This window comes from Streptomyces sp. NPDC015032 (genome assembly GCF_043080425.1).
Classification (GTDB): Bacteria; Actinomycetota; Actinomycetes; order Streptomycetales; family Streptomycetaceae; genus Streptomyces.
Map to the genome: position 1 here is coordinate 340,866 of NZ_JBIBVN010000004.1, position 54,524 is coordinate 395,389.

The following is a 54,524-nucleotide window of genomic DNA, read 5'->3' on the forward strand; positions in this document are numbered from 1 at the left end:
GCCCGGCTCGGCCCCCGGAACGTGCTGCACGTCGGCTCGGCGGGACTGCGCAGCCGGCCGATGCGGGTCGTGCTCTCCGCACTGGGCATCGCCATCGGCATCGCGACGATGATCTCGGTGGTGGGCATCTCCGTCTCCAGCCAGGCCCAGCTGCTCCGGGAGCTCGACAAGCTGGGCACCAACCTGCTCGTGGCCTCCCCCGGCGATTCGATGTTCGCCGGGCAGGACGTCAAGCTGCCCGAGGACGCGGTCGGGATGGTGGGCCGCATCAAGGGCGTCCAGGAGGTGGGCGCGACCGCCGACCTCGACACGACCGCACGCCGCAACGAGAAGATCGACAAGGACGACACGGGCGGGATCGTCGTCAAGGCCACCACCGGCGACCTGCTGCGGGTGCTGCGCGGCGAGGTCCACAGCGGCCGCTGGCTCAACAACGCGACCGGACGCTACCCCTCCGTCGTGCTCGGCCATGTCTCCGCAGAGCGTCTCGGCATCACCGCTCCGGGCCAGCAGGTGTGGATCGGCAACCGGTACTTCACCGTGGTAGGCATCCTCGCCCCGCTGCCGCTCGCCCCGGAGATCGAACGCTCCGCACTGGTCGGCTGGGAGGGTGCAAAGCGCCTGCTGGGCTTCGAGGGCCACCCGACGTCGGTGTACGAGCGCTCGGCCGACGCGGCGGTGCAGGACGTGCGCAAGGTCATGGCGGCGACGGTCGACCCGCAGAACCCGCAGAACGTGAAGGTCACCGACCCGTCGTCGGCGCTCCAGGCCAAGGCGGCGACCGAGGGGGCGTTCAGCAGCCTGCTGCTGGGCCTGGGCGGCATCGCGCTGCTCGTCGGCGGCGTCGGGGTCGCCAACACCATGATCATCTCAGTGCTGGAGCGGCGGTACGAGATCGGGCTGCGCCGCTCGCTCGGCGCGACCCGGGGCCAGATCCGCATCCAGTTCGTCACGGAGTCGCTGATGCTCTCCGGCCTGGGCGGCCTGGCGGGCGTGGCGCTCGGCGCGGCAGCGACCGGGGTGTACGTGTACTCCGGCGGGCTGCCCTGGGTGGTGCCGCCATGGGCGGTCGGTGGCGGCTTCGGCGCGACGCTGGTGATCGGCACGATCGCGGGCCTCTACCCGGCCGTGCGGGCGTCCCGTCTCTCACCGACGCTGGCGCTGCACGCGGCGTGAGGACGGACCCCGGCGGGGGGCGGTGCCGGGCTCCGCGACGGGGCCCGGCACTGCCCCCGGCCGGACCGCGTCGCCTACGGCCGCTTCGTCACCTGCGCCAGGTCCACCGCCGCCGCCACCCGCGCCGCAAGTGGGCAGGGACCTGGACGGGGCGCGTCTCCGTACGCGCCTCCGGAAAGCACAGCCTGAGCACGCCCACGGGGCGCTTCACCGTGTCCCACGTGCACCTGCGGCTGCTGCAACGGGCCGACGGTTACGCGTACAGCTGCCGACAGGAAGCTGCCGAATAAATGGCTTGTGGCATCCCTCGCCCCCTTTCTAAGCTGCTGCCACACGGAAAGGAGGTGTTCTAGAAGTGATTTCTTCTCGGACTCGTGAGGTGGCTGCGGGCTGACGCCCGTTGTCCGCGCGCTTTGCAGTGCAGGCCGGTCGTCGGCCAATCCCAAGCAGTCACCGACCCGCAGGCTCGCCGGTAAGTCCGGCCGGCTCCTCCGCAAGGAGGCACCAGAGCCTGCGGGTCTCTGCATGTCCGAAGGAGTTCGTACCGAAAGGCCCTACGGTGCTACGGGCACAGGCGCTCGACGCGCCACTGCTCGCCCTCGCGCACGTACCGCAGCCGGTCGTGCAGCCGGTTCTCGTGGCCCTGCCAGAACTCGATCGTGTCGGGGACGACCCGGAAGCCGCCCCAGTGCGGGGGCGCGGGGATGTGTTCGCCCTCGGGGTAGCGGGCGGCCAGCTCCTCGTAGCGCCGGATCAGCTCGTAGCGGGAGCCGATCACCGTCGACTGGGCGCTCGCCCAGGCGCCGAGCTGGGAGCCGTGCGGGCGGGTGCGGAAGTAGGCGGTGGTCTCGTCGCGGCCGACGCGGGAGGCCCTGCCGGTGACGATGACCTGGCGGGCCATCGGGTGCCAGGGGAAGAGCAGCGAGACATAGGGGTTGGCGGTCAGTTCGCGGCCCTTGCGGGATTCGTAGTTGGTGAAGAAGACGAAGCCGCGTTCGTCGTACTTCTTCAGCAGCACCGTGCGCGAGGACGGCCGGCCCTCGGGGGTGGCGGTGGAGACCACCATGGCGTTGGGCTCATGGAGCAGCCCGCCCGCGGCGACCTGCCGGAACCAGTGGGCGAACTGCTGGATCGGGTCGGCGGCCAGCGTGTCCTCGGTGAAGCCCTCGGAACGGTACTGCTCGCGCATCGCGGCCGGATCGGTGGTGGAATCGGAGGGGGAGTCTGCGGTGGGCACGGGCTCATCCTGCCGCAGCGGCCGAATCCGCCCCGCAGGGAGGGGTGCCAACCAGTCACCGGTGAATCGGGAAGCTGTGCCGGATGTCACGCTTCCCCGCGTCGTGGGAACCCGCCAAAATCTTGGGGCAGGCCACTGTGGCCTCCGTACATCCGCCGACCGAGGGAGCCGCCATGTCCGACTTCGTACCGGGACTAGAGGGAGTCGTCGCGTTCGAGACGGAGATCGCCGAACCGGACAAGGAAGGCGGTTCGCTCCGGTACCGCGGCGTCGACATCGAGGATCTCGTCGGCCATGTGTCGTTCGGAAATGTCTGGGGACTGCTGGTCGACGGGGCGTTCAACCCCGGTCTGCCGCCCGCCGAGCCGTTCCCGATCCCGGTGCACTCGGGTGACATCCGGGTCGATGTGCAGTCCGCGCTGGCGATGCTCGCTCCCGTGTGGGGCCTGAGGCCGCTGCTCGACATCGACGAGAAGACGGCGCGCAACGATCTGGCGCGGGCCGCCGTGATGGCTCTGTCCTACGTCGCCCAGTCGGCGCGCGGGCAGGGGCTGCCGATGGTTCCGCAGAGCGAGATCGACAAGGCGCAGTCGGTGGTCGAGCGGTTCATGATCCGCTGGCGCGGTGAGCCGGACCCCCGGCACGTCAAGGCCGTCGACGCGTACTGGACGTCGGCCGCCGAGCACGGCATGAACGCGTCCACGTTCACGGCCCGCGTCATCGCCTCGACCGGCGCCGATGTGGCGGCGGCGCTGTCGGGCGCGGTGGGCGCGATGTCGGGGCCGCTGCACGGGGGCGCGCCGTCCCGGGTCCTCGGCATGATCGAGGAGATCGAGCGGACCGGCGATGCCGCCGCGTACGTGAAGAAGGCCCTGGACAAGGGTGAGCGGCTGATGGGCTTCGGACACCGGGTCTACCGGGCGGAGGACCCGCGGGCGCGCGTTCTGCGGCGTACCGCCGAGGAGCTGGGCGCGCCGCGCTTCGAGGTGGCGCTGGCGCTGGAGAAGGCCGCGCTGGAGGAGCTGCACGCACGGCGTCCGGACCGGGTGCTGGCGACGAACGTGGAGTTCTGGGCGGCGATCATGCTGGACTTCGCGGAGGTTCCGGCGCACATGTTCACCTCGATGTTCACGTGCGCGCGCACGGCGGGCTGGTCGGCGCACATCCTGGAGCAGAAGCGCACGGGGCGGCTGGTGCGTCCTTCGGCGCGGTACGTGGGGCCCGGGTCGCGGGATCCCCGGGAGATCGAGGGGTACGAGCAGATCGCGGACCTGGGGAACTGACGGTCCCGGTACTGCGCGGACCCGGTACTGCGCGGAACCGGCGTGGTCCGGGCAGTCCCGGTACTGCGCGGACCCGGTACTGCGCGGAACCGGCGTGGTCCGGACGAAGGTACCTAGAGCTTGCCGCGGAGAGTGACGGTGCGGTGTCCGCCGAGGCGGCGCCGCACCTCCTGTTCGAAGCCGGAGGTCAGCTCCGCCCAGTTCCAGAAGGTGAGGCCGAGCTGCCCGCAGGCGTAGTAGTCGTCCTCCCAGCTCCAGCGGTCGATGCCGGAGGGCCGGTGGCAGGAGGGGCACTCCACGATGCCTTCGCCGCCGTTCGTCCAGGCTCCGAGCCGGCCCGCGAACGGGGCCCAGGCGCTGTCGACGGGGCACCAGGTGTCGTCGACGAGGCGGATCTCGGTGGAGCAGAGCGGGCAGGTGGCGGCGCCCGCGTCGCCCTGGCCGCTGTCGAAGACGGTGCGTCCGGTCTCGACGTGGAGGCCATTGCTCCACAGCTCGACCGGCTCCGGGTCGTCGACGGCCTCGGCGTAGTTCGGACCGGGTGCGTTGCCGTAGCCGTCTCCGCCGAGGACGCAGTCGGTGCGCTGGGCGCTGACGATTCCGTCGGCGATCAGCCAGTCGAGGAGCCCGGCGCCGAGTCGTGCGGCGTCCTGCTCGGTGGCGTCGAGGTCGACGATCGTCTGGAAGTGGTCGCCCACAGGTCCCCCGGGGTCAGTTGAGTGCGTCGTCCAGCAGCGCCGCCCACTGTGCCACGACCCTCTGACGCCGGGCGGTGTCATCGGTGAGCACGTTGGCCAGGCCGAGGCCGCGGGCCATGTCGAGCAGGCCCTGGACTGTTTCGCGTACGCCGGGCTTCGTCTCGTCGGCGGTGAGGAGTTCGACGGCGATGCGGTGGGTCTCGCGGCCGACGCGGGCTTCGAGTTCGGAGACACGGGGGCGGAGTTGCGCCTCGTTGGAGGCGGCCACCCAGAGCTGGAGCGCGGCGCGGAAGAGGGGGCCGGTGTAGAGGTCGACGAGGGCGGCGACGACGTCCGTGCGGCCCTGGACGGGCAGGGCACGCAGAGCGGCGGAGCGTTCCTCGGCGACGTATTCGACGGCCGCGGTGAACAGGTCCTCGCGGGTCGGGAAGTGGTGCTGGGCGGCTCCGCGCGAGACGCCCGCGCGTTCGGCGACGACGGAGACCGTGGAGCCGGCCCAGCCGTGTTCGGCGAGGCAGGCGACGGCGGCTTCGAGGAGCCGCCGGCGGGTGGCCCGGCTGCGGTCCTGCTTGGGGGTCCGGTCGGTGGAGGGCGTCACAACACCCATGGGGGGTCCCGTCGTTCGAGGAAGGCCGTCATTCCTTCCCGGGCATCGGCGGAGGCGAAGAGTGCCGCCGAGCGGGCGATGAGGTCTTCGGCATGCTGGTCGAAGCTTTCCAGCACAGTAGCCGTGACCAGCTCCTTCGATGCTCTCAGCCCCTGGGGGGACGCCTTGCGCAGTCCGTCCAGGACGGGGGCGAGGTCCTGGTCCACCTCTTCGGCGGCGAGTGTGACCAGGCCGATGCGGGCGGCCTCGGTGGCGTCGAAGCGTTCGCCGGTGAGGTAGTAGCGGGCGGCGGCGCGCGGGTCGGTGCGGGGCAGCAGCGGCAGCGAGATGACGGCGGGGGCGAGGCCGAGCCGGGATTCGGTGAGGGCGAACGATGCCCCGGGGCCGGCCACCGAGATGTCGCAGGCGCCGAGCAGTCCGAGGCCGCCCGCCCGGACGTGTCCGGTGACCCGGGCGACGACGGGCTTGGGCAGGGCGACGATCCGCCGCATCAGGGCGACGAGGGCGTGCGGGTCGGGCGGTGCGGTGAGGTCGGCGCCCGCGCAGAAGGTGTTGCCGGTGTGGGTGAGGACAACGGCCCGTACGGTGTCGTCGGCCGCGCACGCGTCCAGGGCGGTGGCGAGTTCACCGACGAGTGCCGCGGAGAGCGCGTTGCGGTTGGCGGGCGAGTCGAGGGTGAGGGTGGTGATGCCCCGGTCGTGGACGGGTGGGGCGAGCCGGCTCATCGGTCACTCTCCTTGCTGCGGGGACGTCGTGTCGAGCGTGGCAGCGGGAACAAGAACAATCAAGCACGCTTGCATGATTTCTGTCATCCCACTTTCCACTGCCGCGCTTTCCGTCGCCGCACTTTCCGGCTCCGGGCGGCGTCCCCCGGAATCCGATGGTGCGAAACGGCTTCGGCATCGAGGATCGTCGGATGCATGAAGTGAGACTGTCCGACGGGACCATCACTCTGTCGCCACTGCGCCCGGACGATGTGGAGGCGCATCTCGCGGGGGAGGATGAACTGCTGGTCCGTTGGCTCAACGGCGGCCCCGGCACGCGCGAGGGCGTCGAAGCGTACTTCCGGCACTGCCGGGAACAGTGGGACACCGGCGGGCCGCTCCGCGCCTTCGGCATCCGGGTGGGCTCCGGCGAGGTGCTCGCGGGGAAGTCGACCTGCGGTTCGCGGAGGACGGCCTGGCCCCCGGCCAGGTGAATGTCGCCTACGGCCTCTGCCGGTGGTGTTCAGCGAGTTCCACCGGGCCCTCGTGCCCGGGGGCCATGTGATGCTGGCCGGGCACGTGGGGGTCGGCCAGCATCTGCGCCCCACGCAGGCGTACGGCGGCCTCCCGGTGTCCTACGAGTCCTACCTGCTGCCGCCCGACCGGCTCGCCGAGCTCCTGAAGCAGTCGGGGCTCGTCCTCACCGCACGGCTGGTGGAGGAACCCGACGAGGGGGCCGAGAGGACCTTCGCCACCTTCCTCGCCCGCAAACCCGAGCGGCCTTGAGGCCCGAACGGCGGCGATTCCCACGAAAATTCGGGTACCGGCGGGCGCTGCTCCCTCATGCGCCGGCCGGCACCACGGCCCATGCGTCGATCTCGACCCGGAAAGCGGGGTTCACCAGCCCAACCACCTGAACGAGCGAGCAGGCAGGGGGACGGGCCGGGTCCTGGTGCTCGTCCCGTACCCGGCGGAACGCTGCCAGGTCCTGCAGGTCGGTCAGGTAGACGGTCAGCTTGACCACGTGTTCGAGGGCCGAGCCCGCCGCCTCCAGGGCGGTGGCCAGGTTCGCGTACACCTGGCGCACCTGCGCCTCGGCGTCGCCCTCGCCCACCGGTCGGCCTTCGCCGTCCACCGGAACCTGGCCCGAGACCGCCACGACGGCTCCTGTGAACGCCACTGCGTGGCTGTAGCCGTTCACGGGTGAAGCTCCCTCAGGTCGCACGAAGTGCTGCATCATCACGTCTCCATTCCAGCGAGCGACAGGCCATCACGATCAAGGATCGTCCCGGCCGCGGTCAATCCTCGACAGGACGCCTGCCGGTGGGCAGGCAACCGCATGCGGATGGCTGCGGGTCTGTTGCGGGCCTGCGAGCGGCATTGTCACCGGTGATTGGGATGATCGCCGTGGCCGGCGTGCGCACGCCGGCATCAGGACTCCGAGGTGGCTCAAATGGATACGTGGCAGGAGCTGTCGGCACAGGTGGAGGAGCGGCTGAAGTCGGTGTCGGCCGGTGAGCGCCGCGTCTTCGCCGCTGGAGTCGCGGAACGGCTCATGAGCCGGCACGAGGCATTGCCCGAGGAGGAGCAGGCGCCATTCACCCTGAGCCTGCGCCCCCTGCTGAATTCCGTATGGGAGGGCGTTCTCGGTGACTTGACCGCCTTCTCGGCGGTCAACCGCGGTGTCGCCACGTACATGCTCGGCGAGTACTGCCACAACGACGGTCAGGACGGCCCGGATGATGCAGACGAGTCCGCCGCGGCGGCGACGTTGTATGCCGCGCACGCCTACCTGTTCGGCTGCCACGATTTCGCTTTCTGGACCAGCGGCCGAGCGGTGGAGGCTGTTGACCAGCATCTCCAGCACCTGGCCGAGACGGAAGAGGATGACATCCCGGTCGACCCGGACGAGGCACTGGCCTCTGAACTGCAACGTCAGCTTCGGGATCTCGATCTCATCGCGACCTTCTCGAAGGATCTCCGCTACTCCAGTCTGGGGTTGTCCCTCGATACGTCGATCCGACTCCGCGTGGAGCTACGGACCCCTCTCTCCAGCCAGGATTGAGTGTCCGAGAGAAGGACAGCACCGCCAAGATCTTCAGGGACTACCAGTCCTGGCTGACCGCCCGGTCCTGGTTCCAGTTCGAAACGGCGTCATCGGGCCAGATCAACTGAGACAGCACCCAGCATCCGACCGCTCGGGAACACATCACCTGGGATTCTCAGCCGCCTGGCGTCTCAACCGATCTGGTCGCCGCAGGTCTCAGCCCTACCCGCAGACCAGCTCAATTGGGACAGGACACCTGCTCACAGCAACGCCCCCGCACGGCCGTCCTCGGCTGTACGGAGGCGCATTCACGCGTCGCGAAGCCGTTGCCCCGCCCGCATCGCCACGGGCAGGTCCTACAACGCACCCTCGGCCATGCTTCCGATAAAGGTCTGCCACCCCTCGGAAGCACAGGTCAGAACCGGCCCCGCCTGCTGCTTGCTGTCTCGCACGGCGACCACATCGTCAAGGTGTGCCACCTCGACGCAGTTACCGTTCCCATTGCTGTGGCTCGACTTGAACCACTCGGCGTTCTCAACCGTTTTCATAGCTCCCTGCTACCTCGGAAATCAGACGTAGCGACGCCTGATCGTCCAGCGATGCTTTCCAGATGTCGTCGAAGGCCGCGTCGTACTGTTGCACCTCCCGTTCCTTGTCCAGGTACAAGCCACCTGTGTATCCGTCCGCGTAGACGGTCGGCGGCTCCGTGGCTACGCCGTCACCGGTCAGCGGGAATCGCAGAATCAGGAACGGCCCGGTGACGACCCCCGAGTGAGCGCCGGACTCGAAGGGGACCACCCGAATCGAGATGTTCGGCAGCTTCGCGACGTAGATCAGGTGGGCGAGCTGCTGCGCCATCACCTCGCGGCCGCCCAGAGGGCGACGTAACACCGCTTCGCTCAGCACCGCGCGAAGCACCAGCGGGTCGGTGGCACGGGTCAGGAGTGACTGACGCTCCATGCGGAGCCGCACACGTCCATCGAGTTCTGCGTCACCAATCCCACGGATGTGCGTACGAATGATTTCGCGTGCGTAGCCTTCGGTCTGAAGCTGCCCAGGAATGAGATCACTCTCGTACATCGACAGCGATTCCGCAGCCTCCTCAAGTCCTACGTAGACATCGAACCCCTCCGGGATCGAATCGCCGTAGGCGTGCCACCACCCACGCGCCTTGGTCTCCTTCGCCAGCCCCATGAGTGCCTCGGTGAGATCCGGTGGAGCGCCATACACCAGGCACATGGCCTGAACGTCGAGACTTCGCAGCGCGGTTTGCCCCGTCTCGATGCGCCACATCTTCGCCTCGGACCATTCGAGCTTCTTCGCCGCCGCACGCACTGTCAGGCGAGCCCGGTTGCGAAGCTCCCGGAGATTTCGCCCCAGTTGACGACGCGGAACGGTCGACCCGGTCTGACCCTCAGCCATTTTCTCCCCTCCTGCAGAACCCAGTATGAGGGACTTTCGCCCCTCGCGATGAAAGCAGTCTGACGCTCAATGCGCAGCACAAGACGTCAGTTCGATGCTTTAAGAGCGGTGCAACGCTATGAAGTCTTGCATGTTGCGCATTGCGCCGTGCAGCCTTGAAACCACTCTCCGTGAGCGATCAACCCGTCATGTAGTCGTGCCTACCGGGACAAAACACCTTCCACGAACGGCACTTGTCCATAAGGAACATGCATGATCGACCTTCCGCAGGCCCCGCCGTCTGTCCTGCTGCTGGCGAGCGAGCCTCAATCGGTGCGCTATGCCCGTGACTTCGTCCGCGAGTTCATCGACCACCACGCTCCAGGCACCCCGGATCCGCACATCGACGCCGTCGTCCTGGTGACCAGCGAACTCGTCACCAATGCCTACCGATACGGCACCGAGCCGGGCGACAAGATCCGCGTCGTTCTTGACACCGCGGGCGAACGAACCCGCGTCGAGGTGCACGATCCCGTACGCCGCATGCCCCGCCACCAGTTCGCGTCCGCCGAGCGCGACCACGAACGCAATCGCGGGCGCGGCCTGGTCATCCTCGACGCGCTGTGCCCGGGACTGTGGGGGTTCGAGGACCGGCCCCTCGGCAAGTTCGTCTGGGCGGAGATCCCCCGGTCAGGCTGACCATCCGACCGGCTCCGCCGGAGAAGGCAACCCAGAGTCGTTGAACGTGCAGGTCCAACTACCGCCAGTCGAAGGAAGCAAGGAGTCACCCCTGTGACAAACATCGAGTACGAAGTGAAGGCCCTCGGTATCGACCCCGCAGACATCGCCCGCCGGATCTTCGCTGCCGGAGGGGCCGAGGCCGCCCCCACGCGCATCATGCGGCGGTACGTGTACGACACCGTGCCACCCGTCTCCGGCCGATGGGTGCGCCTGCGCGACACGGGTGACGCGGTCACCCTGTGCGTCAAGGAGATCAGTACCGACGCCGTCGACGGAACCCGTGAGACCGAGGTGACGGTCGACGAATTCACCGAGGCCGCCACTCTGCTCCGCCTCGCCGGGCTGACCCCGCGTGGTTACCAGGAGAACCGCCGCACCTCCTACACGCTCGGCCCGGCCCGCCTGGAGGTCGACGAGTGGCCGCGCATCCCGCCCTATCTGGAGATCGAGGCCGACGACGAAGCGCAGGTGTGGGAAACGGCCGCTGCCCTCGGCCTCGCCCGGGACGACCTCACCTCGATCAACACCACGAAGGTCTACGGCTTGTACGGCATCGACCTCGAAAGCATCGCCGACCTGCGGTTCGAGTAGGCCGACACCCACACCCGCCGGCCAGGGCACTCGCCCCGGCCGGACCGAGAAAGAGGGCACCATGCACAACCTGTCCAGCCTGCCGGTCGAAGTACGGCCGGACCGGACCTTACGCGTGAAGATCATCGATGCGTGCGGCCTCGCCTGTTCCTTCTGCCACAACGAAGGGACGCCCGTGGCGACCGACAACATGCACCGTTCCGCCGATCAGTTCACCGACGCTCCGGGCCGCTCCGGACGCGTATCCATCTACCTGCGCACCAACGGCGCCGACTTCCTGCCGGCTCGGATCGCCGCCGACGCCGACTTCGCCCTTGCGCTCGCCGCCGTGCGCGGCGCACTGCCGACCTCAGAAGTCCACCTCACCGGCGGAGAACCCACCCTTCACCCGGACCTGCCCGGCCTCATCGCCATTGCCCGCCGTCTGGGCCTCACCGTGGGACTCACCTCAAACGGCGAAGCCGGGGCCGCAGTGCTTCCCGCCGCCGCAGCCGCCGGCCTCGACCGCATCAACCTGTCCGTCTTCGGAACCACACCCGAAGAACTCGCCGCCGTACAGGGGCCGCGCCTCGCCTCCCCGAAACTGGCCGAACGCAAGCTCGCCGCCCTTGACGCCACGATCGAGGCCGCAACCGCGCACGGGGTCAAGGTGTCCGCGAACATCGTGATCCCCGGCCTCGGCCACGTGGACCGCGTGCTTCGGATCATCGAGCGGCACGGCCGCGCCGTCGTCGTGCGCATGCTCGTATCGCTGGAGGACGGCGGCGAGTCCCTCGACGCGATGCAAGCTGTCGTCGATCACTTCGGCGCCGTACCGGTCCGCCGCATCATCACGGCCGGGGCATCCGATCAGCGTGTGCGATACCGCCTTCCGGACGGACGCACGCTGTACGCCAAGAGCATCCGCCCCGTGCGCCTTCCCGACACATGCGCCGACTGTCGGTTCAACAACGACCGGGACTGCCAGGAGGGTTACTACGGCGTCCGGTTGTACCGGGCCACGGACGGGCCCTTCATGGTCGGGGTGTGCATTCAGCGCATGGACCTGTGCATGAGCCTCGGTGAGTTCGTCATGAGCCAGCGGTGCCGCGAGGTAGCCGCGTTCCGCGACGACGAGACCACGCGCCTTGCAAGACTGCACGCCACGACGTCACAAGCCGTGCAAGACTGCCCTTGAGTCCTACGCATGCTCATCAACCGGATCTTCTTGTACGGGGCGGCGGTGGCGGGGAGCCGCACCACCGCCGCGTCCACGGTGTGGAGGGGCAGGATGGGCCCGCTCAGTACGACTTGGGCAGGCCCAGGGACTGGTGGGACACGTAGTTCAGGATCATTTCCCGGCTGACGGGGGCGATCCGGGCGACGCGGGCCGCGGTGATCAGGGACGCGAGGCCGTATTCGCGGGTGAGGCCGTTGCCGCCGAGGGTGTGCACGGCCTGGTCGACGGCCTTCACGCAGGCTTCGCCCGCCGCGTACTTCGCCATGTTGGCGGCCTCACCGGCGCCGATGTCGTCGCCCTCGTCGTAGAGCCGGGCGGCCTTCTGCATCATCAGCCGGGCCAGTTCCAGTTCGATGTGGGCCTGGGCGAGGGGGTGGGCGATGGCCTGGTGGGAACCGATGGGTTCCTTCCACACCTGCCGGGTCTTCGCGTACTCGACGGCGCGGGCGAGTGCGTAGCGGCCCATGCCGATGCCGAACGCCGCGGTCATGATGCGTTCGGGGTTGAGGCCGGCGAAGAGCTGGAGGAGTCCGGCGTCCTCGTCGCCGACGAGGGCGTCGGCGGGGAGGCGTACGTCGTCGAGGACCAGCTCGAACTGCTTCTCCGGGGCCTGGAGTTCCATGTCGATCTGCGAGCGTCCGAAGCCGGGGGCGTCGCGGGGGACAATGAAGAGGCAGGGCTTGAGCCTGCCGGACCTGGCGTCCTCGGTGCGGCCGACAATGAGGGTGGCGTCGGCGATGTCGACGCCGGAGACGAAGACCTTGCGGCCGGTGAGCATCCAGTCGGCGTCCGCCCCGGAGCCGTCTCTGCGGGCGGTGGTGGTGATGCGATGGGAGTTGGATCCGGCGTCGGGTTCGGTGATGCCGAAGGCCATGGTGAGGCTGCCGTCGGCGAGGCCGGGGAGCCACTGCTGCTTCTGGGTTTCGGTGCCGAAGCGGGCGATGACGGTGCCGCAGATCGCCGGGGAGACCACCATCATGAGCAGCGGGCTGCCTGCCGCGCCCAGCTCCTCCAGGACGATGGAGAGTTCGGCCATGCCGCCGCCTCCGCCGCCGTACTCCTCGGGAAGGTTGACGCCGAGGTAACCGAGCTTGGCGGCTTCGGTCCACAGCTCGCGCGGGTGGGAACCGTCGCGTACGACGGACGTCAGGTAGTCCCGCCCGTAGCGCTTTCCGAGGGCGGCGACGGCTGCGCGCAGGGCCTGGTGCTCTTCGGTTTCGAGGACGGTGCTCATGCGTTCTCCTCAGGGTCTGCGGGTTCGGTGGCGGCGGCCGGGGATCCGGCCACGGTGTCCGGGGATTCGGTGACGACCGCGAGCAGGGCCCCGACCTCCACCTGGAGGCCGGGGGCGGCGTGCAGTGCGGTGAGGGTGCCGGAGCCGGGGGCGAGGATGCGGTGCTCCATCTTCATCGCCTCCAGCCAGATCAGTGGCTGCCCGGCCTCGACCGGTGCCCCGGCCCCGAGCCCGTCCGCGACACGGACGACGGTGCCGGGCATGGGGGCGAGCAGGGAGCCGGGCTCGGCCCGGTCGGTGGGGTCGGTGAAGCGGGGCAGGGCGGTGAAGGTGTACGAGCCGGTGGCGGTGTCCACGTACACCCTGTCCCGGTGGACGGTGATGTGGAAGTGGCGGGTGAGGGAGTCGGCTTCGAGGGTGACGTGGCCGGGACTGACGGCGACGACCCGTTCTCCGGTCTCGGGGACGGGGCCGGTGCGCCCGGTGCGGTAGGCGGCCTCGTGTTCGGTGCCGTCGGGTTCGGCGCGGTAGCGCTTGACGTGGGGTCGCGAGGAGATGTTGCGCCAGGCACCGAAGCGGGCGGGGCCGGGGCGGTCCTGCCGGGCGGCGGCGTCGGCGAGGGCGGCGGCCAGGGCGGCGAGGCGCAGGTCCGCCTCGTCCGGGGGTGCGGTGAGGGCGGCCAGATGGCGGTCGTAGAAGCCGGTGTCGAGGCGGGCGGCGCGGAAGTCGGGGTGGCGCAGGGACCGTACGAGCAGGTCGCGGTTGGTGACCGGACCGTGGATGCGGGCGCGTTCCAGGGCGCGGGCGAGGAGGCGTACGGCTTCGTTGCGGGTGGGGGCGTGGGCGATGACCTTGGCGAGCATCGGGTCGTAGTGCACGCCGATGGTGTCGCCGCCGGTGTACCCGGTGTCGAGGCGCACTCCGGGCTCGTCCGGCACCTCCAGGGTGAGCAGTGCTCCGGTCTGCGGCTGCCAGTCACGGGCGGGGTCCTCGGCGTAGAGCCGGGCCTCGACGGCGTGGCCGCGCGGCTCGGGGGGTGCGAGGGCGGGCAGCGGCTCGCCCTCCGCGACGCGCAGTTGCAGGGCGACGAGGTCGAGTCCGAAGACCGCTTCGGTGACGGGGTGTTCGACCTGGAGGCGGGTGTTCATCTCCAGGAAGTACGGCCGCCCGTCGGCCCCGAGGAGGAACTCGACGGTGCCCGCGCCCCGGTAGCCGACCGCGCGGGCGGCGGCCACCGCGGCATCGTGCAGCCGGGTCCGCAGCGCGTCGCCGAGACCGGGTGCGGGGGCCTCCTCGACGACCTTCTGGTGGCGTCGCTGGAGCGAGCAGTCCCGGGTGCCGAGCGCCCAGACCCCGCCGTGCTCGTCGGCCATGACCTGGACCTCGACGTGCCGGCCGCGCTCCACGTACGGCTCCGCGAACACCTCGCTGTCCCCGAAGGCGGCGGCGGCCTCGGCGGCGGCGGCCGTCAGCTCGCCCGGCAGGTCGGCGAGTTCACGTACGATCCGCATCCCGCGACCGCCCCCGCCCGCCGCCGCCTTCAGCAGCAGCGGCAGGTCGCCGGCTCCGGCCTTCTCCGTGTCGACGGGGGCGAGCAGCGGAACCCCGGCGGCGGCCATCAGCTCCTTGGCGCGGGTCTTGGACGCCATCAGCTCGATGGCCTCGGCCGGCGGCCCCACCCACACCGGTCCGGCGTCCCGCACGGCCCGGGCGAACGCGGCGTTCTCGGAGAGGAAGCCGTACCCGGGGTGGACGGCGTCGGCGCCTGCCGCGAGCGCGGCGCGTACGACGAGGTCGCCGCGCAGATAGGTGTCGGACGGAGCGGCGCCCGGCAGCCGTACGGCGGTGTCCGCCTCCCGTACGTGGAGCGCGTCGGCGTCCGCGTCGGAGTACACGGCGACGGTGGCGATGCCCAGCGCGCGGCAGGTGCGGAAGATCCGGCAGGCGATCTCGCCCCGGTTGGCCACCAGGAGCGATCGAATCATGGCTGGCATGAGGGAAAACTCTTTCCACTAGGGACTTTCGTCTGGATCAGGCCGGATCCCGCGAGCCCGGCGTGAACCGAACGAGAGGCCCTGGGGCACCGCGACCGTCAAGGGAGGAACCCCCGCGGCGAGCAGCCGCCTCCGCGAGAGCGGCGGCGGTCCGGCCGCAGCAGGCCTGCCTCACATCCGGAAGACTCCGAAGCCGCCACGGGTGCCTTCGACCGGGGCGGTGTGGATGGCGGACAGGCACATCCCGAGGACGGTCCTGGTGTCGCGCGGGTCGATGACCCCGTCGTCGTACAGCCGCCCGGACAGGAACATGGGCAGCGACTCGGACTCGATCTGCTGCTCCACCATCGCGCGCAGCCCGGCGTCCGCCTCGTCGTCGTAGGGCCGGCTCTTCGCGGCGGCGGAGGCGCGGGCGACGATGGACAGCACCCCGGCGAGCTGCTGCGGCCCCATCACGGCGGACTTGCTGCTGGGCCAGGCGAAGAGAAAGCGCGGGTCGTACGCCCGCCCGCACATGCCGTAGTGCCCGGCCCCGTACGAGGCGCCCATCAGCACGGACAGGTGCGGGACCCGGGAGTTCGACACCGCGTTGATCATCATCGCGCCGTGCTTGATGATGCCGCCCTGTTCGTACTCCTTGCCGACCATGTAGCCGGTGGTGTTGTGCAGGAAGAGCAGCGGAATGTCGCGCTGGTTGGCGAGCTGGATGAACTGCGCGGCCTTCTGCGACTCCTCGCTGAACAGCACGCCCTGTGCGTTGGCGACGATCCCGACGGGGTAGCCGTGCAGGGCGGCCCACCCGGTCACCAGGCTGGTCCCGTAGAGCGGTTTGAACGCGTCGAAGTCGGAGCCGTCGACGAGCCGGGCGATCACCTCGCGCGGGTCGAAGGGCACCTTCAGATCGCCGGGCACGATGCCGATCAGCTCGTCCTCGTCGTACTTCGGCGGTTCGGCGGGGCCCGGATCGGCGTGCGCCTTGCGCCAGTTGAGCCGGGCGACGATCCGGCGGGCCTGGCGCAGCGCGTCCTGCTCATCGACGGCGAAGTGGTCGGCGAGCCCGGAGGTGCGGGCGTGCATCTCGGCGCCGCCGAGCGATTCGTCGTCGCTCTCCTCGCCGGTCGCCATCTTCACCAGGGGCGGTCCGCCGAGGAAGACCTTGGACCGCTCCTTGATCATGACGGTGTGGTCGGACATGCCGGGGACGTACGCCCCGCCGGCGGTCGAGTTCCCGAAGACGACGGCCACGGTCGGGATGCCGGCCGCCGACAGCCGGGTGAGGTCGCGGAACAGGGCCCCGCCCGGGATGAAGATCTCCTTCTGCGAGGGGAGATCGGCGCCGCCGGATTCGACGAGGCTGATGCAGGGCAGCCGGTTGGCGAAGGCGATCTCGTTCGCCCGCAGGGCCTTCTTCAGGGTCCAGGGGTTGGAGGCGCCGCCGCGTACGGTCGGGTCGTTGGCGGTGATCAGGCACTCCACACCCGCCACCACCCCGATCCCGGTCACGAGCGAGGCGCCGACCGGGTACGCGGGGGCCTCGCTCCCCCAGGCGGCGAGCGGTGACAGCTCCAGGAACGGGGTGTCCTGGTCGATCAGCAGCTCGATCCGCTCGCGGGCCAGGAGTTTGCCGCGCGAGCGGTGCCGCTCGACGTACTTCTCCCCGCCGCCCGCCTGCGCCTTGGTGTGTTCGACGGCCAGCTCGTCGAGTTTCGTGAGCATGGCCGCGCGGTTCGCGGCGTATTCGGGGCTCTCGGTGTCGAGTGCGGTGGTCAGGACGGTCATGCGTTCGCCTCCGGTGCGTGGACGGCTTCCAGCAGCGCTACGGGGATGGGCAGGTGCCGGGAGCGCAGCCACTCCCCCACCGCCTTGGCCTGCGGATCGAACCGGTGCCGGGCGGCGACGCCCTCGCCGAGCAGCCCGTGGACCACGAAGTTCAGGGCGCGGAGGTTCGGCAGGACATGGCGTACGACGGTGAGACCGGCACACTCCGGCAGCAGCTCCCCGAACCGCTCGACGGTCAGTTCGTGGGCCAGCCACCGCCAGGCGTCGTCGCCGACGGCCCACACCCCCACGTTGGCGTCGCCGCCCTTGTCCCCGCTGCGGGCGCCCGCGACCCGGCCGAGCGGGGCGGTCCGGGTGGGGCCGGCGGGCAACGGCGCGGGCAGCGGGGGCTGTTCGACTTCCTGGAGGGGGCGGGTACGTGCGGGAGGTTCCTGCCGCACCCGCCGCCCGTCCGGGAGCACGGCCACGTGCGGGACCTCTCCGGCCGGTACGTACGTCGCCTCGAACACTCCGTACGGGGCGCCCTTTCCGGGCGGGGCGGTGACATGGAAGCCCGGGTAGCTGCCGAGCGCGAGCTCGACGGCGGCGCCGGAGACCGCGCGCCCGACGGCCTTTGGGTCCTGGTCGCGGACGACGAGCCGCAGCAGGGCGCTCGCGGTCTCCTCGGTGCCGGCATCGGCCCGGTCGGTGCGGGCCAGCTCCCAGCTCACCTGGCCGGGCCGGCTGCCGGACCGGATGAGGGCGTCCTCGAACTGGTCCTGCACCAGCGCCGCCTTGGCCTCGATGTCGAGCCCGGTGAGTACGAAGACGACCTCGTTGCGCCAGCCGCCGAGCCGGTTCAGCCCGACCTTGAGGGTGGCCGGCGGGGCCTCGCCGCGCACACCGGACATCCGTACCCGGTCGGGGCCTTCCTGGACCAGCCGTACGGTGTCGAGCCGGGCGGTGACGTCCGGTCCGGCGTACCGGGCGCCGCCGGTCTCGTACAGCAACTGGGCGGTGACGGTGCCGACATCGACGACGCCGCCCGTGCCGTCGTGCTTGGTGATGACGGACGAGCCGTCGGCGTGGATCTCGGCGACGGGGAAACCGGGCCGCCGCAGGTCGTGCCCCCGGAAGAACGCGTAGTTCCCGCCGGTGGCCTGGGTTCCGCACTCCAGTACGTGGCCGGCGACGACGGCCCCGGCGAGCGCGTCGTGGTCGCCGGGCCCCCAGCCGAAGCGGGCGGCGGCCGGCCCGGTGACGAGGGCGGCGTCGGTGACCCGCCCGGTGACGACGACATCGGCGCCCCCGGTGAGGCAGGCGGCGATACCGGCGCCGCCGAGGTAGGCGTTGGCGGTGAGGTACCCCTCGGGCACGGGGAGGCCGTCGCCCTCCACATGGGCGACGCGCACCGGCACACCCACCTTCCGGGCCAGCTCCCGTACGGCGTCGGCGAGTCCGGCCGGGTTGAGCCCGCCGGCATTGGTGACGATCTTCACCCCGCGCTCGTGGGCGAGCCCGAGGCCCTCTTCGAGCTGGCGCAGGAAGGTGGTGGCGTACCCGCGCGCGGGGTCCTCGATCCGGCTCCGGCCGAGGATGAGCATGGTCAGTTCGGCCAGGTAGTCCCCGGTGAGGACATCGAGGGGGCCGCCGGTGAGCATCTCGCGCACGGCGTCGAAGCGGTCGCCGTAGAACCCGGAGGCGTTGCCGATCCGCAGCGGCCCGGTCACCCGGCGTCCCCGCGGGGTGCGCGGCCCGGTCCGGCGGGCCCGGCGAAGGCCTGCGCGATGTCGAGCCACCGGTCGGCGTCGGGCCCGGTGGCCCGGACGGCGAGGTCGTCGCGGTGGGCGCGCTGGGTGACCAGCAGGCAGAAGTCGAGCAGCGGCCCGGTGACGCGCTGCGGCGCGTCCTGCGCCCCGAACGCGATCAACTCGCCGTCGGGTGCCTTCAGTTCGACCCGGAACTCCTCCTCGGGCGCCGCGATCCCCCGCACCAGGTAGGCGTAGTCCCTGGCCCGCACCCCGATCCGCGCGACGTGCCGCAGCCGGGCAGTGGGGGCCCTGGTGACGCCGAGGGCGTCGGCGATGTCCTGGCCGTGCGCCCAGGTCTCCATGATCCGGGCGGTGGCCATCGAGGCGACGCTCATCGGCGGCCCGTACCAGGGGATACGGACACCGGCCGGAGCGGACCGCAGCACCGCGTCGAGGCGCCCCCGCCCGTCCCGCCACCGCGCCAGGAGCGCCGCCGGATCCAACGCGGCCAGCTCCCCGGCGCCCCGGTCGACGAAGGATTCGGGTGCCTCCATGGCCCTGGCCACCTCCGCGGCGAAGGCGTCGGCATCGGTGGCGGCCAGCAGCGCGACCTCGTCGGTCCAGGTGAGATGGGCGATCTGATGCGCGATGCTCCAGCCGGGGGCAGGGGTCGGCGCGGCCCATTGCGCGGCGCTCAACTCCCCTACGAGTAGGTCGAGTTCCTGACTCTCTTCGCGCAGATCGTCGATCACAGCGGCAACATCGGGCACGGTGCGCTCCCCTCGGGGAAAGGCGGTGTGCCCAGGAGCATGGCAGCGGGCCCATAAACAAGCAAGCATGCTTGCATTATTTTCTGTCCCGCCACCGGGGCGTTGGCAGGCTGTGCGCCCCCACCGCGTCCGGCGGCAGCGTGCCGATGGCCTCGCACGGGCCCTGGCGCGGGCACGGACCCTGGCACGGGCACGGGCATGGGCCCTGGCGCGGGCACGAGCCCTGGCACGGGCACGGGCACGCCCGAGCGGAACACGTCACCTCTTTGCCGGCCTGTCCGGCATCCCCCGAGAACGCCCACCCGGCAGGACGTCACTGCACATCGGTGCGGCCCAGCCAGCTCGGCCGGACCGGCACCCCGTCCGCGTATCGCTCCACCGGCGGTGCCGAGGGCGGCGGCGGTGACGGCGGAGGCGGCGGCACCGTGGCCCCCGGCTCCGGCGCCGCCGGCTCCGGTTCGGCCGCGGGCGGGGGCGGGGGCGGCGCGGCGCTGTCGTCCAGCAGCTCCGCCACCGTGAACCGGGTGCTGAAGGACTGCCAGGCGCCGTCGATCACCAGAAGGAAGCCGTCGCCCTCGCGGAAGAGACGACGGCGCTTCGGGCTCCGGGGGTGCTCCGGCACATGGTTCCGGGCCCGCCGCTCCAGCTCCACCAGGGCGTCCTCACGTGTGCCCTCCAGGTGCGCCAGCACGTATGCCTCCGCGTGCTTGCGCTCCCCCACCCCCACGGTCGTCTCCATGACCAGTCCCCAGTTCGCCACGCGCCCCGCCCCTTCCCGTTCGGATCAGGAGCGCAAGCCTAGGAGGCGCGGCGGGCCGGTGGAGCGGCCGCGCGCAGCCGAGGGTGTGCGGCTCCGTTCCGGGCGGTGGACACGGGTCGGCGCGTCGGGTGTCCGGGGCAGCTGGTCGCGGAGTGCGGGCGGGACGCGGGCGGGCCCTCAGGCGTGGTCGCGGCGCTTCCCGACCCGTACCTGACTGCGCACCGCACCCATGCTCGCCCCGATGACCAGGGCGATGGCCAGGGCGTCCGTCGTGGAGAGGGCCTGGTCGAGGACGAGGAAGCCGGCGGTGGCCGCGATCGCCGGCTCCAGGCTCATCAGGATCGCGAAGGTGGGCGCGGGCAGACGGCGCAGCGCCATGAGTTCGAGGGTGTACGGGAGGACCGAGCTCAGCAGTGCCACCACCGCACCCAGCCCCAGCGTGGACGGGACCAGCAGTTTCGAGCCCGACTCCAGGACGCCGAGGGGCAACGAGAGCAGCGCGGCGACCACCAGCGCCAGGGCCAGGCCGTCCGCCTGGGGAAAGCGGCGGCCGGTGCGGGCGCTGAAGACGATGTACGTCGCCCACATGGCGCCCGCGCCCAGGGCATACGCGGCGCCCACCGGATCGAGACGGTCGAAGCCTCCCCCGCCCAGCAGCACGACCCCGCCCAGCGCGAGGCCCGCCCACACCAGGTTGATCAGGCGGCGGGAGGCGATCACCGAGAGGGCCAGCGGACCCAGCACCTCCAGGGTGACGGCCGCGCCCAGCGGGATCCGGTCGACGGCCTGGTAGAAGAGCGTGTTCATGCCGCCCATGGCCACCCCGAACGCGAGGACCGTGCCCCAGTCGGCGCGCGTGTAGCCGCGCAGCTTCGGGCGGCAGACGGCCATCAGGACGAGCGCGGCGACAGCCAGGCGCAGGGTGACCACCCCGAGCGCGCCGGCCCTCGGCATCAGCAGGACCGCGACCGCGGAGCCGAACTGGACGGAGAGCCCGCCCGCGACAACCAGCGCGACCGGGACGAATGCCGCCCCGCGGCCCCGGGGGCGTGCGGCGCCCGCCGCGTCCAGGGCGGGCACCGCCTCCGGTACGGCGACGGCCGCGGCCTGCTCCGCGACCGCCGTCCCTGCTGCGCTGTGCTGGTCGTTCACCTGCGGTGTTCCTCCCGGACCCGGACCCGGATCCCGATGACTGATGACTGATGGCTGACGGCTGACGGCTGATGCCGGACAACCGGCCGACAGTCGGCCGACGCCCGACAACCGGCAGATGCCTGACAACCGATACCGGCAGTGCATTTCAATGCACCACCCGATCGAAGATACTGCACCCTCGTGGTGCGTTCCCTCCCCTTACGGTAGGTATCTCCGCGTGGCATGTGAAATGCCTGCTGGGCTCCCGTTATGCTCCCGGCGCATGAGCCTGGAACCCAGCGACGACGGCCGCACCGGAAGCCCGTCGGGCCGCGGCTCCGGCCGCGGCATCGAGATCCGCCATCTGCGCGCCTTCCTCGCCGTCGCCGACGAGGGCAACGTCACCCGCGCCGCCGCCCGGCTCCGCCTCACCCAGCCCGCGGTCTCCCGTACGCTCGCCGCCCTGGAACAGCACCTCGGCATCCGGCTCGTCGACCGGTCGACCCACCATCTCGTCCTCACCCCCGAAGGCATCGCTTTCCGGGACAAGGCCGCCGCCGCGGTCGCCGCGTTCGACGAGGCGCTCGACTCCGGCGGGCCGCACCACTGGCCGCTGCGGCTCGGGCACGCCTGGTCCGCGTTCGGCCCGTACACCACGCCACTGCTCCGCCGCTGGCAGGAGCGGTACCCGCAGACCCCGCTCGAACTGCTGCGGATCGACGACCGTACCGCCGGGCTGACCCGCGGCGAGGTCGATGCCGCGCTGCTGCGGGGGCCCGTCGAGGCGCCGGGGCTCGTCACCGAGGTGCTGTTCGACGAGGACCGGGTGGCGGCGGTGGCCGCGGACGGGCCGCTCGCCGCCCGCGCCACGCTCCGTCTCGCCGATCTCGCGGGCGGCACCGTCGTCCTCAACACCGTGTCCGGCACCACCACCGTGGATCTGTGGCCGCCGGACGCGAGGCCCGCCGCGACGCTCACCGTCGCCAACACCGACGACTGGCTGGCCGCCATCGCGGCCGGGCGCGGCACCGGAGTCTCCGCCGCGTCCACCGCCGGCATGTACCCGCACTCCGGGGTCGCCTACCGCCCGCTCGTCGACGCCCCGACCGTCCCCGTCCTGCTCGCCCGGCGCGACGCCCCCGGCCATCCCGCGCTGCCGAAGCTCGCCGCACTGGCGCGCGAGGTCGTGGGGCAGGACACCACCGACGGCTGAGGAACTCCCGCACGGGGCCGGACGGGCGGGGGCGCCCCCGCCCGTCTCAGCTCACTCCTCGACCACCGAAAAGGCGGGGGCGGTTTCGGCGGGCAGCTCCAGTTTCACGCCGGTCGGCCGGCCGTCGGACCTGATCTCCAGGGGCGGTCCCAGCGGTAAGAAGAGCACATCCCATCCTCCATCGGCGTCCTCCGGCACCGCGTGCCCGTGGGGTCCCACCGGTCGGTTCCGCCCGGCGGCCCCACCGCCGTCGCTGTGCCCCAGGCGCGTCATGGTTCCCGTCGCCTCCGTCGCCGTCCGATGCCGTGCCCGGCAAGCCTGTAGACGTCACAGGTGCCTGTCAGCGCGACGTCCGGGGCCGCCCCTCCAACGGTCCTGAAGTACGAATCCAGGCTCGATCCGCCCTACATTCTCTACACGTCCATGCCCGCGCCGTGACCGACCGGAAGCCGAATGAACCCCATCGACAACACTGCCTGGGACGCCGCGCTGGAGCGGCTCCTGGACGACGTGTACACCTTCGCGATGACTGGGCCCCGACGGCACGACGACTGGGGACGGGATGTCCTGGACGTCCTGGACCGGTCGGTCACCGACCCCCGGGGCTGGCGGACGCTGGAGTGGCAGATCGACAAAGAGGGGCGGGAGAACATCCGTCCTTCCTATCCGTTCCTGCCGCTCACGGCCGAGCAGGTGCGCGCGTGGACGTATCCCGTCACGGCCTCTGCCGCCGCTGAGCTACTCGCCTCTCTGCCCCAGGAGTGGTTTTTCGAGGCCCGCCCCGTCCGGACACGCGCCGACCGGGACGATGTGCTGGCCGACGCCCGGTCGGTGCTCAGCCGGTTCGGTGCCGACGCCGACTTCCGTACCTCCTCCGACCTGGCCCGGACCTCCGCGTCGCCGGACTTCCTCGCCGGTGAACTCGCCGGCGGCCGCGCGTTCACCGACCACCTGATGGACCTCGGACTAATCGCCGTGAGCGCGGACGAGGTCGGGGTCTTCTGGTCGTTCAACGCGAACTGAGATCACGCACAGGGACCAGGAACAACCGTTCCCGGCGCCTTGGAGGAAAGTAACCATTGCTGACGCGATCCGCGACGCACCCCGACCGGGAGACCGCCCAACACGGCGGACGGCAACACGCTGGACAAGCATGTCGGCAAGACGGACGAACAGTTGGCGCATCCGGTACGACAGCAGCCGCAACCTACCGTTCACGGTCATGACGTCGATGCCCTACAAGCCTCAGCCGCCGAGAAAGGCCAGCACCACATGCCCGTCGACCAGAAGTCCTGGGAAGCCGCGGTACGCCACCTGTTCGAGGACGCGTACCCGTACGACGCCACAGGCCCGCGCCGCCACGAGAACTGGGTCCTCGACGTCCTCGCGCTGATGGCTCGGGTCCCGGACCCGCGGGGCTGGGCCGGTCTCGACGACGCAGCTCAGAACCCGGAGCGCGAGGCCTCCCCTACGTACCCCTTCGTCGTCCACCCCTCGGAGTACGTCGCGCAGCGCCTCGAGGAGATCGACCGGGACAGCGCCGAGAACCTGCTCCTGGCCATCACAGACGACAGGTGCACCCTGTCCAACCTGAGGCGCTTCACGGAGAGCAAGGAGGAGCTGCGGGCAATGGCGCGCACGATCCTCGCGCGTTACGGGGCCGGGGCCAGCTATCACACCAACGTCGACAGGCGCGGCCCCGTGCCCGGCACGCTCGACTTCACGACGTCGCACTGGGGGTACAGCCCACTGAGCGTCTACACGGAAGACTGCGGCCTGATCGTCGTCTCGGACACCGAGGTCGGCATGTTCTGGAACTTCTCCGACCTCTGAGCCGCACGCATACGGCGCCCGACCAGGCGATTTGAGAGGATTCCCCGTGCTCACCCGCTCCGCTTCCTATCCCGACCGGGAGACCGCCCAGTGGGCCACCCAGCAGGTGGTGACCGCCAACGAGCAGGCCATCCACCGCTGGCTCGCCCAGAACACCCGGGCCCGCCTCACCATCGAGGCCGCCTGGCCCTCCCGCGAAAAGCCCGTGGGCAGGGTCCAGCTCGCGGGCGACCTGCTGGCCGGGCGCGGGCCCGTCGATGTCCGCGCGGCACGCGTGGTGCTGCGCCGCGAGCCGTCGAGCCCCCACGGCTTCGTCGTCCACACGACCGTCCCGTTCTACCTGTAGAGGCCGCGCGCACATGTCCATGAAGCCCCTCGAACACGACCGCCGGTACGGCGAGCTGGACCAGGTGATGCGCGCGTACCTGGGGCAGCCGGCCGACGACACCCCGGAGCGGCGCAGTCGCGCACTGGACGCGTACCTCCGTCACACGTGGCATACCCGCCCCTCGGCCATCGCGGAGGCGGAGCGCCAGCTGCGCGAGTACAGCCGCAACCCTCCGGGCCACATCCGGCAAGAGCTCGGCGAGTTCTACTCGATCCCGGACACCGGAAAGCCGCAGCCGGACATCGGCGACTGGCTGATGGTGCTGGCCGACCACCTGAAAAAGAGCATCGAGGAGGGCGATATCCCGGAACCGTCGTCCCCGCAGACTCACTGGGAGTGGCACGCACGCTTCCCGGAAACCGCGCAACTGCTCGGCGGCTGGTTCTCCCAGGACATCGTCGACGAGTTCCCCGACCACGACGCCGCCGTCACCGACTACGCCACCACCACCCACCCCCAACTGGTCGCCCGCCTCGTGGGCGAACTCCACGAGTTGCTCGCCCTTCCCCTGGACGAAGGGGACTACGCCCTGGTGGCCGCCGAACTCGGCATGGAGGTCGGCCCGCCCGAACCGTTCTCCCACGGCGCCTGGTTCCAGTCGCTGGCGACGAAACTGTCCAGCATCTGATCCGGCCCCGGGCCGCCGAGTTCGCCTCACCATCAAGACCGCCTGGCCCTCCCGCGCGGGGTCGAACCGAGCCGCCTGTGTCGAGGTGGCGAAGGGGACGCAGGCGGTCCACGTCCGGGGCTCCAAGGACCAACTGAGCCCTGAACTCGCCCTCTCCCCCACCGCCTCCCCCACCGCGTGGGACGACTTCGTCTCCTACGCCGTCCAGGGCTGACCCTCACGCCCCCGCGCCGGACCCGTCCGGCGCGGGGGCGCTGCCGTTCACCGGGCAGGCGGCGTCCACGATGAGCTGGGGCAGGGCGCCGGGCTCCCCCTGCCGGTCAGGCGGATAGACCCCTTGATGTGAAAGTGACAGCTGTCGGCATGCTCGACACGTTCGGCCGCTTCGTACGGTCGCGCTGCCCGTGGCATGCCCGGCCCTCACTGCGCGACCCGGCCGGTCGGGCCGGTCAGGTCAGGCCGGTCAGGCCGGGTCGGTTTGGCGGCAGGGCCCGCACAGGCCGTCGCGGAACGCTTCGGGCCTTCCCGGGACGCGGCACTCGGTGCACTCGACCATCAGGCGGCGTACGGGAGTTCCCTGCGCAGCAGTGGCCGCGGCGGGCAGGCGGGGCGGGAGCTTGTCGCGGAGGCGGCGGCGGACGAAACCGAAGGGCGAGTCGACGGACGCGGGGAGCCCGGCGATGAGGGCGCGCGTCAGGTGGTCGGCGTCCGCACCACGCGCGAGCCACTCGGCAGCCGCCTGCTCCAGTGCCGCGCAGTCCGCGGCCGAGAGGGCCAGGCGGGAGTCGGTACGGCCGAGACGGGCCAGGACGAGGAAAGCGGGAGAGGGCCGGTCCGCGGTCGCCTTGAGCCCCGGCTGCGGCTGCGGCTCGGGCTGCGGCATCGGCTCTGGGGTGCGCTGCTGCGGCACTGTCGTGACGGGCGGGTGCGCCGGTACGGATGCGGATGGTTCGGACGCAGCGAGGCTGGCAGGAACCCACGGGGGCAGTGGCGCGGCTGCCTCCTGCGGCGCGGAGCCGCACTCCTCGGCGGTGAGGAAGGCGTCCCACCACTCGTTGTCACGGGCGGTCCGGGACCAGAAGGTGCGGGTGACCCAGCGGACCTGGCCATCCTCGCCGCTCAGGCACCGGACATGCCGCAGATGACCCGCCACCCCCAGAGCCCGCAAAGCGCTGCCGACGGCCATCTGCCCGTACAGCGGCTGGCTCCGGGCCAGCGACTTGATGTCCATCGCCGCACCCTCGGGCAGCGCGTCGACGTAACCGGCGATGTGCCGCTCGCGTTCGGGGAGCAGCGCGAAGTCGCCCTCGCGGGCCGGGCGTTGGTCCGGCACGGATCGCTTGCCGTAACCGGGATTGGCCTTCGGGTGGGAACGCGAGGATGCGGACGCACGCGGGGCAGGGCTAAGGTTTGAGACAGCCACGGGATCGCCTTTTGTTCGTTTCGATCTTGGGGTCAGGCCCCGGCCGGTGCTGAGAACACCGCGTCGGGGTCGTTACGTTCGGCACCGTAGACAGCCGCAGCTTCGCGCCGCAACTCGGTCACGATTAGTCATACTTGCTGGCCGTGACGGGTTGGGGAGGGTGGGGAGGTTTTCCCAACCCCCCTTCATTTACCTACCGGTTGTACGACATCGCTCGAATCCCGACGTCCGGATCCCGGCCCCCGAAGCCCGGAACTCAAGACCCGGCCCCAAGCCTCTCCCCGTACCCCCGAAAGAGTGAACAAGCCCTCCCCGGAGCTCGAAGCCCGGAGCTCGGAGCTCGAAGCCCGGGGCTCGGAGCTCGAAGCCCGGGGCTCGGAGCTCGAAAACCGGCTCCCGGAACCCGGGCTCCCGAAGCTCGGGCTCCGGCCGCCCCGCGCCTCAGCCGCGGGACGTACCCGGTTCCGGCGGCAGCCCCTCCGCCAGCACCTCCGCCAGATGCCGGGCCCGCACACCGCCCAGTTGCGCCAGCTGGGTCCGGCAGGAGAAGCCGTCCGCCAGGAACTCCGTGCCGGGCTCCGCGGCCCGTACCGAGGGCAGCAGGGTCTCCTCCGCGCAGGCCGCCGACACCTCCCAGTGGCCCCGCTCGAAGCCGAAGTTCCCGGCCAGTCCGCAGCAGCCGCCGCTCAGCTCGCCGGCCAGTCCGGCGCGTTCCCGCAGTCGGCGCTCCGCCGCGTCACCCAGGACCGCGTGCTGGTGGCAGTGGGTCTGGCCGGCGGCCGGGCGGTTCAGGCGGGGTGGCTGCCAGTCGGGGGCGTACTCCTCCAGGTACTGGGCCAGCGTCCGTACCGACGCCGCCAGTTCGGCGGCCCGTGGGTCGTCGGGGAGGAGTTCGGGCAGGTCCGTGCGGAGGGTCGCGGCGCAGCTCGGTTCGAGGACGACCAGCGGGTCGCCCAGGAGGAAGCCCATCCGGTCCAGGGTGCGGCGCATGACCTTGCGGGCCTTGTCCAGCTGGCCCGTGGATACGTAGGTGAGTCCGCAGCACAGTCCGCGGCCGGGCAGCAGTGTTCTCCGGCCCGCCGCCTCCAGGACCCGGACCGCCGCCCGCCCCACCTCGGGCGAGAGGTGGTTGGTGAAGGTGTCGGGCCAGAGGGTGACCACCTGGTCGTTGGAGACGATCGCGGTCCCCCTGCCCCGGTGCCGCCCGAACCACCGGGTGAACGTCTGCCGCGCCAGTACCGGGATCGTGCGCTGCGGGGCGATCCCGGCCAGCCGCTTGGCCAGGGCCGCCGCGGGGCCGATCCGGGCCAGGGCGTTCAGGACGGGTGCGAACGGGGCGGCCGCGCGCAGCCAGGTCGGCAGCCGTCCCATCGCGTAGTGGGCGGCCGGGCGCAGCCGCCCCCGGTAGTGGTGGTGCAGGAACTCCGCCTTGTACGTGGCCATGTCGACGCCCGCCGGGCAGTCGCTGCGGCAGCCCTTGCAGGACAGGCAGAGGTCGAGCGCGTCGCGCACCTCCGTCGACCGCCAGCCGTCCGTGATCACCTCACCCGCGAGCATCTCGTGCAGCAGCCGGGCCCGGCCGCGGGTGGAGTGGGCCTCCTCGCCGGTCGCCCGGAAGGACGGGCACATCACGCCCGGTCCCGCCGGTTCCGCCGTACGGCATGCGGCGACGCCGACGCATCTGCGCACCGCCGAGGAGAAGTCCCCGCCGTCGTGCGGGTAGCCGAACGTAACCTCCACCGGGCGCTTCGGCAGCACCTCGAAGCGGAGGTTCTCGTCGAGCCGGGCGGGGCGGGCGAGGATGCCGGGATTCATGCCGCCGTCCGGGTCCCAGATGTCCTTGAACCGGGAGAAGAGGGCGACCAGTTCGTCCCCGTACATACGCGGGAGCAGTTCGGCACGGGCCTGGCCGTCGCCGTGTTCCCCGCTCAGTGAGCCGCCGTGCGCGACGACCAGGTCCGCCAGCTCCCCGGAGAAGCGGCGGAAGCGGGCCACCCCTTCGGCGTTCAGCAGGTCGAAGTCGATCCGTACGTGGATGCAGCCGTCGCCGAAGTGCCCGTACGGGGTGCCGCGCAGACCGTGGGCGGCGAGCAGGGCCCGGAAGTCGCGGAGGTACGGGCCGAGACGGGCGGGCGGTACGGCGCAGTCCTCCCAGCCGGGCCAGGCCTCCGTGCCGTCCGGCATCCGGGTGGCGGTGCCCGCCGCGTTCTCGCGGATGCGCCACAGGGTCCGCTGCCCGGCCGGATCGGTGACGACCGCGCCGTCCAGCGCGTCCGCCTCCCGGAGGACCCGCTCGGCGTGGGCCCGCGCCTCGGCCGGGGTGGCGCCACCCGTCTCGACGAAGAGCCAGGCCGCGCCGCGCGGCAGCCCGGCCGGTTCCCGCACGAGGTCGGCGGCCATGCCCTCCACGGTCAGGGGGTGGTATGGGAGCAGGCCGGGGGCGGCTTCGGCGGCGGCGGACTCGTCCGCGTATCCGAGTACGGCGAGCGCGCGGGCCGCCGGTGCCTCGACCAGCCGTACGGTCGCCTCCGTCACCACACCGAGGGTGCCCTCGCTGCCGCAGAAGGCACGGACGAGGTCGGCTCCGCGTTCGGGCAGGAGGGCGTCCAGGGCGTATCCGGAGATGCGGCGCGGGAGCTCGGGAAATCCGGTCCGGAGGAGGGCCAGGTTCGCGCCGATGAGCTCGGGGAGGCCGGGGAGTGCGGCGAGTGCGGTGGGGAGTGCGGGAAGTTCTGTGGGGAGTGCGGGAAGTTCTGTGGGGGGTGCGGACTTCCGGCCCCGGACCGTCCGGCCCGCCCGGAGCGTGTCGCCGCCGTAGCGGGCCACGGTCAGGCCGTGCACGTTGTCGGCGGTGGTGCCCCACGCGACCGAGTGCGCGCCGCAGGAGTTGTTCCCGATCATGCCGCCCAGCGTGCAGCGGCTGTGCGTGGAGGGGTCCGGGCCGAAGGTGAGACCGTGCGGGGCGGCGGCGGCGCGCAGGTCGTCCAGGATCACGCCCGGCTGGACGACCGCGGTGCGCGACCCGGCATCCAGCTCGACGATCCTCCGCAGGTGGCGTGTGAGGTCGAGGACCACGCCGGTGCCGGTGGCCTGCCCGGCGATCGAGGTGCCTCCGCCGCGCGGGACCACGGGCACCTCGTGCCGACGGCAGACGGCGAGCGCGGCGGCCACGTCGTCGGCGTCGCGCGGGGTGACGACGCCGAGCGGTACGCGGCGATAGTTGGAGGCGTCCATCGTCGTCAACGCCCGTGCGGTGGAGTCGAATTCGACCTCTCCGCAGACCGCCGCGCGCAGGGCCTGTGCGAGTGCGTCGCGTTCCGTCGGTCTCTGATGTGCGGCCATGGGCCCAGGATGCCGTTTGATCCGGTCACTCGACGGCCCCGCGTCCCCGCGAGTCCCTCGAATACGTCAATACGCCGGAATACGTCGGACGCGTAGTCACATACGTGACAGAGAACGCCACAAGTTTTTCCCAAATCGCGCGTCAATTCTCATATAGTGACCACGACTTGGCTGGGAATCATCAGCTCCAGTTGCCGCGTTCACCCCCTCTGCACCGAACTGTCCCGATTCGCCCGTTCGTTCCGTCCGCCCCAAGGACTCCACTTGAGCCCCTCATCCCGGCCGACCGCACTGGCCCTGCTGATCTCACTGGCCATCACCGGTTCCCTGTGCCTGTGGGCGGTCGCCGCCGCCCCCGACTCGGCGCGGGCCATGGTGACCTGGGGGGCGGTCGCCGCCGCCGTGCTGCTGTCCGCCGCCGTGGCCACCGCCGTCCATGCCCGCGCCACCGCGAACCGGTTGCGCGCCCGTCTCACGGCGGAGACCCAGCGGTTCACCGGCGAGATCAGCCGGCTCGTGTCCTCCTCCGCGGCCGAGGGACAGCGGTTCACCGCCGAAACGGCCCGGATCAAGGCCACCGCCGAGGCCGAGACCGCGCGGATCTCCTCGCAGGCCGCCGCCGACGTCGCCCGGTTCACCGGCGAGGCCGAGCGGCTCACCGCCCGCGCGGCCCGCAGCGACACCGAGCGTTCCGCCGCGGTCGCCGCCTGCGCCAACGCCGCCGGCCGGATGCAGGCCCTGGCCACCAGCATGCTCGCCGACCTGCGCGAGATGGAGCACCGGCACGCCGCCGAGGACGTGCTCGGCGACCTGCTCCACCTGGACCACCGCACCGCCCAGGCGGGCCGGCTCGCCGACTCCATCGCCGTGCTGACCGGCGCCCGCTCCGGGCGGCGGTGGGCGAAGCCGATCGTGATGGAGTCGATCCTGCGCGGAGCGATGGGCCGGATCAGCGGCTACCAGCGAGTACGCCTCCACTCGACCACCGACGTCGCGGTCGCCGGCCACGCCGCCGAGGGCGTCATGCACGCACTCGCCGAACTCCTCGACAACGCCGCGAACTTCTCGCCGCCCACGGCAGAGGTCCATGTGTACGTCGAGGAGGTACCGGCCGGCATCGTCCTCACCGTCGAGGACAGCGGCCTGGTCATGAGCAATGTGCAGCTGCGCCGCGCCGAACGTGCGGTGTCGGCCGCCAACCAGGACCTGACGGGGCTCTCCGGCACCCGGCTCGGCCTCGCCGTCGTCGGCCGGCTGGCCCGTAAGCACGGTCTGACCGTGTCGTTCCGGCCATCCGCGCGCGGCGGCACGGGCGCCCTGATGATGCTTCCGCAGGAGCTCCTCACCCGGACCTCGACCCCGGCACCGGCCTCGGCCCCGGTGTCCGAGCCGAAGGCCGCCGAGCCCGTGCCCGCGCCCGCGCCGATGCCCGAGCCGGAGCCCACACACGGAACGGCCTCCGCAGCTCCCGCAGCCACCCCGGCCACCCCGGCCGCCGCAGCTCCCGCGGCCGACGTCCGGCATCCGCAGAACCCGGCACCGGCGGCCCCCTCGGACTCCTTCTCGGACTCCTTCTCCGAGACCACCCGCAACCTCCCCCGGTTCGGCGAGAGCGGGCTCCCCAAGCGCCCCCGCGGCCGCACCCTCGCCGCCGCCGAGGCCCGGGCCGGCGCCGGCTCCGGCGACGCCGAGACCTCCCGGCCCCGTACCGCCGACCCCAAGGAACAGGCAGCCCGCTTCAGCAGCTTCCGCCAGGCTGTCCGGCCCAATCCCCCGCACCCGGAAGAAGGCAACACCCGATGACCGCGACCACCGACGAGAAGCTCAACTGGCTGCTGGAGGGGCTCCTGGAGCGCACCCCCGGCACCCGCCATGCCCTCGTTCTGTCCAGGGACGGCCTCAAGCTGTGCCGTACCCCCGAGCTCTCCGTCGACCAGGCCGACCAACTGGCCGCGATATCGGCCGGGATCCAGAGCCTTTCGCAGGGCGCGTCCGTCGAGTTCGGTGACGGCACCGGCGGCGTACGGTCCGCGATGGCCGAGTTCTACGGCGGCGTGCTCTTCATCGTCGAGGCGGGCGCGGGCGCCCATCTCGCGGTCGTCGCCTCCGACGACGCCGACGTCGGCCTCATCGGCCACAACATGAGCGAACTCGTCGAGCAGCTCGGCGAGCATCTGAGTGCTCCGCCCCGCTCCCCCTCCGCCGCCGGGGCCGCCGCGGCCGTCGACAGGACAGCGAACGTATGACCCGCCCCCGTCCCGGCCGGGACGACGACCCGGACCGGCTGTACACCCTCACCGGTGGCCGCAGCCGGTCCGATTCGGACGCGTTCGACCTGGTGACGCTGGTGGTCTCCGAGTGCGAACCGGCCCCCGGCATGCAGTCGGAGCACGTCACGATCCTGCGGATGTGCCAACTGCCCACCGCGGTCGTGGAGATCGCGGCGGGCCTCGGCCTGCCCGTCAGCATCGTCCGGATCATGCTGTCCGATCTGCTGGACACCGGCCGGATCAGCGCTCGCCACCCCCGTACCGCCCGTGTCGCGGACCGGCTCCCCGACCCCGAGATCCTGGAACAGGTGCTCGTTGGACTCCGCAACCTCTGACCGTGCCGCCCTGCAGGCGACGGCCGACAACGGACTGAAGATCGTCGTCGTCGGCGGCTTCGGGGCCGGCAAGACCACCATGGTCCGTTCCGTCAGCGAGATCCGTCCGCTGAACACGGAAGAGACCATGACCCGCGCGGGCGAGGCCGTCGACCACCTCGACGGCGTGCACGCGAAGACGTCCACGACCGTCGCCTTCGACTTCGGCCGGATCTCGCTCGACGAACGCTCGGTGCTGTATCTCTTCGGTGCCCCCGGCCAGGAACGGTTCTGGTTCCTGTGGGACCGGCTGTTCTCCGGCACGCTCGGCGCCGTCGTCCTCGTCGACACCCGCCGGCTCGCCGACTCCTGGTACGCGATCGACCGCCTGGAGCACCACGGCACACCGTTCATCGTGGCGTGCAACGACTTCGGCGGCCCGCTCCACACCGAACAGCAGATACGGGAGGCGCTCGACCTCTCGGCCGACGTGCCCCTGGTGGAGTGCGACGCCCGGGACCGTTCGTCCAGCAAGTACGTACTGATCACGCTGGTCGAGTACCTGCACGCCCTCTCCCGGGGTGGCGCCGCCGCCCCGTCCGCCGCCCGTCCGGAGATCACGCCGGAGAAGACCCCGGAGCCCACCTCGTGACCCAGCCCCCGGCACCGCCCGCCGGCTGCCCCGTGTCCCAGGGCCGCGTGCCGCTCTCCGGCCCCCGGTTCCAGACCGAACCGACCCAGCTGTACCGGGAGATGCGCCGCGACCACGGGGCCGTGGCGCCCGTCGTCCTCGACGGCGACATACCCGCCTGGCTCGTGCTCGGCTACCGCGAGCTGCACCAGCTCACCGCCGACCCGGTGCTGTTCAGCCGCGACTCCGACCTGTGGAACCAGTGGGACCGCATCCCCGACGACTGGCCGCTGCTGCCGATGATCGGCCGCAAGCAGCCGTCGATCCTCTACACGGTCGGCCCCCGGCACACCGAGCGCGCCGCGATGATCAGCAACGCGCTGGAGTCCGTCGACCCGTTCGCGCTGAAGCAGTACGCGGAGGAGTTCGCCGACGGACTTGTCGACCGGTTCTGCTCCACGGGCGCGACCGAGATCATCACCGAGTACGCGATGCTGCTCCCCGCCCTCGTCCTGGCGAAGATGTACGGCTTCAGCAACACCATCGGCGCCGCGCTCGTCGGCTCCCTCAACGACATGATCGACGGCCGGGAACGGGCGCTGGCCGGGCAGCAGCACCTCGCCACCTCCATGTTCCAGCTGCTGGCCGACAAGCACGCCGAGCCCGGCGACGACGTCGCCTCGCGGATGATCGCCGACCGCGGCGGCTTCACCGACGAGGAGGTCGCGCAGGACCTGATGGTCATGATGGCCGCGGGCCACCAGCCGACCGCCGACTGGATCGGCAACTCGCTGCGGCTGATGCTCACCGACGACCGGTTCGCCGCCTCCCTCTCGGGCGGCCGGCACAGCGTCGCCGAGGCCATGAACGAGGTGCTCTGGGAGGACCCCCCGTCGCAGAACATCGCGGGCCGCTGGGCCTCGCGCGACACCCATCTCGGCGGGCGCCACATCCAGGCGGGCGACCTGCTGCTGCTGGGCATCGCCGCCGCCAACGCGGACCCGCAGGTCCGCACCGACGGCTCCGCGCTGACCGGCGGCAACAACGCGTTCCTCTCCTTCGGCCACGGCGAGCACCGCTGCCCGTTCCCGGCCCAGGAGACCGCCGAGGTCATCGCCCGCACCGGCATCGAGGTGCTCCTGGACCGGCTCCCGGACATCGACCTCGCCGTCCCCGCCGACCGGCTCACCCGGCGTCCGTCCCCGTGGCTGCGGGGTCTGACGGACCTGCCGGTGGTCTTCACGCCCACCCCCGCCCTCGGAACCGTCACCGCACCCGAAAGCAGACCTGTTACTGGAGGCCAGAGATGACCCGGATCGCCCTCGACCCCTTCGTCACCGACCTCGACGGCGAGAGCGCCCGGCTGCGGGCGGCGGGCCCGCTCGCCGAGGTGGAGCTGCCGGGCGGGGTGCACTGCTACGCGGTCACCCACCACGCGGAGGCGCGGCAGCTGCTCACCGACAGCCGGCTCGTGAAGGACATCGACGTCTGGGGCGCCTGGCAGCGCGGCGAGATCCCGATGGACTGGCCGCTGATCGGCCTCGCCAACCCGGGCCGCTCCATGCTCACGGTCGACGGCGAGGACCACCGCCGGCTGCGCACCCTGGTGGCGCAGGCACTGACCGTGAAGCGGGTGGGGCGGCTGCGGGCCGGCATCGAGGCACTGACCACGGCGCGCCTGGACCGGCTGGCCGCGCTGCCCAGGGGCGAGAAGGTCGACCTGAAGGCGGAGTTCGCGTACCCGCTGCCGATGAACGTGATCAGCGAACTGATGGGCGTGGACAGTGCGGAACACCCGCGGCTGAAGGAGCTCTTCGAAAAGTTCTTCTCGACGCAGACGCCGCCGGAGGAGGTCCCGCAGATGATGGCGGATCTCGGCACGCTCTTCACGAAGATCGTCGACACCAAGCGGGAGAACCCGGGCGACGACCTCACCAGCGCCCTGATCGCGGCCTCCGAGGACGACGACCACCTCACCGACGAGGAGATCGTCAACACCCTGCAGCTGATCATCGCGGCCGGTCACGAGACCACGATCAGCCTGATCGTCAACGCCGTCGCCGCGCTCCAGACCCACCCCGAACAGCGTGAGCAGGTGCTGAACGGCGAGGTGCCGTGGGAGAACGTGATCGAGGAGACGCTGCGCTGGAACACCCCCACGTCCCATGTCCTGATCCGGTTCGCCACGGAGGACATCGAGGTGGGCGACAAGGTCCTGCCGAAGGGCGAGGCGCTGATCGTCTCCTTCGGCGCGCTCGGCCGCGACGAGGCGCAGCACGGGCCGACGGCCGGGGACTTCGACGTCACCCGCTCCCCCAACCGCCACATCGCGTTCGGCCACGGCCCGCACGTCTGCCCGGGTGCGGCACTCTCCCGGCTGGAGGCGGGGGTGGCCCTGCCCGCGCTGTACGAGCGGTTCCCCGATCTGGAGCTCGCCGTCCCCGCGTCCGAACTGCGGAACAAGCCGATCGTCACCCAGAACGACCTGTACGACCTGCCGGTGGAACTGGGCTGAGCTGCGTCCCCGGCATGCCGTCCACGCACCGGAGCGGGTGTCTCATCCGACGGACACGGTCCTTCGCCGTGTCCGTGAGGTACTACGCTCCGGTCCGTGGCCGATATCCAGATTCCCGCTGACATCAAGCCCGCCGACGGACGCTTCGGCGCCGGTCCTTCCAAGGTGCGGACGGAGGCGCTCGACGCGCTGGCCGCCACCGGTACGTCTCTTCTCGGTACGTCCCATCGCCAGGCCCCGGTCAAGAACCTGGTCGGCGCGGTGCGTCAGGGCGTACGCGACCTCTTCTCCCTCCCCGAGGGATACGAGGTGATCCTGGGCAACGGCGGTTCCACCGCCTTCTGGGACATCGCGACGCACGGACTCATCGAGACGAAGTCCCAGCACCTCACCTTCGGCGAGTTCTCGTCGAAGTTCGCGAAGGCCGCCAAGCTCGCCCCGTGGCTGGCCGACCCGACCGTGATCGCCTCCGACCCGGGCACCCACCCGGACCCGCGCGCCGAGGCGGGCGTCGACGTGTACGCCTTCACGCACAACGAGACCTCGACCGGTGTCGCCGCGCCCGTCAAGCGCGTCGCGGGCGCCGACGAGGGCTCCCTGGTCCTGGTGGACGCCACCTCCGGCGCGGGCGGCCTGCCGGTCGACATCACCGAGTCGGACGTCTACTACTTCGCCCCGCAGAAGTCCTTCGCCTCCGACGGCGGCCTGTGGATCGCCGCCTTCTCCCCGGCGGCCCTGGAGCGCGCCGCGCGCATCCACGCCTCCGGCCGCCACATCCCGGAGTTCTTCAGCCTGCCCACGGCGATCGACAACTCCCTGAAGAACCAGACGTACAACACCCCGGCCCTGGCCACGCTGTTCCTCCTGAACGAGCAGCTGAACTGGCTGAACACCCAGGGCGGCCTGGACTTCTCGGTCCGCCGCACGGCCACCTCGGCGCGGAACCTGTACGGCTGGGCGGAGGAGTCCAAGTACGCGACTCCGTTCGTCACCGACCCGGCGAAGCGCTCGCAGGTCATCGGCACGATCGACTTCGCGGACGAGATCGACGCCTCGGCCGTCGCCAAGGCGCTGCGCGCCAACGGCATCGTCGACACCGAGCCGTACCGCAAGCTGGGCCGCAACCAGCTGCGCGTGGCGATGTTCCCGGCGATCGACCCGGCGGACATCCAGGCGCTGACGGCCTGCATCGACTACGTGATCGAGAAGCTGTAACACGTATCCGTACGAGAGGGACCCCGCGCCGTCGCGCGGGGTCCCTCGTCGGTCACTCGACCGGGTGGCGGAACGGCTTTCGGGCGTGGGCGACCGGTTCGTTCTACGATGATGATCTCGACATCACCCCTTCAGGAGGCCCGCAATGTCTGCAGCAGCAGTCGAGCCCCCCTGTGACGGCGAGCCGGAATCGCTGCTCGAGGCGGCCAACAGTCTCAGTGAACAGCTCACGGGTTACCGCGTCGAGATCATCGGAGGCGTCATCACCGTGACCCCACCCCCGGACGGCCCGCATGCAGATGCACTGACCACCATCATGGTTCCCTTCCTGGCCGCAGGCCTTCACGGCGAGGAGAGCAGAGTCCTTCAAGGAATCGGCCTGTGGCTCCCCGGCGGCCCCGAGGACTACGCCATCCCCGACCTGGCGATCGTCGACGCCGATCTCGACGAGCATCCGGCCGGGAACAACTGCTACGACCCCGCCGTCTTCCGCCTCGTCCTGGAGGTCACCTCCAGCAACTACAACAACGATCTGCGCAACAAGGTCGCCGCCTATGCCGAGGCCAAGATCCCGGTGTACGTGATCATCGACCGCAAGCACGGCCGGATGCACGTCCTGACGGAGCCCGTCAGCGGTGGGTACGACAGCCACCAGGTGTACGCCCCCGGGCAGACAGTCACGCTGCCCGATTCGATCGGCGCCCCGGTGACCCTCGATGTCGCCGAACTCATCCAGGCCGGCCGCCCCCGCGCCTGATCACCCGGCCGCCGCCACCAGGACCTCCCGGAGCCGGGTCACCCGCTCCGCCACTCCTCTTCCCCCGCGTCGTCCCACAGCTCGCGCAACTCGGAGGATTCGCCCATCACCCGGTCGAGCGCCCGCACCGCGAGGGGGCTCAGGTCCATCGAGCGAAACGGGTGGCGCGGGCGACGGACCGAGCCATCCCACGTCCACGCGTCACGCAAGCAGCAACCTTCAGAACCGCTCGACCTTCTCGCCGTCCGGCACCTGATAGCAGCCGGAGACGACCATCAGGCTCAGCTTCGGCGGGTTGTTCTTGGGCATCTGAACGATCTTGACGCTGTACTTCTTCTTGTCGTTGTCGGCCGTGAGGTTGATGTTCTTGTTCTTGCTTGTGTCCGGCCCGTAATCGACGACCTTCCAGCCGTGCTTGGGCAGCTCCGTCTTGAGCTGCTCCATCGCCTCGTCAAGGTCGCTCGCTGATGCCGGGTAGAAGCTCCATGGGTGGAAGATCTGGAAGTACTTCTCCCGGTCCTTGCCCGAGCACTCCGTGACTCCCGGACGGCTGTCGGACGCCTTCCCCTTGATGCCGATCAGATCGTAGAGTCCGCTGGAAACCTCCTCCATCTTGTCGGCGGCGGCGAGCGAGGTGCTGATGCCCGCGAGCGGGATGTCGTCGGAGTTGTTGGTGTCGGTCATGCTGCATCCAGTGAGGGTCGCGAGGGCGAGGGACAGGAGGAGCGCCGGGGCGCTCAGTTTGCTCTTCAAGTCGAGGGGCCTCGATGGGTCGGACCGGGACACAGGCCGGTCATGTCGTCGGGTACTTCGAGGGTCGGTCGTCGGACAGGCACCGACACCCCTACTTCACATGCGCCCAGTGGTCCGGCGGCGGCTTCAACTTCACTGAGTCACTATGGCCTGCCACAACCTGGCCCTGGTTCCACAGGCTGTCGGTTTTCTCTTTCCAGTAGTCGCTGTGGCCCTCGGTGTCCGTGGTCATCTGGTTGGCGCCGAAGCGTTCGTCGCTGGGGATGGTCCAGGGGCCGTCCCAGTCGGTTCCGCCATGCCCGAAGCGACCGATGTCCGGGACGGGATCCCCGTCGGCCTCCTGGTTCCAGACATGTCCCTTGGGCACGTCCAGTTGCTCGGCCTTGGGTACCTGAACACCGGGGCTGCCCGCAAGGATCACGTCGTCCGCGTTCAGGTCGCCCTGCCGGGCCGCGGAACCGATGAGGGTCGTGCCGTACGAGTGGCCGATCGCGGTGCGGTGCGGGTCCGAGTCGCCGGTGTGCGAAGCGTCGAGGCCGTCCATGAACCGGTTGAAGGCCGGGGCGCCATCGTTCGCGTAGTGGCTGAACGGCGAGTCCTTGACGATGTTCTGCGGGGCGTCGTACCCGAGCCAGGTGATCGTGGAGACCGACTTGCCGTCGGCCGCGTCGTTGGCCACATGCCAGACATTGACCATGCGGTCGATGTCCCCGTCAATGCCGCCCAGGTTCGACGTCGTACCCGGCACATACACCGCCTGATGATCAGCCGTGTCCGGATTCCCGTTGGCGACGATCGCCCGCCCATTGCCCTCGGGACTGAATCCCAGCAGATACGCCTCCGGCAGGCCCTTGACGCCTGTCGCGTCGAAACGGTCCTGGATGCTCTGCATACCCTTGAGGGACTTGTTGAGCTGCTCGTACCGGTCTCCGTACTTGTTGTGCCACGCCATCCATTCGTCGGTGTGCACCTTGGACGGGTAGTTACCTGCGGTGATCCACGTCCACTCGTTGGCCGGCGGCTTCGGGATGGAGTCCAGCTCTATCCGTAGCTCGCCCCGCTTCTCCTCGAGAACGACGCGATTCGCCTCGTCACGAACCGTGGAAGGCAGCCCGTCGAGCGCCCCCACGGCGTCGGGCCGGAGGGAGAGCCACGCCGCCTGTTCCTCCGAGCTGAGCCCGTTCCACCACGATGCGTTGTCCTTCGGACTGCCGTCCTTCGGGGGTTCCGGCAGGGAGTCGAGATAGCTCTTGCCCGCCTCGCGGACCCCGCCCATGTCCGACTGCGCGTCGGCCCAGTCCCGCTTGGAGACCGTCAGGTCGTCGTCGGCCTTCAGCGCGCGCAGCTTCGGCGCCCACTTCGCGTCCACATCCGTGGCTTCCTTCAACGCATCGGCGATCCGGTTCGCATACCCCACCGCCCTGCCGTAGTTCGGGTTCGGGTGGATGTTCGCTGCCTGGCGCTCCAGGGCATCGGACGTCGGGCCGCCCCCAGCGCTCCCGGTCACCGACCCGCTGTCAGCGATCTTCTCGTCGCCGGGCTTCTTGCCTGCCGGATAATTGACATCCTCCCCGCTCTGAAGGGCGGGGATTCCTGGCTCAGGCTGCCTGTGGGAGCGGCGCTCCCGGAGGTCTTACGCCCTCAACGCCAGCCGGGATGAGACCAGCCCGGATCAGCATCACGCGCGCGGAATTCTTGTCCCTGGGGGACACAGTTCCGCATGCTGTGCAGGTGTAGGTACGTTCCGAAAGAGGCAGTGCGTGCTTGGTTCTCGCTCCGCACGACGCGCAGTCCATGGTGGTGTGCGCGGGGTTGACGAGGCGGACGTCCCGCCCGTGCTTGCGGCCCATCTCGATCAGGGCCGTCTTCGTGGCGCCGATCGCGGCGTCTGCCGCTTTGCGGGCCATGGTGGTCTTCGCGAGGAACTTCGGCTTGAAGTCCTCGACAGCGATCACATCATGGTCGCGGACCACGCGCTTGGCCCACTTGCGGGCCGTGTCCTGCCGCTGCCGCGCCACCTTCTTGTGCAACTTCGCTGTCTGCTGCTGCGCCTTGCGGTAGCCCTTGGACGCGGCCTGCCCCTTCGCGGGGCGTCGGCGGGCCATCATCCGCTGGTAGTGGGCGAGCTTCTGCGCCGCGTTCTTCCCATGCCGGGCGTGCGGGAGGTCGTGTGCGTCGCTCGTGGTGGTGGCGGTTTCCTTGACGCCCCAGTCGATGCCGAGCACGGCGCCTGTCTCCGGGAGCGGCTGGGTCTCGGCGGCGACGACGAACGACGCGTACCAGTGGCCGACACTGTTCCGGTACACGCGCACCGAGGAGGGTGCGGACGGAAGTTCGCGGGACCACACCACTGTCAGGACGATGCCGCCCGCGAGGTGCAGGCGGCCATCCTTCAGGCGGAAGCCACGGGTGGTGTAGTTCAGTGTGGGCAGCGCCTCGCGCTTCTTCTTCACCCTCGGCATGCCCGCGCGCTGCCGGAACGGCAGTCGCTTCTCGATGTCCTTCAGCGCCTTCGTCCGGGACTTGGCGAAGTCCCGGATGGTCTGCTGCTGCGGAACCGAGGCGCCGTCCCGCAGCCAGAACATCGCGGCGCGTGCTTCGGTCAGCATCTTGTCGAGCTGGGCAGGGCCACACGTCAGCTTGTCGTCAGGGTGCACGCGGTTGTGGGCGTGGATCTGGCGGGACTTGGCAACGCACTCGTTCCAGACCCACCGGCATCGGCCCCACTCGGCTTCCAGCGCGGTGTGGGCGGTGGACGACACGCGAAGCCGGTAGGTGTACCGGGCATGCCCAGCACCCTCCGAAGTCTTCTGTAGTGTCTCCATGACACCACTCTACCACTACGCTTGAGGCATGGATGAGACAGCACGGATCACACTCCGACTCCCAAAAGACCTGCACGAACGCCTGGTTGAAGAGGCCCGCTCAGGTCGGCGGTCCCTCAATTCTGAGATCGTCCACCTGCTTGAGGTCGCCCTCAGCCCGGCGGACGGAGACGACCAATCGCCCTGACGGCGATTGCTCTATCCAGTGCCCCGCTACGCGGGAGCTTCGATTCCTCCCCGGCCTGAAGGCCGGGGCTTCCTCGAAGGGGACAAGGTGAACCGGCGGTCTGGCGTCCGTAACGGGCCCTCAGCTCGTCGGCGGACTCCGGGGCGCCTCCGGTGTACGTGTGCAGGGCCGGATCGCCGAGCACCACCGCCATCTCGTCCGCGTGCGCGATCCGCAGCGGCAGCGCGTCGAGCCGCTCGGTGGCAAAGGCCCGGGGCCCGTGGTTCGTCATAGGTGCCCGACCCTACGCACGCCGCCCCGCCCCCGGTTCAGCGGCTCAGTCGCTGGAACCGCCGCACCGCCAGCGGCAGGAACACCGCGGTCAGTACCAGTGGCCACACCACCGCCATCAGCAAGGCGTGTTCCTCCACCCAGGTGCCGCCGCCCGCCACCGGGTTGCCGAAGAGTTCGCGGGTTGCCGTGACGGTCGACGAGATCGGGTTCCAGGCGGCCGCGGTACCGAGCCAGCCCGGCATCAGGGAGGGCGCGACCAGGGCGCTGGAGATCATCGTGGCCGGGAACGCGATGGCGTACAGACCGCCCGCCGACTCCGCGTTCGGGACCAGGAGCCCCAGCCAGACGCCGACCCAGATCAGGCTGAACCGGAGCAGCAGAAGCAGTCCGAACGCGCCGACGGCGGCAGTCGGGCCGCCGTCCGCGCGCCAGCCGATCGCGAGGGCCGTCGCCGCGAGGATCGTCAGCTCGGCGCCGGCGACCAGCAGATCGGCGAGGCCGCGTCCGGCGGAGACCGCGGACGGTGCCATCGGCATGGAGCGGAACCGGTCGACGACGCCCTTGCCGACGTCGGTCACCATGGCCATGGCGGTGTTCATGAAACCCATGGCCATGGTTGTGGCGAACATGCCCGGCATCAGGAACTCCCGGTAGTCGCCGCCTCCGGGCACCTTCATGGCACTGCCGAAGACGTACCCGTACAGCAGCACGGAGAGGATCGGGAAGCCCAACTGCCAGATGATGGCCGTCGGCTGGCGCTGGTAGTGGGTGAGGCTGCGCCGGGTGACGTTCCAGCTGTCGACGAGCGCCCAGGGGAGCCGGCCGTGTGCGGGGACGGTCGCGTGCGGTTCGACGGCGGTCATGCCATCGCCTCCTCTTCGGGCGTCTGCGTACGGTGTCCGGTCAGGCCGAGGAACACGTCGTCGAGGCTCGGCCTGCGCAGTCCGATGTCCTCGACCTCGATGCGTTCGTCCTGGAGGGTGCGCGCGACCTCGGTGAGCGCGGCGACCCGGTCGGCGACCTGGGCGTGGACGCGGCGGGCCGCCTCGTCGGAGACGACCGGACCGGCGCCCGCGACCCGTTCCACGGCCTTGACGACCGCGGGCAGGTCGGCGGTCTCGCCCGCGACGACCTCGATCCGGTCTCTCCCCACCCGGTTCTTCAGCCCGTCCGGGGTGTCGTCGGCGATGGCCCGGCCCCGGTCGATGACGGTGATGTGCGAGGCGAGCCGGTCGGCCTCCTCCAGGTACTGGGTGGTGAGCAGCACCGTCGTACCGCCCGCCACCAACTCCCTCACGCTGTCCCACACTTCGCCCCGCCCACGCGGATCGAGCCCGGTCGTCGGCTCGTCCAGGAACAGCACCCGGGGTGCGAGGATCATCGAGGCCGCCAGGTCGAGGCGGCGCCGCATGCCGCCGCTGTATCCCTTGACCCCCTTGTCGGCGGCGTCGCGCAGATCGAACTGTTCCAGCAGTTCCGCGGCCCGCCGACGGGCCCGCGCGCCGCCCAGATGGAAGAGGCGCCCGAACATCTCCAGGTTCTGCCGCCCGGTCAGGATCTCGTCGACGGCTGCGTACTGCCCGGCGAGCCCGATCCTCGCGCGCACACGACGGGGTTCGCGCGCCACGTCCAGCCCGGCGACCTCGGCCCGGCCGCCGTCGAACCGCAGCAGCGTCGACAGGGCGCGTACGGCAGTGCTCTTGCCGGCCCCGTTGGGGCCGAGCAGCCCGTGCACGGTGCCCGGCCGGACGGCCAGATCGAACCCGTCGAGAGCCCTCCTCCCCCCGCCGCCCTTCCCGCCGCGCTTCTCTCCGCGCCGCTCTCCGTACTGCTTCACAATCCCTTCGGCACGTACGGCATATCCGCTCGCATCCATGGCAGAGCCCCCTTCACCCGCACTAATTGAGTACGCTGTACCCAAAAGAGAGTACACCGTACCCAATTCTTGTCCACAGGCTTACGCTGAGCCCATGACGAAGAGCGGTTCAGCGAGTGGGGCGGACGGAACGACGGCCGGCAGCGGCGATATCGCACGCAGCCTGGAACTTCTCTGGGGCACCGGCGACCGCCCCAGCCGCGGCCCCAGACCGGCCCTCACACTCGGCCGGATCGTCACCACCGCCGTGGCGATCGCCGACGCGGAGGGCCTGGCCGCGCTCTCGATGCGCCGGCTCTCCACCGATCTGGGCACCGGCACGATGTCGCTCTACCGGTACGTCCCCGGCAAGGCCGAGCTGCTCGACCTGATGCTCGACCACGTCCTGGGCGAGCTCCCTGCCGATGCCCCTGCCGATGCCCCGGCGGACGGACCGGCGGACGGACCGGCGGACTGGCGCGCCGCCCTCGACACCATGGCCCGCACCTACCTGGAGCAGCTGAGCCGCCACCCCTGGCTGCTCAAGATCAACCAGGCGCGTACGGTTCTCGGCCCCAGCGCGCTCCGGGGTCTCGAACTGGCCCTCGCCGGTATCAGGGGCATGGGTCTGACCGACCCGGAGCTGATCTCGACGATCATCACGGTGAACAGCTTCGTGGAGGGCATCGCCCGCACCAGGCTCCAGGCCACCGAGGCCGTGCAGCAAACCGGGCTGAGCGATGACGCCTTCTGGGATGACCAGCGCCCCTACCTGGAGCGGGCCATGAGCAGCGGCGACTACCCGCTGATGGCGGCGCTCTCCGAGGACGCGTTCAGCTACGACAACGACCACTTCGCGTTCGGCCTGCAACGGCTGCTCGACGGCTTCGAAGTGCTCGTCGAGCGGCGCGCCGGGGCGTGAAGCGGGGCGCGCGCCGCGCACCTGCGGAGGCCGGGCAACGGGGTCAAAGCCTGTCGGGTGACCTCTGATCGGGCGACAGGCTCTCAGCCGCGCTTGCGGCGCCGGTTCATCAGGACGAGTGCGCCCACGGCGACGAGCACCAGTGCTCCGACCAGAGTGCTGCCCTTCGTCTCGTTGCCGCTCCCGTCACCGGCGGAGGACGACGCACCGCCGCTGTCCTTCGACGGTGACCTGCCGTCACCACCGCCGCTGCCACGGTCGATGTCCACCCGCACCACGTCGCTCCGCTCCCCCTCCGTGCCGAACATCAGCGCCGAGCCGTCCGCCGTGTACGTCACCGACTCGGCCTGCCGCTGGAACGGTGCGCTGACCGCGTGGTCGGCGCCGAGCCTGCCGTTCTCGAAGACGTAGCCGCGGGCGCTGAAGTACGAGCGCAGCACCAGTTCCCTGCCGTCCGGCGAGAACGCCCCGTCCGTCACCCACGGCACCTCCCCCACCTTCCGGAAGACGTTGGTGGTGCCGGTGGAGAGCTTGGCGGGTCCCTCGTACAGTCCGCCGCCGTCCTCGTTCTTCGACGCGATGTAGACGCGCCCGGTCGTGGGGTGGACCATCAGCGCCTCGGCGTTGCGCGGGCCGTCCGCGTACTTCACGTCGAACTGGGTGGCGTCGACCGTCGCGTCCCGCAGCTGCTTCGGCTCCGGGAAGCGGTAGATCCAGACGTGGTCCCAGCTGCCGTTCCGGTTGTCGCCGATGTCACCGACGTACAGATTGCCGTCCGGCCCGAGCGAGATGGCCTCCACATCGCGCGGCCGGCCCACCCCTCGCATGGTGATCGTCGCGACGGTCTTCCCGGTGCGGGAGTCGACGGCGTAGACGTACGGTCCGTCGTCGCTGTCGTTGTGCGTCCAGTAGACGCCGGGGTGGACGCGGCTGGCGGCGAGGCCGCTGGACTCGGTGATCCGGGGGTCCTCGATCGTGAAGCTCCGATCGGCTCCGTCCCCGGCCGCCACGACGGGAGCCGCCCCGGCGACGAGGAGCAGCGCGGCGGCTCCGGACACAGTCAGGTACGAACGCATGACACAAGTGTCCATCGTCACGTCGCAGGCCGGAGGAGTGATCCGCGATGATGACGCCATGCGTTTCATGTTTGTCGGCGATTCCATGACAATCGGCCGCGCCGGCGACTTCACCTGGCGCTACCGGATGTGGCAGCACCTCGCTTCCGCCCCCGGCACCCCGTTCTCGATCGTCGGCCCGCGCAGCGAGCTGTACGACACCGGGGCGGACACCCCCGTCTCGCACGCGTACGGCGCACCGGACTTCCCCGCCGACGCCCGCGCCCATCTGGCCGGCTGGGGCGAGGGCTGGCTGCACATGGCCCCGTTGATCGCCGGCACGGTCGCCGAGCACCGCACGGACATCCTGCTCGTCTCACTCGGCCTGATAGACCTCGGGTTCTACACGGACAGTGGCCAGACCGCCCGGAACGCGAGGGCTTTCATCACGGCGGCCCGCACCGCGAACCCGCACGTCAAGATGGTGCTCCTGCCGGTGATACCGAACATACGGGCCGAGTCGGACGCCCCGTTCGCCGCCGAGTGCGACCGCTTCAACGAACTCCTGGCGAAGGCCGTCGCCGACCTCGACGCCCCGATGTCCCCGATCCTGCTGGCCTCCCGCCCGCCGGGATACGACATCCACCGGGACACGTACGACGGGACGCACCCCGGCCCCACCGGCGAACACAAGCTGGCGGCCGCGTTCGCCGACGCGATGCACCAGGCGTGGGGCCTGGGCGGCCCGTACACGCCCCGTCCGTAGTCGGCAGCGAGAGGCCGAGGAGACCGCCGGGGACCACCTGCGTCCGCCGCCCCCGGACCGGACCGGACTGCCGACGGACGGCGTCCCTGAAAACCCGCCCCTCCCACCGGCCCCCGGCCCGCCCGGCCCCGGCGTCTCACCGCCCCGAGGGCCGGGCCCGCACATGCATCCGCTCCCCCTGCGACCCGAACAGGCTGAGGAATTCGACCGGACCGGGCCCGGCGCTGGCCCACGCATGCGGCGTACGCGTGTCGAACTCGGCGACCTCACCGGCCGCGAGCACCAGATCGTGCTCGCCCAGCACCAGCCGCAGCCGCCCCGCCAGTACGTACACCCACTCGTACCCCTCGTGCACCCGCTGCTCCAGCGGACCCGTCGCCCCGCACCCACCGGGCAGGATCTGCTTGTACGCATGCAGCCCGCCGAGGTGCCGGGTCAGCGGCACGAAGGTCATGCCGTCCCGGCTGAAAGGGCGGAAGTGGATGCGCGGGTCGCCGGTGGCCGGGGCACCGACGAGTTCGTCCAGCTGCACCCCGTACGCCTTGGCCAGCGGCAGCAGCAGTTCGAGCGTGGGCTTGCGGCCGCCCGACTCCAGGCGCGAAAGGGTGCTGAGGGAGATCCCGGTCGTCTCGCTGAGCTGCGCCAGCGTCGTACCGCGTTCCTGGCGCAGGGCGCGCAGCCGTGGCCCGACGCCCGTCAGGACGGCCGAGATCTCGTCGTCCGTACCTGCCCCGGGCTCTCCGCGCTCTCCGTCTTCGTCCATCTCGCCATTATTCGCCGTCCCGGGTTGCCGTCCCGGCAACGGGGCGCGTCAGGACGGCAGGATCATGGCCAGCGAGAGCCGGGTGAGCTCATCGGTCAGCCACTCGGCGTCGACCTGCCGGGGCCGTCGGCCGTGGTGGGCCATCAGTTCGTCCACCGAGTGGTTCAGCACCGCGACGGTCACGGCGTGGTCGCTGGGCACCGCCTCGCCCCGTCGCACCGCGCGCTCGGCCTCGGAGGTCAGGAACTCGATCCACATCGCCCGCCAGGTCGCGAGGTGGTTGTCCACCTCGTGGCTCACCCCCAGCACCTCGACGAACGCCACCCTGGCCGCGCACCGGTCCACGGTGACGGCCTGCACGTAGGCGTCGAAGAGCAGCCGGACCCGTTCCGACGTGGGGCAGTCCTCCATCCCCTCGGCCATCAGGGCGTTCTCGGCGGCGCGCAGCCCATGGGTCGCCACCTCGTCGTAGATCGCCATCAGGAGCACCTCGCGCGAGACGAACTCCTGCTGGAAGACGTGGACGGGCACCTTCGCGTGCTCGCACAGGTCCTCGACGCTCGTCTGCGCGTACCCGTACGCGGCGAACAACTGGTTTCCGGCGCGCAGGAGTCGGTCCCGCGCCCCCGGCCCGTCCAGGGCCTGCCCCACCGCCCCGTTCCGCTGGTTCGCCACGACACCCACCATCGCTCCTCCTTAGTCGTCCGTACCGCCGCCACCCACTCTCCACGCTCGGCCCCGCCGGTGGGGCATCCGCCACGCACTCGACCACGCGTAGGAAGGCACCTTGGTCAAGTCCGAATGCGGCTCGAACCGTTGCTGCTACGGTGTGACTTTCTCGGCCCCGGACCGGTGCACGCGGAGAAGCGCGAGGAACCACGGGGAACCACGGAAAAACAGACCTCGGCGGCCCCGGATCCAGCCCCTTCGCACCGTTCTCCGGGCGCGCCCGCCCCCGGGCAACCCGTGCACGAGGAAGGGATGTCACCCGGTCGGCACGGGTCCCTCAGGCGCTCGCCCACGGCCTTCGGCGTTCTCCGTCGACGGGTGCCGAACCGCGGTGCGGCGCCGAGCGGATCTACGATCTCCCCTCCGGGAAAGGGGGTCCGCGTGGACCGCGACATACGCACGGTGGACGATGTACTCAGGCTCCTCGACAGCCTGTTCGCACGGGAGGCCGACCGGTGGACGGCCGACGGGGCACCCTGGTGGGATGCCTTCTACGCGGACCGGACGAAGCCGGTTCCGTTCTTCGCGGCGAAGCCCGACGAGAGTCTCGTCTCGTACCTGGACCGCGGCCTGATCGCCCCGGGCCGTGCCCTGGACCTGGGCTGCGGCCCGGGCCGCAACGCCCTCCACCTCGCCTCCCTGGGCTTCGAGGTCGACGCGGTGGACCTGTCCCCGGCGGCCATCGCCTGGGCCGAGGACCGCGCGCGGGAGACGGGGGCCGACGTGCGGTTCCACCGCGGTGACGTCTTCGCCCTCGCGGGGACGGAGCTGACCGGCCCGTACGACCTGATCCACGACTCCGGCTGCTTCCACCACCTGCCGCCACACCGTCGCATCAGCTACCTCGGGCTTCTCGACAACACCCTCGCCCCCGGTGGCCACTTCGCCCTCACCTGCTTCGCGGCCGGCGAGGCGGGCATGGGCTCCGAACTCCCCGACGCCTCCTTCTACGAACAGGCCGGCGGCCTCCACGGCGGCCTGGCCTACACACCGAAGTCGTTGCGCCGGATCTTCTCCGGTCTGACGGAAATCGAGCTGCGCCGCATGCGCGACGAGCCGTCCGGCTCCCCGCTCTTCGGCGAACCCTTCCTCTGGACGGCCCTGTTCCGGAAGGCGGCGGCCAAGGCCGACGAGCACCGTGGCCGGGAAGTGGCATCACCGGACGCCGCAGAGACGCCGGACGGCCGGTGACGCCGGGGCGTCACCGGCCGTGGCGCTGATCCTGTCAGGCCTTCTTGGTGCAGATCGTGTTGTACGGTCTGCCCGGACTCGGGAACAGGTCCATCGGGTTGTCCGTCCCGGCCGGACATTCCTTGGCCGTCTTCGTCAGGCCGAGCACCTTGCTCACCCCACTGCCCTTGCTGCCGCAGGCGACCTCCTTGGCCTGGTCGTCCACGCAGTCGCCCGTCACCAGCTGGCCGCCGCCCGCGCCCGCGTCACCGGGGTGGTCGCCGGAGAGGTTGCGGCCGCAGATGGTCTTGCTGGGGATGCCCGCGCTCGCGTCGCTGTTGCCGATCGAGACCTTCACCGAGATGATCGCGTCCGTCCCGGCCGGGCACTGGATGGAGTCGGAGAACAGGGCACCGTCCTTGATCACCAAAGCCTTGATCGTGGCCTTGGAATCGCCGCAGTCCATGGCCTGGTAGCCGTCCTTCGACGTGCTGTGGTCGGGCCCGGCGCAGTCGCCGACCTTCCAGTCCTTGGCCTCGTGGCTCCCTTCGTCGGCCTTCGGGCCGCAGGCCGTCACGGCCCCCAGGACGAGTACGAGCCCGAGCACCGCCTTCGAGCAGTCCAAGAGAGCCGTACGAGAACCGCGCCGCGTCGGGGAAACCGTGCCGCCGCCTCGGCTGCCGCCCTGGAATCGCGTGCTGCCGTTGACGCTCAATGCTGCTCCTTGAGTAAGTGAATGAGGTGGATGGGGTGGATGGGGTGTCGCCCGCATGGTGGCGCGCGCGTGAGGACGACCGGAACAAGCGCCGCGGTTCCCCGGACGGGCCGACCGGTTCATGACAGGTCGGCGCACGCACGAGCGGCGAACTCCCGTCGCCCGTAGGCGCTTTGGCGCTTCAGCGCAGCCGGGGCGGCGCCGCGAACGCGACGTCCGCGGCCTGCGCGACGACCTCCAGCTCGCTGCCGAGCGCCCATTCGGCGACCCGTGAGACCGCGGCGGCCGGGACCACGTCACTGATACCGGGTGCGGCCGGGATGTCGTGCGTCGCGTGGGCGTCGTGCGGCATGACGACCCGGTAGCCCAGCGCCAGCGCCGTGCGGGCGGTCGCCTGGACGCACATCTCGGACATCACGCCGCAGACGGCGAGCGCCCGCACCCCGGAACCGGTCAACAGGCCACCCAGCGACGTCCGGTGGAAACCGTCGTCCACCGTCTTGCGGATCACGACCTCCGTGGGACCGGCCTCGACCGGGTGGTGGAGCGCCCAGCCGGGCGTATGCGCCTCGTCGCCCGCCCCGGGCGCCCCGTCGTTCTGGATGTGCACGACGAGCGCCCCGTCCTTCCGCGCCCGTGAGATCAGGTCCGCCGTCCGGTCCACGAGCCGGTCCGCGTCGGGCACCGCCCGGTCACCGGAGACGGCACCGGCCTGGACATCCACGACGAGCAGGGCTTCCACGGGCAGGGCGCGACTGGTCATCCCGTCATCATGTCGGCCCGCACCGGGTGCTTCCACAGGGTTTTTCCACCAGGGCGGCCACGCGTTCCCGCCAGGGGATGCGGGAGAGCTGTTCCGCGTACGAAACTGCCCGGACGGCCCTCCCCTCGCTACCCTTCCGTGGCCGTCACCTCCAGAACCAGTTCGTGCAGCAGACCACCGTCCACGAACGGCACCTCGGCCGTGGGCAGTGAGCGCCAGTCGAGCGGCCAAGTCAGCCCGTTCAGCGCCGGCACGCCGACGAACGCCGCGCCCTGTCCGTAGCCCCCCATCAGCTGCGCCCCCGACGGCCACCGGTGCGCGCGGGCGCTTTGCGGCGCCAACAGGAAGTACATGCTGCGCTCCCCGACCCCCGACCGCACGATCGGGCCCGCCTGGAAGTCGGTGAACTGCATGATCTCGTACGCGACTTGCTCGCCGAGCACGCCGCTGATCCGCACCGCGTCGAAGTGAACGCCGACGTGCCGCAGGGCATGCCCGGAGGAGGGCACCCACGAGGGCGCCGGAGTGAGTGAACTTTTCCGTTCCATACGGAAAGCGTCCCCGCCGACACCTAGTGTGACCAGGGACACAGGATGTCCGTGCAGGGTTGTGTACGCAGGGGAGGGGTTGTGCGCTCAAGTGGTCGTGGCAGCAGCAACGTCGAAATGTTCGGCAGGATGCTGCGTTTCTTCCGCGAACGGGCCGGGCTCTCGCAGGAGGCCCTCGGCTCGAAGATCGGCTATTCCAAGTCTCAGGTGGCGATGGTCGAACGGGGGCAGAGGCCGCCCAAGGACGAGTTCATCGAGGAGGCGGACTGCGCTCTGGGTGCACAGGGTGCACTGAAGGCGGCGGGCGAGGAGGTGGCGTTCGGCTATCTCGCGTCCTGGTTCGAGCCGTTCGCCGAGGAAGAGCTCACCGCATCCGCCCGGCACGAGTACGAGACTCACGTCGCGCCCGGGATGTTGCAGACGGAGGAGTACACGCGCGCCGTCATGGGCAGCGGCTACCCACCCGTCGACGACGATGAGGTCGAGGGGCGGGTAGCGGCCCGCCTGGCGCGCCAGAAGCTCCTGTCCCGAAAGCCCGTGCCGGACATCGGCTTCGTCCTGGAACTCTCCGCTCTCACCCGCCCCATCGGGGGTCGTCGGGTGCACAAGGAGCAGCTCGACCACATTCTGGAGGTCGGGGCGCTGCGCCATGTACAGGTGCAGGTGATGTCACCACGTCGGCAGACTCATGCCGGTCTCAATGGTCCGTTCGTTCTGCTGGAGACCAAGGCACGGCGCCAACTCGCCTACCTCGAAGTCCAGGGCCACAACTTCCTCGTCAGCGAGCAACCGGCGCTGGGCAATCTGTTCGGGCAATATGGCATTCTGCGGGCGCAGGCCCTCAGCCCCGAAGAGTCCAGAGATGTGATCCAGGAAGTAGCGGAGAAACTATGAACACAGCTCTCCATTGGTTCAAGTCCAGCTACAGCGGCAGCGACAGCGGCAATTGCGTCGAGATCGCCGTCGCCTGGGCCAAGTCCAGCTACAGCGGTCCCGAAAGCGGCAACTGCGTGGAAGTCGCGGCCTGCCCCCACACCGTCCACGTCCGCGACTCCAAGGACCTGGCCGTCCCCGCCCTCGCTCTCTCCCCCGCCGCCTGGGCGGACTTCCTCCCGTACGCCGCGCGGTAGGGCGGCCGCGACGCCCCGGCCGGCCCGCTCCTGACCGCTCAACGGGCGAGGCGCCCCAGCAGGGAACCGGCGGCGACGATGCCGGCCAGCGCCGCGACGGCGAGGACCGCGAAGTCGAGGGGCAGATGGGCGGGGGTGCCGATGAGGAGGCCGCGCAGGGCGTCGACCTGGTAGCTCAGCGGGTTGACCCTGCTGACGGCCTGGAGCCAGCCGGGCATCAGGGCGACCGGGTAGAGCGCGTTGGAGGCGAAGAAGAGCGGCATGGTGATGGCCTGGCCGATGCCCATCAGCCGGTCGCGGGTGAGGACGATCCCGGCGATCGTCATCGACAGACAGGAGAAGAACACCGAGGCGAACACGACCACCACCACGACGCCGAGCAGCCGCAGCGGATTCCACGTCATGCCCACGCCCAGCAGGGCGGCGATCAGCACCACGACCGCGGCCTGGATCACTGCCTTCACCCCGGCGGCGAAGGCCTTGCCCGTCACCAGGGCGGTACGGGGCGTGGGGGTGACCATGAGTTTGGTGAGGACACCGGAGTCCCGCTCCCAGATGATCATGATGCCGTAGAAGATCGCGATGAACATGGCGGACTGGGCGATGATGCCGGGCGCGAGGAAGTCGAGGTACGGGACGCCCCCGGTGGGAATGGCGTGGAGGCGGGAGAAGGTCTCGCCGAAGATCAGCAGCCAGAGGGCGGGCTGGACGGCGCGGGTGTAGATCTCGGTGCGGTCGTGGAGCAGCTTCTGGAGTTCGACCGCGCACATCGCGGCCACTCTCGCCGGTACGACGCGCCAGCCGGTGCGGGGCGGTGGCGGAGACAGCAGCAGCGCGAAGCGCCGGTCGGGCGGGCCGGACTCAGCGAAGACGGGATGCGGTGCGACGGGTACGGCGGACATCTCGGAACGCTCCCTTCCCTTCGTCGGAACCGGACCCGGAACCCGGGCCGGAGCCGGGGTCGTCCAGCCCCCTTCCGGAGTGGTGGCGGAAGACGTCCTCCAGGGAGGGCGGCGGTAGGCCCCTCTCGCCCGACTCCCGGCGGTGGGCGATGAGTTCGGCCTTCAGCTCGGCGGGGGTGCCGAGCGCGCGGAGCCTGCCGAGGTGCATCAGCGCGAGCCGGTCGCAGCGCTGGTCGGCCTCGTCCATGGAGTGCGTCGTGACCAGCACGGTCATGCCGGTGCCGGCCCGTATCTCGTTGATGCGGTCCCAGACGCCGTCCCGCGCGATCGGGTCGAGGCCGATGGTCGGCTCGTCCAGGATCATCAGCCGGGGCGCGCTGACCAGGGCCTGCGCGAGTTCGAGGCGGCGGACCATGCCGCCGGAGTACGTGACGGCGAGCCGGTGCGCGACCTCGCCGAGCCCGACCGCGTCCAGTGCCTGGGAGACCCGCGCGGCGCGCTGGCGGCGCGGCACGTCGAAGACGCGGGCGAAGAGCTGGACGTTCTCCCGGCCGGTCAGGTTCGCGTCGGCCGACAGCTGCTGCGGCACGTAGCCGAGCAGGCGCCGTACCGCCATCTTCTGCCGGGCCGCGTCGTGGCCGAACACCTCGATGACGCCGGGCGGCACGGGCAGGAGTGTGGTGATCGCGCGCAGGGTGGTGGTCTTGCCCGCGCCGTTGGGCCCCAGGAGACCGAACACCTCCCCCGGGCCGACCAGCAGGTCCAGGCCGTCGACGGCCTTCGTGTCGCCGAAGCTGTAGCTCAGGCCGGCGCAGTTGAGGGCGGGGACAGTCGGTGCGGTCACGCGGTCGGTCAGTGCGGTCACGTGGTCTCATCCCCTTCGCGCAGCGAGTCGGCTTCACGCAGCGAGTCGGCGAATCTGCGCAGGGCCGGGAGCGCCGCGTCGAGTGCCGCCCGGTCGTCGGCGCCGAGTCCGGCCAGGTGTTCGCGGAAGAGCGCCTCGCGACGGGTGTGCCAGTCGCGCAGCCTCCCGGCCCCGGCCGGGGTCGGGTACAGCAGCGCGGCACGCCCGTCCCCGGGGTCCTTCTCGCGTCGCAGCAGCCCTTCCGCGACGAGATGGTTGACCAGGGTGCTGACCGAGTTGGCCGCGAGGCAGAGGTCGTGCGCGGCGGCCGAGACCCGGATGCCGGGCTCGGCGGCGACGAGCCGGAGCAGTTCGGCGTGCGCGCCCCGCAGCCGCGGGCCGCTCAGTTCGCTCCACAGCCTTCGCCGGGCGAGCCGCTGGATTCGGGGCAGAAGTCCGGCGAGCTCATCGGAGAGACCAGCCGCCGCCATAGGCCCATTTTAGCTCTGTTTGCGAGGTATTGCGCATGCGCAATGTCAGGAAGGCGCAGGGGGCGAGGGGCGCGGTGTGCATGCGGAGTGCCAGGAAGGCGCAGGGGGGGTGCCTCTATGTCGTTCGTCAATCCCGCGCTGTCGGTTTTGGGGGTGTGGGTCCCGTTCATGGGGCGAGGGTGACGGTGGGTGTTCGGGA

General features: G+C 70.7%; 58 protein-coding genes and 2 pseudogenes (1 of these 60 only partly in view). 28 read left to right on the plus strand and 32 right to left on the minus strand.

Annotated features, from left to right (window positions below):
- Positions 1-1,176, plus strand: the 3' portion of a protein-coding gene (locus tag ACF08M_RS10115) for an ABC transporter permease (RefSeq protein WP_392184741.1). It extends 54 nt beyond the left edge of the window; 1,176 of the gene's 1,230 nt are visible here — the last part of the coding sequence; its start codon lies off the left edge, out of view; it ends in the stop codon at positions 1,174-1,176.
- Positions 1,177-1,738: 562 nt separating this feature from the next.
- Here the strand turns inward: ACF08M_RS10115 and pdxH are convergent.
- A complete protein-coding gene (gene pdxH, locus ACF08M_RS10120) occupies positions 1,739-2,365 on the minus strand; it encodes a pyridoxamine 5'-phosphate oxidase (protein WP_392184819.1) in 627 nt (208 codons plus the stop codon).
- A 221-nt stretch (positions 2,366-2,586) separates the two neighbouring features.
- Between pdxH and ACF08M_RS10125 the strand changes: the two genes are divergently transcribed.
- The gene (locus ACF08M_RS10125; protein ID WP_392184742.1) at positions 2,587-3,696 is read left to right on the plus strand and encodes a citrate synthase 2; all 1,110 of its coding nucleotides are present in this window, start codon (positions 2,587-2,589) and stop codon (positions 3,694-3,696) included.
- Between the two features lie 113 nt (positions 3,697-3,809).
- Here ACF08M_RS10125 and ACF08M_RS10130 read toward each other — a convergent pair whose 3' ends face one another.
- From ACF08M_RS10130 to ACF08M_RS10140, 3 genes are read right to left on the minus strand one after another with little or no spacing between them, the layout of a single operon-like run.
- Complete coding sequence (locus ACF08M_RS10130) at positions 3,810-4,394, minus strand: hypothetical protein (RefSeq protein WP_392184743.1); 585 nt, start codon at positions 4,392-4,394, stop codon at positions 3,810-3,812.
- Between the two features lie 13 nt (positions 4,395-4,407).
- Positions 4,408-5,001 carry a TetR/AcrR family transcriptional regulator gene (locus ACF08M_RS10135; RefSeq protein WP_392184744.1) on the minus strand — a complete coding sequence of 198 codons (594 nt, stop codon included), beginning with the start codon at positions 4,999-5,001 and terminating at the stop codon, positions 4,408-4,410.
- A complete protein-coding gene (locus ACF08M_RS10140) occupies positions 4,989-5,726 on the minus strand; it encodes an enoyl-CoA hydratase family protein (protein ID WP_392184745.1) in 738 nt (245 codons plus the stop codon). Before ACF08M_RS10140 ends, ACF08M_RS10135 begins: the two co-directional genes overlap by 13 nt.
- Before the next feature lie 191 nt (positions 5,727-5,917).
- Here ACF08M_RS10140 and ACF08M_RS10145 point away from each other — a divergent pair, with 191 nt between their 5' ends.
- Together ACF08M_RS10145 and ACF08M_RS10150 are read left to right on the plus strand one after the other, a co-directional pair.
- Positions 5,918-6,199 (plus strand): GNAT family N-acetyltransferase, encoded by a 282-nt coding sequence (locus ACF08M_RS10145; RefSeq protein ID WP_392184746.1) that lies wholly within the window; start codon positions 5,918-5,920, stop codon positions 6,197-6,199.
- 22 nt (positions 6,200-6,221) lie between these two features.
- Positions 6,222-6,491, plus strand: a complete 270-nt coding sequence (locus ACF08M_RS10150; protein ID WP_392184747.1) for a hypothetical protein — start codon at positions 6,222-6,224, stop codon at positions 6,489-6,491.
- A 55-nt stretch (positions 6,492-6,546) separates the two neighbouring features.
- Here ACF08M_RS10150 and ACF08M_RS10155 read toward each other — a convergent pair whose 3' ends face one another.
- A complete protein-coding gene (locus tag ACF08M_RS10155; protein ID WP_392184748.1) occupies positions 6,547-6,945 on the minus strand; it encodes a RidA family protein in 399 nt (132 codons plus the stop codon).
- A 243-nt stretch (positions 6,946-7,188) separates the two neighbouring features.
- Between ACF08M_RS10155 and ACF08M_RS10160 the strand changes: the two genes are divergently transcribed.
- Positions 7,189-7,770, plus strand: a complete 582-nt coding sequence (locus ACF08M_RS10160) for a hypothetical protein (protein ID WP_392184749.1) — start codon at positions 7,189-7,191, stop codon at positions 7,768-7,770.
- A 338-nt stretch (positions 7,771-8,108) separates the two neighbouring features.
- On the opposite strand, the gene ACF08M_RS10165 is transcribed toward ACF08M_RS10160, so the two are convergent.
- A complete protein-coding gene (locus tag ACF08M_RS10165; RefSeq protein WP_392184750.1) occupies positions 8,109-8,300 on the minus strand; it encodes a DUF397 domain-containing protein in 192 nt (63 codons plus the stop codon).
- A complete protein-coding gene (locus ACF08M_RS10170) occupies positions 8,287-9,174 on the minus strand; it encodes a helix-turn-helix domain-containing protein (protein WP_392184751.1) in 888 nt (295 codons plus the stop codon). Before ACF08M_RS10170 ends, ACF08M_RS10165 begins: the two co-directional genes overlap by 14 nt.
- 252 nt (positions 9,175-9,426) lie before the next feature.
- On the opposite strand from ACF08M_RS10170, the gene ACF08M_RS10175 reads away from it, so the two are divergent.
- The 3 genes from ACF08M_RS10175 (at position 9,427) to ACF08M_RS10185 (ending at position 11,662) form a co-directional block, all read left to right on the plus strand.
- The gene (locus ACF08M_RS10175; RefSeq protein WP_392184752.1) at positions 9,427-9,852 is read left to right on the plus strand and encodes an ATP-binding protein; all 426 of its coding nucleotides are present in this window, start codon (positions 9,427-9,429) and stop codon (positions 9,850-9,852) included.
- Between the two features lie 93 nt (positions 9,853-9,945).
- Positions 9,946-10,485, plus strand: a complete 540-nt coding sequence (locus ACF08M_RS10180; protein WP_392184753.1) for a class IV adenylate cyclase — start codon at positions 9,946-9,948, stop codon at positions 10,483-10,485.
- A gap of 61 nt (positions 10,486-10,546) precedes the next feature.
- Positions 10,547-11,662, plus strand: coding sequence for a radical SAM protein (locus ACF08M_RS10185; protein ID WP_392184754.1), 1,116 nt, complete (start codon positions 10,547-10,549; stop codon positions 11,660-11,662).
- A gap of 103 nt (positions 11,663-11,765) precedes the next feature.
- Here the strand turns inward: ACF08M_RS10185 and ACF08M_RS10190 are convergent, their stop codons facing one another.
- The 7 genes from ACF08M_RS10190 to ACF08M_RS10220 all read right to left on the minus strand — a co-directional run bounded on the left by ACF08M_RS10190 (position 11,766) and on the right by ACF08M_RS10220 (position 21,123).
- A complete protein-coding gene (locus tag ACF08M_RS10190; RefSeq protein WP_392184755.1) occupies positions 11,766-12,938 on the minus strand; it encodes an acyl-CoA dehydrogenase family protein in 1,173 nt (390 codons plus the stop codon).
- Positions 12,935-14,923, minus strand: a complete 1,989-nt coding sequence (locus ACF08M_RS10195) for a biotin carboxylase N-terminal domain-containing protein (RefSeq protein ID WP_392184756.1) — start codon at positions 14,921-14,923, stop codon at positions 12,935-12,937. Before ACF08M_RS10195 ends, ACF08M_RS10190 begins: the two co-directional genes overlap by 4 nt.
- Before the next feature lie 180 nt (positions 14,924-15,103).
- The gene (locus ACF08M_RS10200) at positions 15,104-16,711 is read right to left on the minus strand and encodes an acyl-CoA carboxylase subunit beta (protein WP_392184757.1); all 1,608 of its coding nucleotides are present in this window, start codon (positions 16,709-16,711) and stop codon (positions 15,104-15,106) included.
- Positions 16,708-18,420: an acyclic terpene utilization AtuA family protein gene (locus ACF08M_RS10205; protein ID WP_392184758.1), complete on the minus strand. Its 1,713-nt coding sequence runs from the start codon at positions 18,418-18,420 to the stop codon at positions 16,708-16,710. Before ACF08M_RS10205 ends, ACF08M_RS10200 begins: the two co-directional genes overlap by 4 nt.
- Entirely contained in the window at positions 18,417-19,211 is a 795-nt protein-coding gene (locus ACF08M_RS10210) for a TIGR03084 family metal-binding protein (RefSeq protein WP_392184759.1), read from the minus strand. Before ACF08M_RS10210 ends, ACF08M_RS10205 begins: the two co-directional genes overlap by 4 nt.
- 313 nt (positions 19,212-19,524) lie before the next feature.
- Positions 19,525-19,950: a hypothetical protein gene (locus ACF08M_RS10215; RefSeq protein WP_392184820.1), complete on the minus strand. Its 426-nt coding sequence runs from the start codon at positions 19,948-19,950 to the stop codon at positions 19,525-19,527.
- A gap of 198 nt (positions 19,951-20,148) precedes the next feature.
- A complete protein-coding gene (locus ACF08M_RS10220; protein ID WP_392184760.1) occupies positions 20,149-21,123 on the minus strand; it encodes a DMT family transporter in 975 nt (324 codons plus the stop codon).
- Positions 21,124-21,388: 265 nt separating this feature from the next.
- On the opposite strand from ACF08M_RS10220, the gene ACF08M_RS10225 reads away from it, so the two are divergent.
- The 6 genes from ACF08M_RS10225 (at position 21,389) to ACF08M_RS10250 (ending at position 25,381) form a co-directional block, all read left to right on the plus strand.
- Complete coding sequence (locus ACF08M_RS10225; RefSeq protein ID WP_392184761.1) at positions 21,389-22,318, plus strand: LysR family transcriptional regulator; 930 nt, start codon at positions 21,389-21,391, stop codon at positions 22,316-22,318.
- Between the two features lie 453 nt (positions 22,319-22,771).
- A complete protein-coding gene (locus ACF08M_RS10230) occupies positions 22,772-23,341 on the plus strand; it encodes a hypothetical protein (protein ID WP_392184762.1) in 570 nt (189 codons plus the stop codon).
- A gap of 249 nt (positions 23,342-23,590) precedes the next feature.
- The gene (locus tag ACF08M_RS10235; RefSeq protein ID WP_392184763.1) at positions 23,591-24,151 is read left to right on the plus strand and encodes a hypothetical protein; all 561 of its coding nucleotides are present in this window, start codon (positions 23,591-23,593) and stop codon (positions 24,149-24,151) included.
- A gap of 46 nt (positions 24,152-24,197) precedes the next feature.
- Entirely contained in the window at positions 24,198-24,497 is a 300-nt protein-coding gene (locus ACF08M_RS10240) for an RNase A-like domain-containing protein (RefSeq protein WP_392184764.1), read from the plus strand.
- A gap of 13 nt (positions 24,498-24,510) precedes the next feature.
- Complete coding sequence (locus tag ACF08M_RS10245) at positions 24,511-25,167, plus strand: contact-dependent growth inhibition system immunity protein (protein ID WP_392184765.1); 657 nt, start codon at positions 24,511-24,513, stop codon at positions 25,165-25,167.
- An 85-nt stretch (positions 25,168-25,252) separates the two neighbouring features.
- Positions 25,253-25,381, plus strand: a complete 129-nt coding sequence (locus tag ACF08M_RS10250; protein WP_392184766.1) for a hypothetical protein — start codon at positions 25,253-25,255, stop codon at positions 25,379-25,381.
- A 249-nt stretch (positions 25,382-25,630) separates the two neighbouring features.
- Here ACF08M_RS10250 and ACF08M_RS10255 read toward each other — a convergent pair whose 3' ends face one another.
- Together ACF08M_RS10255 and ACF08M_RS10260 are read right to left on the minus strand one after the other, a co-directional pair.
- Positions 25,631-26,590, minus strand: coding sequence for a MarR family transcriptional regulator (locus ACF08M_RS10255; RefSeq protein WP_392184767.1), 960 nt, complete (start codon positions 26,588-26,590; stop codon positions 25,631-25,633).
- 441 nt (positions 26,591-27,031) lie between these two features.
- The gene (locus ACF08M_RS10260) at positions 27,032-29,932 is read right to left on the minus strand and encodes an FAD-binding and (Fe-S)-binding domain-containing protein (RefSeq protein ID WP_392184768.1); all 2,901 of its coding nucleotides are present in this window, start codon (positions 29,930-29,932) and stop codon (positions 27,032-27,034) included.
- Positions 29,933-30,196: 264 nt separating this feature from the next.
- On the opposite strand from ACF08M_RS10260, the gene ACF08M_RS10265 reads away from it, so the two are divergent.
- The 8 genes from ACF08M_RS10265 (at position 30,197) to ACF08M_RS10300 (ending at position 37,634) form a co-directional block, all read left to right on the plus strand.
- Positions 30,197-31,735, plus strand: coding sequence for a sensor histidine kinase (locus ACF08M_RS10265; RefSeq protein ID WP_392184769.1), 1,539 nt, complete (start codon positions 30,197-30,199; stop codon positions 31,733-31,735).
- Positions 31,732-32,178 (plus strand): roadblock/LC7 domain-containing protein, encoded by a 447-nt coding sequence (locus tag ACF08M_RS10270; protein ID WP_392184770.1) that lies wholly within the window; start codon positions 31,732-31,734, stop codon positions 32,176-32,178. The genes ACF08M_RS10265 and ACF08M_RS10270 overlap by 4 nt, the downstream gene beginning before the upstream one ends.
- The gene (locus tag ACF08M_RS10275; protein ID WP_392184771.1) at positions 32,175-32,537 is read left to right on the plus strand and encodes a DUF742 domain-containing protein; all 363 of its coding nucleotides are present in this window, start codon (positions 32,175-32,177) and stop codon (positions 32,535-32,537) included. Before ACF08M_RS10270 ends, ACF08M_RS10275 begins: the two co-directional genes overlap by 4 nt.
- Entirely contained in the window at positions 32,518-33,168 is a 651-nt protein-coding gene (locus ACF08M_RS10280) for an ATP/GTP-binding protein (protein ID WP_392184772.1), read from the plus strand. Before ACF08M_RS10275 ends, ACF08M_RS10280 begins: the two co-directional genes overlap by 20 nt.
- Entirely contained in the window at positions 33,165-34,457 is a 1,293-nt protein-coding gene (locus tag ACF08M_RS10285) for a cytochrome P450 (protein WP_392184773.1), read from the plus strand. Before ACF08M_RS10280 ends, ACF08M_RS10285 begins: the two co-directional genes overlap by 4 nt.
- On the plus strand, positions 34,454-35,662 hold the full coding sequence (locus tag ACF08M_RS10290; protein ID WP_392184774.1) for a cytochrome P450: 1,209 nt from the start codon (positions 34,454-34,456) through the stop codon (positions 35,660-35,662). Before ACF08M_RS10285 ends, ACF08M_RS10290 begins: the two co-directional genes overlap by 4 nt.
- Positions 35,663-35,758: 96 nt before the next feature.
- Positions 35,759-36,877, plus strand: a complete 1,119-nt coding sequence (serC, locus tag ACF08M_RS10295; RefSeq protein ID WP_392184775.1) for a phosphoserine transaminase — start codon at positions 35,759-35,761, stop codon at positions 36,875-36,877.
- Between the two features lie 145 nt (positions 36,878-37,022).
- Positions 37,023-37,634: a Uma2 family endonuclease gene (locus tag ACF08M_RS10300; protein ID WP_392184776.1), complete on the plus strand. Its 612-nt coding sequence runs from the start codon at positions 37,023-37,025 to the stop codon at positions 37,632-37,634.
- Positions 37,635-37,672: 38 nt separating this feature from the next.
- Here ACF08M_RS10300 and ACF08M_RS10305 read toward each other — a convergent pair whose 3' ends face one another.
- The 4 genes and pseudogenes from ACF08M_RS10305 to ACF08M_RS10320 form a co-directional block, all read right to left on the minus strand.
- Positions 37,673-37,783 carry a DUF4259 domain-containing protein gene (locus ACF08M_RS10305; protein WP_392184777.1) on the minus strand — a complete coding sequence of 37 codons (111 nt, stop codon included), beginning with the start codon at positions 37,781-37,783 and terminating at the stop codon, positions 37,673-37,675.
- Between the two features lie 70 nt (positions 37,784-37,853).
- Positions 37,854-38,387 carry a hypothetical protein gene (locus ACF08M_RS10310; protein WP_392184778.1) on the minus strand — a complete coding sequence of 178 codons (534 nt, stop codon included), beginning with the start codon at positions 38,385-38,387 and terminating at the stop codon, positions 37,854-37,856.
- Positions 38,388-38,478: 91 nt separating this feature from the next.
- Positions 38,479-39,951, minus strand: a pseudogene (locus ACF08M_RS10315) (alpha/beta hydrolase); the annotation flags it as partial.
- Positions 39,952-39,985: 34 nt separating this feature from the next.
- A complete protein-coding gene (locus ACF08M_RS10320; protein ID WP_392184779.1) occupies positions 39,986-41,212 on the minus strand; it encodes an RNA-guided endonuclease InsQ/TnpB family protein in 1,227 nt (408 codons plus the stop codon).
- Positions 41,213-41,240: 28 nt separating this feature from the next.
- Between ACF08M_RS10320 and ACF08M_RS10325 the strand changes: the two genes are divergently transcribed.
- A complete protein-coding gene (locus tag ACF08M_RS10325; RefSeq protein WP_392184780.1) occupies positions 41,241-41,399 on the plus strand; it encodes an Arc family DNA-binding protein in 159 nt (52 codons plus the stop codon).
- A gap of 79 nt (positions 41,400-41,478) precedes the next feature.
- Here the strand turns inward: ACF08M_RS10325 and ACF08M_RS10330 are convergent.
- The 3 genes and pseudogenes from ACF08M_RS10330 to ACF08M_RS10340 form a co-directional block, all read right to left on the minus strand.
- Positions 41,479-41,670, minus strand: a pseudogene (locus tag ACF08M_RS10330) (GNAT family N-acetyltransferase); the annotation flags it as partial.
- A 37-nt stretch (positions 41,671-41,707) separates the two neighbouring features.
- A complete protein-coding gene (locus ACF08M_RS10335; protein ID WP_392184781.1) occupies positions 41,708-42,535 on the minus strand; it encodes an ABC transporter permease in 828 nt (275 codons plus the stop codon).
- Entirely contained in the window at positions 42,532-43,548 is a 1,017-nt protein-coding gene (locus ACF08M_RS10340) for an ATP-binding cassette domain-containing protein (protein ID WP_392184782.1), read from the minus strand. Before ACF08M_RS10340 ends, ACF08M_RS10335 begins: the two co-directional genes overlap by 4 nt.
- Before the next feature lie 94 nt (positions 43,549-43,642).
- On the opposite strand from ACF08M_RS10340, the gene ACF08M_RS10345 reads away from it, so the two are divergent.
- Complete coding sequence (locus tag ACF08M_RS10345; RefSeq protein WP_392184783.1) at positions 43,643-44,449, plus strand: TetR/AcrR family transcriptional regulator; 807 nt, start codon at positions 43,643-43,645, stop codon at positions 44,447-44,449.
- Positions 44,450-44,532: 83 nt separating this feature from the next.
- On the opposite strand, the gene ACF08M_RS10350 is transcribed toward ACF08M_RS10345, so the two are convergent.
- Positions 44,533-45,525, minus strand: coding sequence for a WD40 repeat domain-containing protein (locus tag ACF08M_RS10350; protein ID WP_392184784.1), 993 nt, complete (start codon positions 45,523-45,525; stop codon positions 44,533-44,535).
- A 58-nt stretch (positions 45,526-45,583) separates the two neighbouring features.
- Between ACF08M_RS10350 and ACF08M_RS10355 the strand changes: the two genes are divergently transcribed.
- Positions 45,584-46,270, plus strand: a complete 687-nt coding sequence (locus tag ACF08M_RS10355) for a GDSL-type esterase/lipase family protein (RefSeq protein WP_392184785.1) — start codon at positions 45,584-45,586, stop codon at positions 46,268-46,270.
- Positions 46,271-46,406: 136 nt separating this feature from the next.
- Here ACF08M_RS10355 and ACF08M_RS10360 read toward each other — a convergent pair whose 3' ends face one another.
- Together ACF08M_RS10360 and ACF08M_RS10365 are read right to left on the minus strand one after the other, a co-directional pair.
- Entirely contained in the window at positions 46,407-47,033 is a 627-nt protein-coding gene (locus ACF08M_RS10360; RefSeq protein WP_392184786.1) for a helix-turn-helix domain-containing protein, read from the minus strand.
- A 48-nt stretch (positions 47,034-47,081) separates the two neighbouring features.
- Positions 47,082-47,720 (minus strand): TetR/AcrR family transcriptional regulator, encoded by a 639-nt coding sequence (locus ACF08M_RS10365; protein ID WP_392184787.1) that lies wholly within the window; start codon positions 47,718-47,720, stop codon positions 47,082-47,084.
- Positions 47,721-48,143: 423 nt separating this feature from the next.
- Between ACF08M_RS10365 and ACF08M_RS10370 the strand changes: the two genes are divergently transcribed.
- Positions 48,144-48,953, plus strand: coding sequence for a class I SAM-dependent methyltransferase (locus ACF08M_RS10370; protein WP_392184788.1), 810 nt, complete (start codon positions 48,144-48,146; stop codon positions 48,951-48,953).
- A gap of 34 nt (positions 48,954-48,987) precedes the next feature.
- On the opposite strand, the gene ACF08M_RS10375 is transcribed toward ACF08M_RS10370, so the two are convergent.
- From ACF08M_RS10375 to ACF08M_RS10385, 3 genes are all read right to left on the minus strand, one after another.
- Positions 48,988-49,647: a hypothetical protein gene (locus ACF08M_RS10375; RefSeq protein WP_392184789.1), complete on the minus strand. Its 660-nt coding sequence runs from the start codon at positions 49,645-49,647 to the stop codon at positions 48,988-48,990.
- Between the two features lie 181 nt (positions 49,648-49,828).
- On the minus strand, positions 49,829-50,410 hold the full coding sequence (locus ACF08M_RS10380; RefSeq protein ID WP_392184790.1) for a cysteine hydrolase family protein: 582 nt from the start codon (positions 50,408-50,410) through the stop codon (positions 49,829-49,831).
- A 128-nt stretch (positions 50,411-50,538) separates the two neighbouring features.
- Positions 50,539-50,958, minus strand: a complete 420-nt coding sequence (locus ACF08M_RS10385) for a hypothetical protein (RefSeq protein ID WP_392184791.1) — start codon at positions 50,956-50,958, stop codon at positions 50,539-50,541.
- A 129-nt stretch (positions 50,959-51,087) separates the two neighbouring features.
- On the opposite strand from ACF08M_RS10385, the gene ACF08M_RS10390 reads away from it, so the two are divergent.
- Both ACF08M_RS10390 and ACF08M_RS10395 read left to right on the plus strand, forming a co-directional pair.
- The gene (locus tag ACF08M_RS10390; RefSeq protein WP_392184792.1) at positions 51,088-51,852 is read left to right on the plus strand and encodes a helix-turn-helix transcriptional regulator; all 765 of its coding nucleotides are present in this window, start codon (positions 51,088-51,090) and stop codon (positions 51,850-51,852) included.
- Positions 51,849-52,088: a DUF397 domain-containing protein gene (locus ACF08M_RS10395; RefSeq protein WP_392184793.1), complete on the plus strand. Its 240-nt coding sequence runs from the start codon at positions 51,849-51,851 to the stop codon at positions 52,086-52,088. The genes ACF08M_RS10390 and ACF08M_RS10395 overlap by 4 nt, the downstream gene beginning before the upstream one ends.
- Before the next feature lie 38 nt (positions 52,089-52,126).
- Here ACF08M_RS10395 and ACF08M_RS10400 read toward each other — a convergent pair whose 3' ends face one another.
- From ACF08M_RS10400 to ACF08M_RS10410, 3 genes are read right to left on the minus strand one after another with little or no spacing between them, the layout of a single operon-like run.
- A complete protein-coding gene (locus ACF08M_RS10400; protein ID WP_392184794.1) occupies positions 52,127-52,990 on the minus strand; it encodes an ABC transporter permease in 864 nt (287 codons plus the stop codon).
- Complete coding sequence (locus ACF08M_RS10405) at positions 52,950-53,846, minus strand: ABC transporter ATP-binding protein (RefSeq protein WP_392184821.1); 897 nt, start codon at positions 53,844-53,846, stop codon at positions 52,950-52,952. The genes ACF08M_RS10400 and ACF08M_RS10405 overlap by 41 nt, the downstream gene beginning before the upstream one ends.
- A 5-nt stretch (positions 53,847-53,851) precedes the next feature.
- Positions 53,852-54,325, minus strand: a complete 474-nt coding sequence (locus ACF08M_RS10410; protein WP_392184795.1) for a MarR family winged helix-turn-helix transcriptional regulator — start codon at positions 54,323-54,325, stop codon at positions 53,852-53,854.
- Between the last annotated feature and the right edge of the window lie 199 nt (positions 54,326-54,524).

What these genes read in the sequence shown, in the direction of transcription:
- pdxH (WP_392184819.1), bottom strand. Translation starts at nt 2,365, where the DNA reads ATGCGCGAGCAGTACCGTTCCGAGGGCTTCACCGAGGACACGCTGGCC.
- ACF08M_RS10125 (WP_392184742.1), top strand. Translation starts at nt 2,587, where the DNA reads ATGTCCGACTTCGTACCGGGACTAGAGGGAGTCGTCGCGTTCGAGACG.
- ACF08M_RS10135 (WP_392184744.1), bottom strand. Translation starts at nt 5,001, where the DNA reads ATGGGTGTTGTGACGCCCTCCACCGACCGGACCCCCAAGCAGGACCGC.
- ACF08M_RS10140 (WP_392184745.1), bottom strand. Translation starts at nt 5,726, where the DNA reads ATGAGCCGGCTCGCCCCACCCGTCCACGACCGGGGCATCACCACCCTC.
- ACF08M_RS10145 (WP_392184746.1), top strand. Translation starts at nt 5,918, where the DNA reads ATGCATGAAGTGAGACTGTCCGACGGGACCATCACTCTGTCGCCACTG.
- ACF08M_RS10155 (WP_392184748.1), bottom strand. Translation starts at nt 6,945, where the DNA reads ATGATGCAGCACTTCGTGCGACCTGAGGGAGCTTCACCCGTGAACGGC.
- ACF08M_RS10165 (WP_392184750.1), bottom strand. Translation starts at nt 8,300, where the DNA reads ATGAAAACGGTTGAGAACGCCGAGTGGTTCAAGTCGAGCCACAGCAAT.
- ACF08M_RS10170 (WP_392184751.1), bottom strand. Translation starts at nt 9,174, where the DNA reads ATGGCTGAGGGTCAGACCGGGTCGACCGTTCCGCGTCGTCAACTGGGG.
- ACF08M_RS10175 (WP_392184752.1), top strand. Translation starts at nt 9,427, where the DNA reads ATGATCGACCTTCCGCAGGCCCCGCCGTCTGTCCTGCTGCTGGCGAGC.
- ACF08M_RS10185 (WP_392184754.1), top strand. Translation starts at nt 10,547, where the DNA reads ATGCACAACCTGTCCAGCCTGCCGGTCGAAGTACGGCCGGACCGGACC.
- ACF08M_RS10190 (WP_392184755.1), bottom strand. Translation starts at nt 12,938, where the DNA reads ATGAGCACCGTCCTCGAAACCGAAGAGCACCAGGCCCTGCGCGCAGCC.
- ACF08M_RS10195 (WP_392184756.1), bottom strand. Translation starts at nt 14,923, where the DNA reads ATGATTCGATCGCTCCTGGTGGCCAACCGGGGCGAGATCGCCTGCCGG.
- ACF08M_RS10200 (WP_392184757.1), bottom strand. Translation starts at nt 16,711, where the DNA reads ATGACCGTCCTGACCACCGCACTCGACACCGAGAGCCCCGAATACGCC.
- ACF08M_RS10215 (WP_392184820.1), bottom strand. Translation starts at nt 19,950, where the DNA reads ATGGAGACGACCGTGGGGGTGGGGGAGCGCAAGCACGCGGAGGCATAC.
- ACF08M_RS10225 (WP_392184761.1), top strand. Translation starts at nt 21,389, where the DNA reads ATGAGCCTGGAACCCAGCGACGACGGCCGCACCGGAAGCCCGTCGGGC.
- ACF08M_RS10230 (WP_392184762.1), top strand. Translation starts at nt 22,772, where the DNA reads ATGAACCCCATCGACAACACTGCCTGGGACGCCGCGCTGGAGCGGCTC.
- ACF08M_RS10235 (WP_392184763.1), top strand. Translation starts at nt 23,591, where the DNA reads ATGCCCGTCGACCAGAAGTCCTGGGAAGCCGCGGTACGCCACCTGTTC.
- ACF08M_RS10245 (WP_392184765.1), top strand. Translation starts at nt 24,511, where the DNA reads ATGTCCATGAAGCCCCTCGAACACGACCGCCGGTACGGCGAGCTGGAC.
- ACF08M_RS10260 (WP_392184768.1), bottom strand. Translation starts at nt 29,932, where the DNA reads ATGGCCGCACATCAGAGACCGACGGAACGCGACGCACTCGCACAGGCC.
- ACF08M_RS10270 (WP_392184770.1), top strand. Translation starts at nt 31,732, where the DNA reads ATGACCGCGACCACCGACGAGAAGCTCAACTGGCTGCTGGAGGGGCTC.
- ACF08M_RS10275 (WP_392184771.1), top strand. Translation starts at nt 32,175, where the DNA reads ATGACCCGCCCCCGTCCCGGCCGGGACGACGACCCGGACCGGCTGTAC.
- ACF08M_RS10290 (WP_392184774.1), top strand. Translation starts at nt 34,454, where the DNA reads ATGACCCGGATCGCCCTCGACCCCTTCGTCACCGACCTCGACGGCGAG.
- ACF08M_RS10300 (WP_392184776.1), top strand. Translation starts at nt 37,023, where the DNA reads ATGTCTGCAGCAGCAGTCGAGCCCCCCTGTGACGGCGAGCCGGAATCG.
- ACF08M_RS10305 (WP_392184777.1), bottom strand. Translation starts at nt 37,783, where the DNA reads ATGGACCTGAGCCCCCTCGCGGTGCGGGCGCTCGACCGGGTGATGGGC.
- ACF08M_RS10320 (WP_392184779.1), bottom strand. Translation starts at nt 41,212, where the DNA reads ATGGAGACACTACAGAAGACTTCGGAGGGTGCTGGGCATGCCCGGTAC.
- ACF08M_RS10325 (WP_392184780.1), top strand. Translation starts at nt 41,241, where the DNA reads ATGGATGAGACAGCACGGATCACACTCCGACTCCCAAAAGACCTGCAC.
- ACF08M_RS10335 (WP_392184781.1), bottom strand. Translation starts at nt 42,535, where the DNA reads ATGACCGCCGTCGAACCGCACGCGACCGTCCCCGCACACGGCCGGCTC.
- ACF08M_RS10340 (WP_392184782.1), bottom strand. Translation starts at nt 43,548, where the DNA reads ATGGATGCGAGCGGATATGCCGTACGTGCCGAAGGGATTGTGAAGCAG.
- ACF08M_RS10345 (WP_392184783.1), top strand. Translation starts at nt 43,643, where the DNA reads ATGACGAAGAGCGGTTCAGCGAGTGGGGCGGACGGAACGACGGCCGGC.
- ACF08M_RS10350 (WP_392184784.1), bottom strand. Translation starts at nt 45,525, where the DNA reads ATGCGTTCGTACCTGACTGTGTCCGGAGCCGCCGCGCTGCTCCTCGTC.
- ACF08M_RS10355 (WP_392184785.1), top strand. Translation starts at nt 45,584, where the DNA reads ATGCGTTTCATGTTTGTCGGCGATTCCATGACAATCGGCCGCGCCGGC.
- ACF08M_RS10360 (WP_392184786.1), bottom strand. Translation starts at nt 47,033, where the DNA reads ATGGACGAAGACGGAGAGCGCGGAGAGCCCGGGGCAGGTACGGACGAC.
- ACF08M_RS10365 (WP_392184787.1), bottom strand. Translation starts at nt 47,720, where the DNA reads ATGGTGGGTGTCGTGGCGAACCAGCGGAACGGGGCGGTGGGGCAGGCC.
- ACF08M_RS10380 (WP_392184790.1), bottom strand. Translation starts at nt 50,410, where the DNA reads ATGACCAGTCGCGCCCTGCCCGTGGAAGCCCTGCTCGTCGTGGATGTC.
- ACF08M_RS10385 (WP_392184791.1), bottom strand. Translation starts at nt 50,958, where the DNA reads ATGGAACGGAAAAGTTCACTCACTCCGGCGCCCTCGTGGGTGCCCTCC.
- ACF08M_RS10390 (WP_392184792.1), top strand. Translation starts at nt 51,088, where the DNA reads ATGCTGCGTTTCTTCCGCGAACGGGCCGGGCTCTCGCAGGAGGCCCTC.
- ACF08M_RS10395 (WP_392184793.1), top strand. Translation starts at nt 51,849, where the DNA reads ATGAACACAGCTCTCCATTGGTTCAAGTCCAGCTACAGCGGCAGCGAC.
- ACF08M_RS10400 (WP_392184794.1), bottom strand. Translation starts at nt 52,990, where the DNA reads ATGTCCGCCGTACCCGTCGCACCGCATCCCGTCTTCGCTGAGTCCGGC.
- ACF08M_RS10410 (WP_392184795.1), bottom strand. Translation starts at nt 54,325, where the DNA reads ATGGCGGCGGCTGGTCTCTCCGATGAGCTCGCCGGACTTCTGCCCCGA.